The sequence below is a fragment of the Streptomyces hydrogenans genome (assembly GCF_014656075.1).
GTDB classification, from domain to species: domain Bacteria; phylum Actinomycetota; class Actinomycetes; order Streptomycetales; family Streptomycetaceae; genus Streptomyces; species Streptomyces hydrogenans.
On record NZ_BNBS01000011.1, the window covers coordinates 1 to 57181 of the forward strand.

48 protein-coding genes and 2 tRNA genes (1 of these 50 cut by a window edge) are annotated in these 57181 nt (G+C 71.9%); 14 read left to right on the plus strand and 36 right to left on the minus strand.

Annotated features, from left to right (window positions below; genetic code table 11):
* The 13 genes from IE321_RS07325 to folC all read right to left on the minus strand — a co-directional run.
* The coding region (locus tag IE321_RS07325; RefSeq protein ID WP_190222205.1) for a hypothetical protein at window positions 1-207 on the minus strand (207 nt) is incomplete at its 3' end.
* Between the two features lie 231 nt (window positions 208-438).
* On the minus strand, window positions 439-1230 hold the full coding sequence (locus IE321_RS07330) for a TIGR03936 family radical SAM-associated protein (RefSeq protein WP_043221535.1): 792 nt from the start codon (window positions 1228-1230) through the stop codon (window positions 439-441).
* Window positions 1231-1469: 239 nt separating this feature from the next.
* Entirely contained in the window at window positions 1470-2105 is a 636-nt protein-coding gene (locus tag IE321_RS07335; protein WP_190222206.1) for a hypothetical protein, read from the minus strand.
* A gap of 70 nt (window positions 2106-2175) precedes the next feature.
* Complete coding sequence (locus IE321_RS07340) at window positions 2176-4104, minus strand: TIGR03960 family B12-binding radical SAM protein (protein ID WP_043221537.1); 1929 nt, start codon at window positions 4102-4104, stop codon at window positions 2176-2178.
* 52 nt (window positions 4105-4156) lie between these two features.
* Entirely contained in the window at window positions 4157-5680 is a 1524-nt protein-coding gene (locus tag IE321_RS07345) for a CYTH and CHAD domain-containing protein (RefSeq protein WP_190222207.1), read from the minus strand.
* A gap of 44 nt (window positions 5681-5724) precedes the next feature.
* The gene (gene rodA / locus IE321_RS07350) at window positions 5725-6924 is read right to left on the minus strand and encodes a rod shape-determining protein RodA (RefSeq protein ID WP_043221540.1); all 1200 of its coding nucleotides are present in this window, start codon (window positions 6922-6924) and stop codon (window positions 5725-5727) included.
* Between the two features lie 4 nt (window positions 6925-6928).
* Entirely contained in the window at window positions 6929-9115 is a 2187-nt protein-coding gene (gene mrdA / locus IE321_RS07355; protein ID WP_190222208.1) for a penicillin-binding protein 2, read from the minus strand.
* Window positions 9116-9134: 19 nt separating this feature from the next.
* Complete coding sequence (gene mreD / locus IE321_RS07360) at window positions 9135-9803, minus strand: rod shape-determining protein MreD (RefSeq protein ID WP_043221545.1); 669 nt, start codon at window positions 9801-9803, stop codon at window positions 9135-9137.
* Window positions 9800-10834: a rod shape-determining protein MreC gene (gene mreC / locus IE321_RS07365; RefSeq protein ID WP_190222209.1), complete on the minus strand. Its 1035-nt coding sequence runs from the start codon at window positions 10832-10834 to the stop codon at window positions 9800-9802. Before mreC ends, mreD begins: the two co-directional genes overlap by 4 nt.
* Window positions 10835-10910: 76 nt before the next feature.
* Window positions 10911-11930 (minus strand): rod shape-determining protein, encoded by a 1020-nt coding sequence (locus IE321_RS07370; protein ID WP_019886273.1) that lies wholly within the window; start codon window positions 11928-11930, stop codon window positions 10911-10913.
* Window positions 11931-12169: 239 nt separating this feature from the next.
* Window positions 12170-12583 carry a nucleoside-diphosphate kinase gene (gene ndk, locus IE321_RS07375; protein ID WP_043221549.1) on the minus strand — a complete coding sequence of 138 codons (414 nt, stop codon included), beginning with the start codon at window positions 12581-12583 and terminating at the stop codon, window positions 12170-12172.
* A 64-nt stretch (window positions 12584-12647) separates the two neighbouring features.
* Entirely contained in the window at window positions 12648-13016 is a 369-nt protein-coding gene (locus IE321_RS07380; RefSeq protein WP_043221551.1) for a DUF4233 domain-containing protein, read from the minus strand.
* Between the two features lie 7 nt (window positions 13017-13023).
* Window positions 13024-14583, minus strand: coding sequence for a bifunctional tetrahydrofolate synthase/dihydrofolate synthase (gene folC, locus IE321_RS07385; protein ID WP_284715292.1), 1560 nt, complete (start codon window positions 14581-14583; stop codon window positions 13024-13026).
* 65 nt (window positions 14584-14648) lie between these two features.
* Here folC and IE321_RS07390 point away from each other — a divergent pair, with 65 nt between their 5' ends.
* On the plus strand, window positions 14649-15671 hold the full coding sequence (locus tag IE321_RS07390) for a rod shape-determining protein (RefSeq protein ID WP_190222210.1): 1023 nt from the start codon (window positions 14649-14651) through the stop codon (window positions 15669-15671).
* Window positions 15672-15788: 117 nt separating this feature from the next.
* Here IE321_RS07390 and IE321_RS07395 read toward each other — a convergent pair whose 3' ends face one another.
* Both IE321_RS07395 and IE321_RS07400 read right to left on the minus strand, forming a co-directional pair.
* Window positions 15789-16937, minus strand: a complete 1149-nt coding sequence (locus IE321_RS07395) for a sensor histidine kinase (protein ID WP_190222211.1) — start codon at window positions 16935-16937, stop codon at window positions 15789-15791.
* A gap of 148 nt (window positions 16938-17085) precedes the next feature.
* Complete coding sequence (locus IE321_RS07400; RefSeq protein ID WP_190222212.1) at window positions 17086-19713, minus strand: valine--tRNA ligase; 2628 nt, start codon at window positions 19711-19713, stop codon at window positions 17086-17088.
* A 138-nt stretch (window positions 19714-19851) separates the two neighbouring features.
* Here IE321_RS07400 and IE321_RS07405 point away from each other — a divergent pair, with 138 nt between their 5' ends.
* Complete coding sequence (locus IE321_RS07405) at window positions 19852-20781, plus strand: hypothetical protein (RefSeq protein WP_190222213.1); 930 nt, start codon at window positions 19852-19854, stop codon at window positions 20779-20781.
* 70 nt (window positions 20782-20851) lie between these two features.
* Here IE321_RS07405 and clpX read toward each other — a convergent pair whose 3' ends face one another.
* From clpX to IE321_RS07430, 5 genes are all read right to left on the minus strand, one after another.
* Entirely contained in the window at window positions 20852-22135 is a 1284-nt protein-coding gene (clpX, locus tag IE321_RS07410) for an ATP-dependent Clp protease ATP-binding subunit ClpX (protein ID WP_030494070.1), read from the minus strand.
* Between the two features lie 156 nt (window positions 22136-22291).
* Window positions 22292-22954, minus strand: a complete 663-nt coding sequence (locus IE321_RS07415; protein ID WP_043221639.1) for an ATP-dependent Clp protease proteolytic subunit — start codon at window positions 22952-22954, stop codon at window positions 22292-22294.
* A gap of 65 nt (window positions 22955-23019) precedes the next feature.
* Window positions 23020-23637 carry an ATP-dependent Clp protease proteolytic subunit gene (locus IE321_RS07420; protein ID WP_043221565.1) on the minus strand — a complete coding sequence of 206 codons (618 nt, stop codon included), beginning with the start codon at window positions 23635-23637 and terminating at the stop codon, window positions 23020-23022.
* Window positions 23638-23899: 262 nt separating this feature from the next.
* Window positions 23900-25285 (minus strand): trigger factor, encoded by a 1386-nt coding sequence (gene tig / locus IE321_RS07425; protein ID WP_190222214.1) that lies wholly within the window; start codon window positions 25283-25285, stop codon window positions 23900-23902.
* Window positions 25286-25460: 175 nt separating this feature from the next.
* Window positions 25461-25537 (minus strand) — tRNA-Pro (locus IE321_RS07430).
* A gap of 132 nt (window positions 25538-25669) precedes the next feature.
* Between IE321_RS07430 and IE321_RS07435 the strand changes: the two genes are divergently transcribed.
* Window positions 25670-25740, plus strand: a tRNA-Gly gene (locus tag IE321_RS07435).
* Window positions 25741-25822: 82 nt separating this feature from the next.
* Here the strand turns inward: IE321_RS07435 and IE321_RS07440 are convergent.
* Window positions 25823-26017 carry a hypothetical protein gene (locus IE321_RS07440; RefSeq protein ID WP_043221570.1) on the minus strand — a complete coding sequence of 65 codons (195 nt, stop codon included), beginning with the start codon at window positions 26015-26017 and terminating at the stop codon, window positions 25823-25825.
* Window positions 26018-26155: 138 nt separating this feature from the next.
* Window positions 26156-27298, minus strand: a complete 1143-nt coding sequence (locus tag IE321_RS07445) for a PP2C family protein-serine/threonine phosphatase (RefSeq protein WP_043221572.1) — start codon at window positions 27296-27298, stop codon at window positions 26156-26158.
* A gap of 106 nt (window positions 27299-27404) precedes the next feature.
* On the opposite strand from IE321_RS07445, the gene IE321_RS07450 reads away from it, so the two are divergent.
* Window positions 27405-28634: a GNAT family N-acetyltransferase gene (locus IE321_RS07450; RefSeq protein ID WP_043221574.1), complete on the plus strand. Its 1230-nt coding sequence runs from the start codon at window positions 27405-27407 to the stop codon at window positions 28632-28634.
* Window positions 28635-28654: 20 nt separating this feature from the next.
* On the opposite strand, the gene IE321_RS07455 is transcribed toward IE321_RS07450, so the two are convergent.
* Together IE321_RS07455 and IE321_RS07460 are read right to left on the minus strand one after the other, a co-directional pair.
* Window positions 28655-29461, minus strand: coding sequence for an Fpg/Nei family DNA glycosylase (locus tag IE321_RS07455; RefSeq protein WP_190222215.1), 807 nt, complete (start codon window positions 29459-29461; stop codon window positions 28655-28657).
* Window positions 29461-29955 carry a ribose-5-phosphate isomerase gene (locus IE321_RS07460; protein WP_043221578.1) on the minus strand — a complete coding sequence of 165 codons (495 nt, stop codon included), beginning with the start codon at window positions 29953-29955 and terminating at the stop codon, window positions 29461-29463. The genes IE321_RS07455 and IE321_RS07460 overlap by 1 nt, the downstream gene beginning before the upstream one ends.
* A gap of 218 nt (window positions 29956-30173) precedes the next feature.
* Between IE321_RS07460 and IE321_RS07465 the strand changes: the two genes are divergently transcribed.
* Window positions 30174-31610, plus strand: a complete 1437-nt coding sequence (locus tag IE321_RS07465; RefSeq protein ID WP_043221580.1) for an amino acid permease — start codon at window positions 30174-30176, stop codon at window positions 31608-31610.
* 70 nt (window positions 31611-31680) lie between these two features.
* On the opposite strand, the gene IE321_RS07470 is transcribed toward IE321_RS07465, so the two are convergent.
* The gene (locus tag IE321_RS07470) at window positions 31681-32274 is read right to left on the minus strand and encodes a biotin transporter BioY (RefSeq protein WP_190222216.1); all 594 of its coding nucleotides are present in this window, start codon (window positions 32272-32274) and stop codon (window positions 31681-31683) included.
* Window positions 32275-32547: 273 nt separating this feature from the next.
* Between IE321_RS07470 and IE321_RS07475 the strand changes: the two genes are divergently transcribed.
* The 3 genes from IE321_RS07475 (at window position 32548) to IE321_RS07485 (ending at window position 36317) form a co-directional block, all read left to right on the plus strand.
* Window positions 32548-33942: an amino acid permease gene (locus IE321_RS07475; protein ID WP_190222217.1), complete on the plus strand. Its 1395-nt coding sequence runs from the start codon at window positions 32548-32550 to the stop codon at window positions 33940-33942.
* A gap of 116 nt (window positions 33943-34058) precedes the next feature.
* Window positions 34059-35483 (plus strand): amino acid permease, encoded by a 1425-nt coding sequence (locus IE321_RS07480; protein ID WP_190222218.1) that lies wholly within the window; start codon window positions 34059-34061, stop codon window positions 35481-35483.
* 186 nt (window positions 35484-35669) lie between these two features.
* Window positions 35670-36317 carry a superoxide dismutase gene (locus IE321_RS07485; protein ID WP_043221589.1) on the plus strand — a complete coding sequence of 216 codons (648 nt, stop codon included), beginning with the start codon at window positions 35670-35672 and terminating at the stop codon, window positions 36315-36317.
* 133 nt (window positions 36318-36450) lie between these two features.
* Here the strand turns inward: IE321_RS07485 and IE321_RS07490 are convergent, their stop codons facing one another.
* Complete coding sequence (locus IE321_RS07490; RefSeq protein WP_043221591.1) at window positions 36451-37086, minus strand: mycothiol-dependent nitroreductase Rv2466c family protein; 636 nt, start codon at window positions 37084-37086, stop codon at window positions 36451-36453.
* Window positions 37087-37228: 142 nt separating this feature from the next.
* On the opposite strand from IE321_RS07490, the gene pepN (IE321_RS07495) reads away from it, so the two are divergent.
* Window positions 37229-39775 (plus strand): aminopeptidase N, encoded by a 2547-nt coding sequence (pepN, locus tag IE321_RS07495; RefSeq protein ID WP_190222219.1) that lies wholly within the window; start codon window positions 37229-37231, stop codon window positions 39773-39775.
* Window positions 39776-39977: 202 nt separating this feature from the next.
* Entirely contained in the window at window positions 39978-40985 is a 1008-nt protein-coding gene (locus IE321_RS07500; protein ID WP_190222220.1) for a hypothetical protein, read from the plus strand.
* Between the two features lies 1 nt (window position 40986).
* On the opposite strand, the gene IE321_RS07505 is transcribed toward IE321_RS07500, so the two are convergent.
* The 5 genes from IE321_RS07505 to IE321_RS07525 all read right to left on the minus strand — a co-directional run bounded on the left by IE321_RS07505 (window position 40987) and on the right by IE321_RS07525 (window position 44740).
* Window positions 40987-42138, minus strand: a complete 1152-nt coding sequence (locus IE321_RS07505) for a serine hydrolase domain-containing protein (protein ID WP_190222221.1) — start codon at window positions 42136-42138, stop codon at window positions 40987-40989.
* 99 nt (window positions 42139-42237) lie between these two features.
* Complete coding sequence (locus IE321_RS07510; RefSeq protein WP_043230069.1) at window positions 42238-42705, minus strand: NUDIX hydrolase; 468 nt, start codon at window positions 42703-42705, stop codon at window positions 42238-42240.
* A gap of 22 nt (window positions 42706-42727) precedes the next feature.
* A complete protein-coding gene (locus IE321_RS07515; protein ID WP_190222222.1) occupies window positions 42728-43288 on the minus strand; it encodes an HPP family protein in 561 nt (186 codons plus the stop codon).
* Between the two features lie 53 nt (window positions 43289-43341).
* Complete coding sequence (locus IE321_RS07520) at window positions 43342-44223, minus strand: pyridoxamine 5'-phosphate oxidase family protein (protein WP_190222223.1); 882 nt, start codon at window positions 44221-44223, stop codon at window positions 43342-43344.
* A gap of 61 nt (window positions 44224-44284) precedes the next feature.
* Window positions 44285-44740, minus strand: a complete 456-nt coding sequence (locus tag IE321_RS07525; protein WP_043230072.1) for a VOC family protein — start codon at window positions 44738-44740, stop codon at window positions 44285-44287.
* Between the two features lie 137 nt (window positions 44741-44877).
* Between IE321_RS07525 and IE321_RS07530 the strand changes: the two genes are divergently transcribed.
* On the plus strand, window positions 44878-45420 hold the full coding sequence (locus tag IE321_RS07530) for a CGNR zinc finger domain-containing protein (RefSeq protein WP_190222224.1): 543 nt from the start codon (window positions 44878-44880) through the stop codon (window positions 45418-45420).
* Between the two features lie 195 nt (window positions 45421-45615).
* The gene (locus tag IE321_RS07535; protein WP_190222225.1) at window positions 45616-48933 is read left to right on the plus strand and encodes a S8 family serine peptidase; all 3318 of its coding nucleotides are present in this window, start codon (window positions 45616-45618) and stop codon (window positions 48931-48933) included.
* 69 nt (window positions 48934-49002) lie between these two features.
* On the opposite strand, the gene IE321_RS07540 is transcribed toward IE321_RS07535, so the two are convergent.
* Together IE321_RS07540 and IE321_RS07545 are read right to left on the minus strand one after the other, a co-directional pair.
* Window positions 49003-49785, minus strand: a complete 783-nt coding sequence (locus IE321_RS07540) for a hypothetical protein (RefSeq protein WP_190222226.1) — start codon at window positions 49783-49785, stop codon at window positions 49003-49005.
* Window position 49786: 1 nt separating this feature from the next.
* Window positions 49787-50260 (minus strand): sigma-70 family RNA polymerase sigma factor, encoded by a 474-nt coding sequence (locus tag IE321_RS07545; protein WP_051842704.1) that lies wholly within the window; start codon window positions 50258-50260, stop codon window positions 49787-49789.
* Window positions 50261-50435: 175 nt separating this feature from the next.
* On the opposite strand from IE321_RS07545, the gene IE321_RS07550 reads away from it, so the two are divergent.
* Window positions 50436-51452: an aspartate-semialdehyde dehydrogenase gene (locus IE321_RS07550; RefSeq protein ID WP_043230077.1), complete on the plus strand. Its 1017-nt coding sequence runs from the start codon at window positions 50436-50438 to the stop codon at window positions 51450-51452.
* A 141-nt stretch (window positions 51453-51593) separates the two neighbouring features.
* Entirely contained in the window at window positions 51594-54176 is a 2583-nt protein-coding gene (gene pepN / locus IE321_RS07555; protein WP_043230079.1) for an aminopeptidase N, read from the plus strand.
* A 63-nt stretch (window positions 54177-54239) separates the two neighbouring features.
* Here the strand turns inward: pepN (IE321_RS07555) and alc are convergent, their stop codons facing one another.
* The 3 genes in view from alc to IE321_RS07570 are tightly spaced (at most 58 nt apart) and all read right to left on the minus strand, a layout consistent with a single transcriptional unit that may run on beyond the window.
* Window positions 54240-55364: an allantoicase gene (alc, locus tag IE321_RS07560; RefSeq protein WP_190222227.1), complete on the minus strand. Its 1125-nt coding sequence runs from the start codon at window positions 55362-55364 to the stop codon at window positions 54240-54242.
* Window positions 55365-55422: 58 nt separating this feature from the next.
* Entirely contained in the window at window positions 55423-56349 is a 927-nt protein-coding gene (locus IE321_RS07565) for a LysR family transcriptional regulator (RefSeq protein WP_190222228.1), read from the minus strand.
* A gap of 25 nt (window positions 56350-56374) precedes the next feature.
* On the minus strand, window positions 56375-57181 hold the 3' portion of the coding sequence (locus tag IE321_RS07570; protein WP_190222229.1) for a DMT family transporter. It continues 123 nt past the right edge of the window; the window shows 807 of its 930 coding nt (coding positions 124-930); the start codon falls outside the window, past its right edge — the gene reads right to left on this strand; its stop codon occupies window positions 56375-56377.

Below are 57181 nucleotides of genomic sequence, written 5' to 3' on the forward strand. Positions count from 1 at the left end.
AGCGGCCTCCGGCTCGGCGGCCGGGGTCTCGGCGGCCGGCTCCGGGGTGGTCTCGACGACCTCGGTGGCCTCGGCGGTCTCGCCGGCGGCCGTCACCGGCGGGCCGGCGGGCCGGGAAGCGGCGCGGCGCCGACGGCGCGGCGGCAGCTTGTCACCGGGGGCGTTGCTGTCGTTGTTGTCGGCGGTCTCGTTGGTGTTTTCGAGCATGCGGGCGGTTCTCCCGTCACGCTCCCGGGCGCCGCGTCGGATTCCGGTGGCGGCACGGACGCGCGTCGAGCGCGGTGCCGCCGTCCGGGGCGCGGGCGCCGCACGGGAGCTGAATGTCTGGCTCGCCGGTTCCGTACGCCCGATGCGTACGGCCTGGCGAAAGTCTCCTGGTCCATGCGCGGCCCGACCCAGGTGGCTCCCGAGTGCCAGGGCTGCGCTCGACTCCGTCCCCTACGCGGGGCCTGCCTCCGGCGCCGTCGCCGGGGCGGTCGCGGCGGCCGTGGTAGCTGCGGCCGTGACTGCCTCGCGGTCGGGCGCGAGCGGGTCGGTCACCGTGCCGGACTCCTCGTCGAAGAGCCCCTGCGCCAGCCTGGTCACCGCTGCGGGGACCGGCGGCGCCAGGTCGGCCACAGCTCGGAGACCGGACAGGACGTCGTCGGGTCGCACGGCAGGTGTCACGTGCCGAACAACCAGCCGCAGTATCGCACAGGCATCGTCGGCGGGCCTATCACCCTGGGGATCGCCCTGGGGACGGTCCGCGACGAGCTCGGCGACGGCGGAGCGGGTGTCGAAGGTGCGGATGCCGTTCTTGGTCTTGCGCTGTACCTCGACGGTCTCGGCCGCGAGGAAGGCGTCGACGGCCTTGCGCGCGTCGTCGACGGGGACGCCGTCGAGCCGGAGCTCCCACACGGAGGCGGTGAGCCGGTCGGCGAGGCCGGAGGTGCGGGCCTCCACGGCGTCGGTGATGTCGAGTCCGGCCGGGAGGGACTCGTCGAGCAGGACCCGCAGGGTCTCCGGGTCGCGGTGCTCGGTGAGGGCGATCTCCAGGAACTCGGCCTCGGAGCCCGTACCCGTGGGGGCGGCGTTGGCGTACGACACCTTGGGGTGCGGGGTGAAGCCGGCCGAGTACGCCATGGGCACCTCGGCGCGGCGCAGGGCGCGCTCGAAGGCGCGCTGGAAGTCGCGGTGGCTGGTGAACCGGAGGCGGCCGCGCTTGGTGTAGCGCAGACGGATGCGCTGCACCGCCGGTGCGGGCGGCGGGCCTTCGGGCTGTCGCTTGCCCAGTGGTTCTTCTCCTCGGTGCGGGGCGGGCGCGGTGGCGCTCCGCCCGGAAGTCTCGGGACGTCCCGTGGGCTCCCGCCCGGATCACCCCCGTCGGGCGGGGAGATCTCGGGGGCGGGCGCCGCGCCGGGGACGTTCGTTGTACTACCCAGAGTACGCGCCCGGGCCACCTCGGGTTCCCCGGCGGGGTCGGCGACGGCTCAGCGGGGGCCGCCGAAGAGCGCCGTGCGGACCTCGCGGGCGGCGGCGCGGACGGCCCGGGCGACGGTGGCGACCGGCTCCCACACGTACCGGCGCAGCAGGCGGCCGACCGGGGCCAGGATCACCCGGTGGATCCACACGAGGGGTCGGCCGATCGCGTGCCAGAGCACCCATCGCAGCGCGCGGCCGACGGCGCGGGAGATCTCCCCGGCGACGCGCCAGGCCCAGGCGAGGGCGGCGCCGACGACGCGCAGGACGGGGCCGAGGACGTACCGCCAGAGCCAGGTCAGCGGGGTCACGAGCAGCAGGTCGACCACCCACCACACGGCCTTGCCGACCGGGACGAGCACCCACTCCCACAGCCATCGCAGCGGGGTGACGACCAGCAGGTCGACCACCCACCACACGGCCTTGCCGACCGGGACGAGCACCCACTCCCACAGCCATCGCAGGGGGATGACGAGCAGGTGGTGGACGAGCCATCCGAGGGCGCGGCCGACGGGGGCGAGGATCCACCGCCAGAGCTGCCGGCCGCACCAGACGAGCGCGTCCCAGAGCAGTCGGACGGGCAGGACGACCACGAGGGCGACGGCGCGGGCCGCCCCGGTGAGACAGCCCGGGTTTTCCGTGTTCATGTCGGGAATGACGACGACGGCCCGGCGGAGGGTTTCCCCTCCGCCGGGCCGTCACCAAGGCGTTACGCGGCTACTTCACCACGGTCAGCGGCAGGAGCTTCTTGCCGGTGGGGCCGATCTGGATGTGGGTGTCCATCTGCGGGCAGACGCCGCAGTCGAAGCACGGGGTCCAGCGGCAGTCCTCGACCTCGGTCTCGTCGAGGGCGTCCTGCCAGTCCTCCCACAGCCAGTCCTTGTCGAGACCGGAGTCCAGGTGGTCCCAGGGCAGGACCTCCTCGTAGGAGCGCTCGCGGGTGGTGTACCAGGCGACGTCCACGCCCTGCTCGGGGAGGGTCTTCTCGGCGCAGGCCATCCAGCGGTCGTACGAGAAGTGCTCGCGCCAGCCGTCGAAGCGGCCGCCGTCCTCGTAGACCGCGCGGATGACGGAGCCGATGCGGCGGTCACCGCGGGAGAGCAGGCCCTCGACGATGCCGGGCTTGCCGTCGTGGTAGCGGAAGCCGATCGAGCGGCCGTACTTCTTGTCGCCGCGGATCTTGTCGCGCAGCTTGAGCAGGCGCGCGTCCGTCTCCTCGGCCGACAGCTGCGGGGCCCACTGGAAGGGGGTGTGCGGCTTGGGCACGAAGCCGCCGATGGAGACGGTGCAGCGGATGTCGTTCTGCCCGGAGACCTCGCGGCCCTTGGCGATGACGTTGATCGCCATGTCGGCGATCTGGAGGACGTCCTCGTCGGTCTCGGTCGGCAGGCCGCACATGAAGTACAGCTTCACCTGGCGCCAGCCGTTGCCGTAGGCGGTGGCGACGGTCCGGATCAGGTCCTCCTCCGAGACCATCTTGTTGATGACCTTGCGCATGCGCTCGGAGCCGCCCTCGGGGGCGAAGGTGAGGCCCGAGCGACGGCCGTTGCGGGTCAGCTCGTTGGCCAGGTCGACGTTGAAGGCGTCGACGCGGGTCGAGGGGAGGGACAGGCCCACCTTGTCCTCGGTGTAGCGGTCCGCCAGGCCCTTCGCGATCTCGCCGATCTCGGTGTGGTCCGCGGAGGACAGGGAGAGGAGGCCGACCTCCTCGAAGCCCGTCGCCTTGAGGCCCTTCTCCACCATCTCGCCGATGCCGGTGATGCTTCGCTCCCGCACGGGGCGCGTGATCATGCCGGCCTGGCAGAAGCGGCAGCCGCGGGTGCAGCCGCGGAAGATCTCGACGGACATGCGCTCGTGGACGGTCTCCGCGAGCGGCACGAGGGGCTGCTTGGGGTACGGCCACTCGTCGAGGTCCATGACGGTGTGCTTGGACACCCGCCACGGCACGCCCGAGCGGTTGGGGACGACGCGGCCGATGCGGCCGTCCGGCAGGTACTCGACGTCGTAGAACGCCGGGATGTAGACGCTGCCGGTCTTCGCGAGACGGAGGAGGACCTCCTCGCGGCCGCCCGGACGCCCCTCGGCCTTCCACCGGCGGATGATCTCGGTCATGTCCAGGACGGCCTGCTCGCCGTCGCCGATGATCGCCGCGTCGATGAAGTCCGCGATCGGCTCGGGGTTGAAGGCGGCGTGGCCTCCGGCGAGCACGATGGGGTGGTCGATCGTCCGGTCCTTCGACTCCAGCGGGATGCCCGCCAGGTCGAGGGCGGTGAGCATGTTGGTGTAGCCCAGCTCCGTGGAGAAGGACAGGCCGAACACGTCGAAGGCACCGACCGGGCGGTGGCTGTCGACCGTGAACTGCGGCACCTCGTGCTCGCGCATCAGCTCTTCGAGGTCCGGCCACACGCTGTAGGTGCGCTCGGCGAGGACGCCCTCGCGCTCGTTCAGCACCTCGTAGAGGATCATGACGCCCTGGTTGGGCAGGCCGACCTCGTACGCGTCCGGGTACATCAGCGCCCAGCGGACGTCGGCGGACTCCCACGGCTTGACCGTGGAGTTCAGCTCTCCACCGACGTACTGAATCGGCTTCTGCACGTGCGGGAGCAGAGCTTCGAGCTGCGGGAAGACAGACTCGGCAGCAGACATCTCGAACCTTCGTGAGCTGGCAGGGGGGCGACTCTCAAGCGTACCCCGGTGCTCAGCGGCTCAGCGCCGCCCGGATCCCCGGGGCCTCGGCCCGCTCCCACACCCCCGGCAGCTCCCGCTCGCTCGCCGCGGCGGCCGCCTCCTGGCGCTCGTGGAGAACGCCCCAGGTGAAGGAGGGTTCGCCGGCGGTCTCGGCCTCGGTGGCGAGGTCGCGGAGGGCGGCGCGGGCGACGACGGCGTCCTGGTGGTCGCCGAGGAGGCTCTGGACGGCCTTCACCCTCTTGGAGAACCGTTTCGCGGGCTTGCCGAGGGTCGGGGCGGCGGCGTCGGCGGCGTACCGGGCCCGCTTGGCGGCCTTGCGGGCCTCGTGGAGGGCGACGTCCCGCTCGTGGCCCGGGTCGAGGGCGAGGGCGGGGCCGATCCGGTCGGCGAGCCTGCCGTGGTCGCGGCGGATCGCCCGGGGCAGCGCCTTCGTGGCCTTCTTCCGCGCCCCGGGGCGCAGCGGCGGGTCGGCGAGCAGGCGGTCGAGGGCGTCGAGGAGCGCGAGGTGGCGGGGCGAGTCGAGGGCGTCGAGGGTGCGGCGGCGGGCCCCGGCGGAGCGGGCCCGGTCCCAGCGGCGCAGCCGGCCGCGGACCGGGCCGTCGAGCCGCTCGCGGGGCAGCGCGTCGAGCGCGTCGCTCAGCCGGGCGGCCAGGACCTCCTGGTCCCGGGCGTGACCGAGTTCACCGGCGAGCCATTTCAGTTCGGCGCCGACCGGGTCGGTGACGTCCCGGTCGAGGACCTTGCGGTAGGTCTTGAAGGCGCTGCGCAGCCGCCGGCAGGCGACCCGCATCTGGTGCACGGCGTCGGGCAGCTCGCGGCGGACGGCGGGGTCGAGCCGGACGAGCGCGTCGACCTGTTCGCGCGCGTAGGCGAGGACCGCGGCGCCCGCGGAGCCGTCGTCGGGGGCCGCCGTCTCCTTCTCCGCCGGTCCCCCACCGGTCTCGTGGAGGGCGCGGGCCAGTTTGGAGGGGGCGTCGGAGGGGTGGACGCCGGCCTTCCGCAGCCGCTTCTCGACGGCGTCGAGGACGGCGGGGTCGGCGTCGTCGGCGAGTTCGACCTCGATCTCGGTCCAGGCGGCGGTCGCGCCGGACGTCCCCAGGAGGCGGTCGGCGCGGACGGTGTCGACGGACACCTCGGCCAGGACCGTGCCGTCCTCGTCCCGCAGGTGCCTCACGTCGCGCGAGGAGCGGAGGCGGACGACGGGGACGACCTCGTCGTGGCGGACGCGGGAACGCAGGAGCCCCGCCAGGGAGCGCGGGAGCTTCTCCGAGAGCGGGGCCCTGAGCTCGTCGCGGACGCCGACGGCGACCGGGAACTTGAGGTGCCAGCCGGCGTCCGACCCGCCGGTGCGGCGCCGGAGGGTGAGGGAGTCGGCCGCGAGCCGCAGGCCGGGCGTGTCGTAGTAGACCGCGTCCAGTTCGGTGACGCCCTCGCCGGTCACCGAGGCGACGCCGGCCGCGCGGGTGAGGTCCGGCAGCCGGGTGTCCGCGGTGGCTTCGTACTTCCGCTCGATCTCGCGCTTCGTCTCCGCCATGTTCCGAATCTAACCGCCGGGGCGGCCCGGCATGCCTCGAAGCGTCAGGCCGTCATCGGCCGTTGCGCCCGGATCGACTGGAGCAGTCCGATCGCGACCCAGACGGCGAACATCGAGGAGCCGCCGTAGGAGACGAAGGGCAGCGGGAGACCGGCGACCGGCATGATGCCGAGCGTCATGCCGATGTTCTCGAAGGACTGGAAGGCGAACCAGGCGATGATGCCGGCGGCGACGATCGTGCCGTACAGCTCGGTCGTCTCGCGGGCGATCCGGCAGGCGCGCCAGAGGATGACGCCGAGCAGGAAGAGGATGAAGCCGGCGCCGAGGAAGCCGAGCTCCTCGCCCGCGACGGTGAAGACGAAGTCGGTCTGCTGCTCGGGGACGAACTGGCCGGTGGTCTGGGAGCCCTTGAAGAGGCCGGAGCCGAGGAGGCCGCCGGAGCCGATCGCGATGCGGGCCTGGTTGGTGTTGTAGCCGACGCCGGCCGGGTCGAGGTCGGGGTTGGCGAAGGCGGCGAAGCGGTTGATCTGGTACTCGTCGAGCATGCCGAGGGCGGTGACGAGGACCGCGCCGCCGATGCCGGCGCCGATGAGGCCGAGGACCCAGCGGTTGGAGGCGCCGGAGGCGAGCAGGACGCCGAGCACGATCACGATCATCACCATGACCGAGCCCAGGTCGGGCATGAGCATCACGATGCCCATGGGCAGGGCGGCGAGCACCAGGGCCTTGGCGACGGTGCCGTGGTCCGGGTGGAGCTGGTCGCCCGCGTCCACCTTGGAGGCCAGCAGCATCGCCATCACCAGGATGATGGTGATCTTCACGAACTCGCTGGGCTGGAGCGAGAAGCCGCCGCCGACCACGATCCACGCGTGGGCGCCGTTGATGGTGGCGCCGAGCGGGGTGAGGACGGCGAGGATCAGCACGATCGACAGGCCGTAGAGGACCGGCACCGCCCCGCGCAGGGTGCGGTGGCCGAGCCAGATCGTGCCGACCATCAGCGCCACGCCGATGCCGGTGTTGAGCAGGTGCCGGAAGAGGAAGTAGTACGGGTCGCCCTGGTTCAGCTCGGTGCGGCCGCGGGTGGCGGACCACACCAGGAGCGCCCCGATGAAGGAGAGGGCGAGCGCCGAGAGCAGGATCGGCCAGTCGAGCCGGCGGAGCACCGAGTCGCGGGCGGTGAGCTTGGCGAGGGTGCCGCGCTCGGGGGCGTACCGGGAGACGGAGAAGCCGTGCGGTGCGGACATCGGTTCAGTCCCTCCGTCCGTTGGCGGCCGGCGGTCCGGCGAGGGCGGCCGCGCCGTCCTCGGCGGGGTCGACCTTCTGCGCCTCGGGGTCGTACGGCTTGATCTTCGGTGCGTTGATCGAGCCGTCGGCGTCGATCTTCGGGAGGGCCTTCTGCGGCGTGGGCAGCAGGGCCCGCTTGAGGTCCTGGTTGCCGGCGTCGTCGAGGCCGTAGAGGGCGTCGTAGATGTTGCGCACGGCGGGGCCGGAGGCGCCGGAGCCGGTACCGCCCTGGGCGATCGTCATGACGATCGAGTAGTCCTTGGTGTACGTGGCGAACCAGGAGGTCGTCTGCTTGCCGTAGACCTCGGCGGTACCCGTCTTGGCGTGCATCGGGATCTTGTCCTGCGGCCAGCCGCCGAACCGCCAGGCGGCCGTACCGCGGGTGGCGACACCCGCGAGGGCCTCCTCTATCAAGTCCTGCGTCCGGGCGTCCATGGGCAGCTTGCCGTGGGACTTCGGCGCGATCTCGGTGACCTTCTTGCCGTCGGGGCTGACGATCGCCTTGCCGACGGTCGGGTTGTACAGCGTGCCGCCGTTGGCGATGGCGGCGTAGATGGTGGCCATCTGGATGGGGGTGACGAGGGTGTCGCCCTGGCCGATGGAGTAGTTGACCGAGTCACCGGCGCGCATCAGGTTGCCTTCGAGGCAGTTCTCGTAGGAGAGCTGCTCGACGTAGCTGCCGCCGCGCTTGCCGATCTTGCACCAGTAGTCCTTGTTGGCCTCCCAGAAGTTCTGCTTCCACTTCCGGTCGGGGACGCGTCCGGTGACCTCGTTGGGCAGGTCGATGCCGGTGGCGGCGCCGAGGCCGAACTGATGGGCCGTCTTGTAGAACCAGTCCTTGGCGTCGGCCTTCGGCTTCATCCCGCCGTCCTTCTGCCACTGCTGGTGGGCCAGCGCGTAGTAGACGGTGTCGCAGGAGACCTCCAGGGCGCCGCCGAGCGTGATGCTGCCGTGGCCCTGGGACTCGAAGTTCTTGAAGACCTGGTTGCCGATGGAGTACGAGGACGGGCACGGGTAGCGCCCGTTGAAGTCGTATCCGGCGTTGACCGCGGCCGTGGTCGGGATGACCTTGAAGATGGAGCCGGGGGCGGCCTGGCCCTGGATGGCGCGGTTGAGCAGCGGGAAGTTGGAGTTCTTGCCGGTGAGGGCCGCGTAGTCCTTGGCGGAGATGCCGCCGACCCAGGCGTTGGGGTCGTAGTCGGGCTGCGAGGCCATGGCGACGATCCGGCCGGTCTTCGTCTCCATGACGACGACGGCGCCGGCGTCGGCCTTGTAGTTCTCGCTGGTGTTCTTGTCGTACACCTTGCGGGCCTCGACCATCGCGTTGTGCAGCTCCCACTCGGCGACCGCCTGCACGCGGGCGTCGATGGAGGTGACGACGTTGGAGCCGGGGACGGCGGGGTCGGACTTGGCCTGGCCGATGACGCGGCCGAGGTTGTCGACCTCGTAGCGGGTGACGCCGGCCTTGCCGCGCAGCTCCTTGTCGTAGGTGCGCTCCAGTCCGGAGCGGCCCACCTGGTCGGAGCGGAGGAACGGCGAGTCGGTGTCCTTGGCCTTCTCGATCTCCTGGTCGGTGACCGGCGAGAGGTAGCCGAGGACCTGCGAGGTGCGGGACTCGCCGGGGGCCGGGTAGCGGCGGACGGCGGTCGGCTCGGCGGTGATGCCGGGGAAGTCCTCGGCGCGCTCGCGGATCTGGAGGGCCTGCTGGGTGGTGGCCTCGTCGGTGACCGGGATCGGCTGGTAGGGCGAGCCGTTCCAGCAGGGCTTGGGCGTCTTGGAGTCGCAGAGCCGGATCTTGTTGATGACGTCCTCGGGCTTCATGTCGAGGACGCCGGCGAGCCGGGTGAGGACGGCCTTGCCGTCGTCCTTCATCTTCATCAGCTCGGTGCGCGAGGCGGAGACCACGAGGCGGGTCTCGTTGTCGGCGAGCGGGACGCCCCGGGCGTCGAGGATGGAGCCGCGGACGGCGGGCTGGACGACCTGCTGGACGTGGTTGTTCTTGGCCTCGTCCGTGTACTCCTTGCCGTTGCGGATCTGGAGGTACCAGAGCCGGCCCCCCAGGGTGAGCAGCAGCGAGAAGACGAGGATCTGGATGACGACGAGCCGGGTCTGGACCCGGGGGGTCCTTCCGGTCTCGGGGATGTTGCTCATGCTGCCGGTGCCCCCTCGGTCACAGTCGCTTGACTCCCTTGATGCGTCCGGCGCGCGTCGCGCGGGCGCGGGCGGACTTGACGCGCAGTCCGCCGCGCTGGGTGCCGATCCTCAGGCCGGTGCCGGAGGAGAGCCAGCCGGAGGAGACGTCGGTGCCGCCGGAGCCGGTGGCGTCGGCGACCGGGTCGTTCTCGGCGCGGCGGGCCAACGCCATGATGAGCGGCACCGTGAAGGGCGCCAGCAGCAGGTCGTAGATCACGGCGGTGAAGAGCAGCGAGCCGAGGCCGACGTGGCGGGCCGCGGTGTCGCCGACGAGGGCGCCGACGCCCGCGTAGAGCAGGGTGGAGCCGACGGCCGCGCCGACGACGGCGGCCATCGGGCCGACGGCGGAGGTGAAGCGGCCGTTCTCGGGCCGGACGAGGCCGACCAGGTAGCCGACGACGCAGAGCACCAGGGCGTAGCGGCCGGCGGCGTGGTCGGCGGGCGGGGCCAGGTCGGCGAGGAGGCCGGCGGAGAAGCCGACGAGCGAGCCGGTGACCGGCCCGTGGACGAGGGCGAGGGCGACGACGGTGAGGAGGACGAGGTCCGGTACGGCGCCGGGGAGCTGGAGCCGGGCGAGGACGGAGACCTGGACGACGAGCGCGACGACGATCAGGGTCGCGGAGAGGAGGATGCGGTTGAACTTCACGGTGTCGCGTCCCCCTGGTCGTTCGGGTTCTCGTTCTGCGGCTGCTGCTGGTCCTGGGCGGGCTTCTCGGCCTGCCCCGTGAGCGGCTGGTCGGCCTTCTCCCCCTGCGGCTGCTCGCCCTCGGCGGGCGGCTTCGCGGTGACCGTGACGGTGACGGTCGGCGCGGGCTTCGGCTTCTGCGGGAGCACCGTGTCGCGCGGGTCGGAGCGGGGGGCCTGGACGACGACGCCGACGATGTCGAGCTTGGTGAAGCCGACGTACGGGCGGACGTAGACGTTGCGGGTCAGACCGCCGCCCGCGGGGTCGACGCGGACGACCTCGCCGACCGGGACGCCGGGCACGAAGGGCTTGTCGGCGCGCGAGCCGAAGGTGACGAGGCGGTCGCCCGCCTTCACCTTGGCCTTGCCGTTGAGGAGCTGGACCAGCAGCGGCCGGTCGCCCTGGCCGGTGGCGAAGCCGAGTTCGTCGGTCTTCTCCATGCGGGTGCCGACGGTGAAGTCGGGGTCGTTGGCGAGGAGGACCGTGGAGGTCGACGGGCCGACGGTGGTGACCCGGCCGACGAGTCCGGAGCCGTTGAGGACGGTCATGTCGCGCTGGATGCCGTCGCGGGCACCGACGTCGATGGTGACGGTCCAGGAGAAGCCCTGGGCCGCTCCTATGGCGATGACCTGGGCGCCCTTGATGCCGTACTGGCCGGCGCCGGCGGTCTTGAGCATGGAGTCGAGTTCGCGCAGCCGGTTGCGGTTGCGGTCGTCGCTGCCGAGCTCCGCCTTGAGCTCGGCGTTCTCCTTCTCCAGGGCGGCGATCCGGGTGTGCCGTTCGCCGGAGTCGCGGACGGCGCCTATGGCGTTGCCGATGGGGTCGACCGCCGCCGCGACGCCGTTCTCGACCGGGCCGAAGACGGCGGCGGCGGCCTGCCGGGCGCCGTCGACCGGCGACTCCTGGCCGCCGCGGATGTCCACCGTGATCAGCGCGAACGCGACGGCGACCAGCAGCACCAGGAGCAGCCGGCTCTCTCGTGTGTCCCTCACGTGCGGCGGCCGTGCCCTTCCTCGTGGTTCGTTGTGCAGATGTTCGTACCGTACGGGCTCGCGCCCGGCCGACGGGTCAGCGGCGCGGCTGGGCGTCCAGGACCTGCTGGAGCGCCTCGAACTCCTCGACGCACTTGCCGGATCCGAGGGCCACCGAGTCCAGCGGGTCCTCGGCGATGTGGATCGGCATGCCGGTCTCGCGGCGGAGCCGCTCGTCCAGGCCGCGCAGCAGGGCGCCCCCACCCGTGAGAACGATGCCGCGGTCCATCACGTCACCGGAGAGCTCGGGCGGGCACTTGTCCAGGGTGGTCTTCACCGCGTCGACGATCGCGTTGACCGGCTCCTCGATGGCCTTGCGGACCTCGGCGGCCGAGATGACGACGGTCTTGGGGAGGCCGGAGACGAGGTCGCGGCCGCGGATCTCGGTGTGCTCGTCCTGCTCCAGGTCGTAGGCCGAACCGATCGTGATCTTGATCTGTTCGGCGGTGCGCTCGCCGAGGAGGAGGGAGTACTCCTTCTTGATGTGCTGGATGATCGCGTTGTCCAGCTCGTCGCCGGCCACCCGGATGGACTGTGCCGTGACGATTCCTCCGAGGGAGATCACCGCGACCTCGGTGGTGCCGCCGCCGATGTCGACGACCATGTTGCCGGTGGCCTCGTGGACGGGGAGGCCGGAACCGATGGCCGCGGCCATGGGCTCCTCGATGATGTGCACCTGGCGGGCGCCGGCCTGGGTGGACGCCTCGATGACGGCGCGGCGCTCGACGCCGGTGATGCCGGAGGGCACGCAGACCACGACACGGGGGCGGGCGAGGTAGCGCCGCTTGTGGATCTTCAGGATGAAGTAGCGGAGCATCCGCTCGGTGATCTCGAAGTCGGCGATGACGCCGTCCTTGAGCGGACGCACGGCGACGATGTTGCCGGGGGTCCGGCCGATCATCTTCTTCGCCTCGGCACCCACCGCGAGGATCCCGCCGGTGTTGGTGTTGATCGCGACGACGGACGGCTCGTTGAGGACGATGCCTCGACCCCTGACGTACACCAGCGTGTTGGCGGTCCCGAGGTCGACAGCCATGTCACGGCCGATGAACGACATGAAGTTCCCCTTGTTTCCCATGGCTGAGGGTGGTGCGGCGAAGAGTTTTCATCGTAGTGCCGCTCACGCGGATGGCGCGCGCTGGTCCACCTCTGTACTAGGTGACGGTAGGACGCGGCGATCCGTTCCCGGGATTGGCGTTCATATGCCTGGGGGCGGCCGAATTCCTTCGGTCGCCCCACCAGGTGCTTCCGTTCGGCTGACGGTGGGTCAGCCGGAACGTCGTGCGGGACCGGACGTCACGCCAGGCCGGGGAAGAAGATCTTCAGCTCGCGCGCGGCGGACTCCTCGGAGTCCGAGGCGTGGATGAGGTTCTCGCGGACGATGGTGCCGAAGTCGCCGCGGATGGAACCCGGGGCGGCGGCGATCGGGTCGGTCGGGCCCGCCAGCCGGCGGACGCCCTCGATGACCCGCTCGCCCTCGACGACGAGCGCGACGACCGGACCGGAGGACATGAAGCCCATCAGCGGCTCGTAGAAGGGCTTGCCCTTGTGCTCGCCGTAGTGCTGCTCCAGCGTCTCCTGGTCCAGCTCGCGCAGCTCCAGGGCCGCGAGGGTCCAGCCGGCCTTGCGCTCGATGCGGCCGATGATCTCGCCGACCAGGCCGCGGCGGACCGCGTCGGGCTTGAGCAGGACGAGCGTGCGCTGGCTCACGGGGGGAACTCCTTCGGGAGGGGTGTGCGGGCCTATGAATCTACAGGGCCCGCCCCGCCCCCCGTCACGCAGCGTCAGGCCCTGCGGAGCCCTGGCCCGCGGCGTTCGAGACGGCCCAGCGGGCCTTGATCTCGTCCACCTTGCGCCCGTAGTGCACCGAGCACCACCACAGGACGGCGAAGACCGCCCCGAGGAAGTACATGACGGGGACGAAGAAGCCGCTGAGGATCAGCCCGATCTGGAGCGCCCAGCCGAGCTGGACGCCACCGGGGCGGGTGATCATCCCGCAGAGCAGCACGGAGAGGACCATCGCGACGCCGCACACCCACCAGACGGTGGAGGTGCTGAGGCCGTCGTCCTTCATGGCGACGAGGCCGGCGAAGCCGATGACGAAGAACTCGCCGATGAGCGTGGAGGAGCAGAGCGTGCGCATTTCCGGGTCAGCCCCTCTTGAGCAGCAGCCGGGCGTCGCCGACCGTGAAGATCGAACCGGTCACCAGCACGCCGGCGCCGCCGTACTCGGCCTCCTCCTCGGCGAGCGTGATCGCCGCCTCCAGGGCGTCGGGCAGCCGCGGCTCCACGACGACCCGGTCCTCGCCGAAGACCTCGACGGCGACGGCGGCGAGCGCGTCGGCGTCGGTGGCACGGGAGGTGGAGTTCTGGGTGATCACGATCTCGGCGAAGATCGGCTCGAACGCCTCCAGGAGCCCGCGGGCGTCCTTGTCGCCGCTGGTGGAGACGACGCCGATGAGCCGGGAGAAGCCGAAGGCCTCGGAGACGGCCTCGGCGGTCGCGCGGGCCCCGTGGGGGTTGTGCGCGGCGTCCAGGATGACCGTCGGGGAGGAGCGGACGACCTCCAGACGGCCGGGCGACGTGGTGTGGGCGAAGGCGCGCCGGACGGTCTCGACGTCGAGGGTGCGGGCGTGCTCGGCGCCGATGCCGAAGAACGCCTCGACGGCGGCGAGCGCCACGGCCGCGTTGTGCGCCTGGTGGGCGCCGTACATCGGGAGGAAGATCCCGTCGTACTCGCCGCCGAGGCCGCGCAGCGTCAGCAGCTGCCCGCCGACGGCCACCTCGCGGGAGACCACGCCGAACTCCATGCCCTCGCGGGCCACCGTCGCGTCGACGTCGACGGCCTTCTTCAGGAGCACCTGGGCGGCGTCCACCGGCTGCTGGGCCAGGATGACGGTAGCGCCCTGCTTGATGACGCCGGACTTCTCGCCGGCGATCTCACCGGTGGTCTCGCCGAGCCGGTCGGTGTGGTCCAGGTCGATCGGGGTGACGACGGCGACGGAGCCGTCGATCACGTTGGTCGCGTCCCAGGTGCCGCCCATGCCGACCTCGACGACGGCCGCGTCGACCGGGGCGTCCGCGAAGGCCGCGTAGGCCATTCCGGTGAGGACCTCGAAGAACGAGAGCCGGTACTCCTCCCGGGCGTCGACCATCTCGACGTACGGCTTCACGTCCTGGTACGTCTCGATGAACCGCTCGGCGGAGATCGGGGCGCCGTCCAGGCTGATCCGCTCGGTGATGGTCTGCACGTGCGGCGAGGTGTAGCGGCCGGTGCGCAGCTCGAAGGCGCCGAGCAGGGACTCGATCATCCGGGCCGTCGACGTCTTGCCGTTGGTGCCCGTGATGTGGATCGAGGGGTACGCGCGCTGCGGCTCGCCCAGCACGTCCATCAGGGCCGCGATCCGCTTGACCGACGGCTCCAGCTTGGTCTCGCCCCAGCGGGTCGAGAGCTCGGTCTCGACCTCGCGGAGCGCCTTGTCCAGCTCCGGGTCCTCGGGGCGGGTCGGCACGGGGTCGCCCTGCGGGGGTCCGGCCTGGGTGCGCAGGGTGCGGCTGCCGGCCTCGATCACCGCCAGGTCGGGGTCTCGGCTGGTCGCCTCGTCGACGAGGTCGTCGAAGTCGTCGGCGTGCTCGTCGGCGGCGTGGTCGCGCGGGTCGCTCGGGTCACTCACGGAGCCAAGTCTACGGAGACCCACCGACAGGACCATCGGCCCACCCCGTTCGGGACCTTCGGCCCGCCGTCCACGGGGGCCGCCCGGCAAACTTGGCGATCATGGACATAGGCATCGATCTCGGCACGGCCAACACCCTCCTCTACGCGCGCGGGCGCGGCATCGTGCTCAACGAGCCGTCCGTGGTGGCGGTCCAGGAGGGCTCCCGGCACGCGCTCGCGGTCGGCGCGGAGGCGAAGGAGACGATCGGCCGGACACCCGGGTCGATCACCGCGGTCCGGCCCCTGCGGGACGGGGTGATCAGCGACTACGAGGCCGCCGAGGAGATGATCCGGCACTTCGTCCGCAAGGCGGTGCCGGGGCGCAGGCTCCCCCGCACCCGGATGGTCGTGTGCGTCCCCAGCGGGGTCACCCCGGTCGAGCGACGGGCCATCGTGGACGCCTCGGTCTCGGCGGGCGCGCGGGCCGTCCACCTCATCGAGGAGCCGATGGCGGCGGCGATCGGGGCGGGGCTGCCGGTCTCCGACCCGCGCGGCTCGATGGTGGTCGACATCGGCGGCGGGACGACGGAGGTGGCGGTGATCTCGCTGGGAGGGATCGTCACCGCGCAGTCCCTGCGGGTCGGCGGCGACCGCTTCGACGCGGCGATCACCGACCACGTCCGCAAGGAGCACTCGCTGCTGATCGGGGAGCGGACGGCGGAGGACGTGAAGGTGGCGATCGGCTCGGCGTGGCCGGTGCCGGGCGGCGAGGAGTTCGAGCGGAGCGCCTTCACGGTGCGCGGCCGGGAGAAGGTCAGCGGCCTGCCGCGCACGGTGGAGCTGTCCGTGCCGGAGGTCCGCGCGGCCCTGGACGAGCCGGTGGAGGCGGTCGTCGCGGCGGTGCGGGCGACGCTGGAGGAGTGCCCGCCGGAGCTGTCCGGTGACGTGATGGAGCACGGCATCGTCCTCACCGGCGGCGGCGCGCTGCTGCCGGGCCTGGACCTCAGGATGGCCTCGGCCACGGGCATCCCGGTCTTCGTGGCGGACGACCCGCTGGACTGCGTGGCCCTCGGCTCGGGCCGCTGCGTGGAGGACTTCGACGGCCTCCAGCGGGTGCTGGGCAAGGCGGTGCGGGCCCGTTAGGCCATACGGGGATGTGCCCGGCCCGGGCCTTGGCGGCCCGCGCGGTACGGGCCCGTCAGACCGTACGAGGTGGGGCGGGACCGAGGGCCTCGGCCGCCCGCGCGGCACGCCTCCGGCTCAGCGGCGCGGCAGGCCGGACGGCAGCGTCGCCCGGACCACGTACGCCTCGTCCTTCTCCCTCGCCGTGAGGGTGCCGCCCATGCTGGCCACGCGCTCGTCCATCGAGACGAGGCCGGTGCCGGTGGAGACGGGGGCGCGGTCCGGCGGGGTCCGCGGCAGCGGGTTGCGGACCTCGATCCACAGGTCCGCACCGGCGACGCCGATGGCGACCCGCACCGGCAGGCCCGGCGCGTGCTTCGCCGCGTTCGTCAGGCACTCCTGGACCACGCGGTAGACCGCGGCCTGCCGCAGCGGCGAGAGCGCCTTCCCGTCCTCGGTCACGTCCAGCTCCACCGGACTGCCCATCCGCTCGCTCTCGGCGGCCAGGTCCGCGAGGCCCTCCAGACCGGGCGTGGCGCCCTCCCGGTCGGCGCGCCGCACGATCGTCTCGTTCAGCATCAGGTGGGCGCGCCGGGCGGTGTCCGCCAGCTCCTCGAAGTCCTTCTGGTGGGCGTCGCCCCGGGCCCGCACGGCGAGCACCTCGGCCCGCACCGCGAGCACGGTCAGCTCGCGCCCGACCAGGTCGTGGACGTCCCGTCCGACCTGGATGCGCTCCTCCTGGACGGCCTGCCGGGCGGCCGCCTCGCGCCGCTGGACCTCCAGGGCGCGCACCAGGTCCTGGCGGTAGGCGGCGATGCCGACGCCCGCCGCGAGCACCCCGATCGGGACGATCACGCTGAGGAAGTCGCTGAGGGTGTCGCCGTGGTGCGCGGCGGGCCAGCCGGGCGTCTGGAAGTAGGCGTACGCCACCCCGATGTAGAGCAGGGTCGCGACGACCGCGGCCCGTCGGCCCCGGAAGCGCCCGATCGAGTAGAGCGCGAACTGGATCATGGTGACTTCGTGGAGCCAGCCCATCAGCCCGAGCGCCACGACGTACGGCACCCAGGGCGCCCGCCGCCGCAGCACCAGGGTCGCGGCGCCGGCGGCGAGGACCAGGGTGGCGGTGACGCCGGTGAGGGAGTTGTCCTCCCGGGCGAGCCCCGGCACGTCCAGGACCATGAGCCCGAAGGCGCTCAGCGCGGCGACGACGTCCAGGGCGCGGGGCGAGCCGGCCCACCGGTCCACACGGCGGCGCAGCGACGCGGGGACGGCGGGGAGGCGGACCATGTCTCCATCATCCAGGGTCCTTGGTCCCGACGCCGTGGACCCGAAGTCCCGTCTGCTGTGAGATCAGGCACTACGTCCCGTTTCCTGCGGGATCGGGGACGCGGAAGGGCCCGGGACCTCTCGGTCCCGGGCCCTTCCTCCGCACGCGTTACGCCCGGGGCAGCGTGTCCAGCTGGGACTGGATGCGGGCGATGTCCTCGTCCGCCTTGGCGAGCCTGCCCTTGATCTTGTCCACGACGTTGTCGGGGGCCTTCGCCAGGAACGCCTCGTTGCCGAGCTTGGCCTCGGCCTGGGCCTTCTCCTTCTCGGCGGCGGCCAGGTCCTTAGCGAGCCGCTTGCGCTCGGCGGCGACGTCGATCGTGCCCGACAGGTCGAGCGAGACCGTGGCACCGGCGACCGGCAGGGAGGCGGTGGCCTCGAAGGAGTCGCCCTCCGGCTGGAGGCGCAGGATCTGGCGGATGGCCGCCTCGTGCGCGACCAGCGCCGTACCGCCCAGGTCGAGACGGGCGGGCACCTTCTGGGCGTCCTGGAGGCCCTGCTCCTTGCGGAAGCGGCGGACCTCGGTGACGACCCGCTGGACCAGCTCGATCTCCTTCTCGGCGGCCTCGTCGCGGAAGCCGCTGTCCTTGGGCCAGTCGGCGACGACGAGGGACTCGCCGCCGGTGAGCGTGGTCCACAGGGTGTCGGTGACGAAGGGGACGATCGGGTGCAGCAGGCGCAGCATGACGTCCAGGACCTCGCCGAGGACGCGGCCCGAGACCTTGGCGCCCTCGCCGCCGGCGAAGAACGTGGTCTTGGACAGCTCGACGTACCAGGCGAAGACCTCGTCCCACGCGAAGTGGTAGAGCGACTCGCTCAGCTTCGCGAACTGGAAGTCGTCGTAGTACGCGTCGACCCGCGCGACCGTCTCGTTGAGGCGGGACAGGATCCAGCGGTCCGTCGCCGACATCTCGGAGGCGTCCGGCAGCGGGCCCTCGATCGTGGCGCCGTTCATCAGCGCGAAGCGGGTCGCGTTCCAGATCTTGTTGGCGAAGTTCCGGGACGCCTTGACCCAGTCCTCGCCGATCGGGACGTCGGCGCCGGGCGTGGCGCCGTTGGCCAGGGTGAAGCGGACGGCGTCGGAGCCGTACGCGTCCATCCAGGTGATCGGGTCGACCGCGTTCGGGTTCGACTTCGACATCTTCTTGCCGAACTCGTCGCGGACGAGGCCGGTGAGGGCGACCGTCTTGAACGGCACCTCGCCGTCCATCGCGTACAGGCCGAACATCATCATCCGGGCGACCCAGAAGAAGATGATGTCGTGGCCGGTGAGCAGGACGTCGGTCGAGTAGAACTTCGCCAGGTCCGGGGTCTTCTCCGGCCAGCCGAGCGTGGAGAACGGCCACAGGCCGGAGGAGAACCAGGTGTCCAGGACGTCGGGGTCCTGGGTCCAGCCCTCGGCCTCGGTGCCGGGCGGCTCCTCGTCGGGTCCGACGCAGACGACCTGGCCCTCGGGGCCGTACCAGATCGGGATGCGGTGGCCCCACCACAGCTGGCGCGAGATGCACCAGTCGTGCATGTTGTCGACCCAGTCGAAGTAGCGCTTGGAGAGCTCCTTCGGGTGGATGTCGACGGAACCGTCGCGGACGGCGTCGCCGGCGGCCTGGGCCAGCGGGCCGACCTTGACCCACCACTGCATCGACAGGCGCGGCTCGACGGTCGTCTTGCAGCGCGAGCAGTGGCCGACGGAGTGCATGTACGGGCGCTTCTCGGCGACGATCCGGCCCTGCTCCTTCAGCGCGCCGACGATCGCCGAGCGTGCCTCGAAGCGGTCCAGGCCGAGGAAGGGGCCGTGGACGGTGATCACGCCGTGCTCGTCCATGACCGTCAGGGACGGCAGGTCGTGGCGGCGGCCGATCTCGAAGTCGTTCGGGTCGTGCGCCGGGGTCACCTTGACGGCGCCGGTGCCGAACTCAGGGTCGACGTGCTCGTCGGCGACGACCGGGATCGTGCGGTCGGTCAGCGGCAGCTTGATCTGCTTGCCGACCAGGTGCTTGTACCGCTCGTCCTCGGGGTGGACGGCGACGGCGGTGTCGCCGAGCATCGTCTCGGCACGGGTGGTGGCGACGACGAGGCTGTCCTCGCCCTCGCCATACCGGATGGAGACCAGCTCGCCGGCGTCGTCCTGGTACTCGACCTCGATGTCCGAGATGGCCGTCAGACAGCGCGGGCACCAGTTGATGATGCGCTCGGCGCGGTAGATCAGGCCGTCCTCGTAGAGGTCCTTGAAGATCTTCTGGACGGCCTTGGACAGGCCCTCGTCCATGGTGAAGCGCTCGCGCGACCAGTCGAGGCCGGCGCCGAGACGGCGGAGCTGGCCGAGGATCCGGCCACCGTACTCCTCCTTCCACTGCCAGACGCGCTCGACGAACGCGTCACGGCCCAGGTCGTGGCGGGACTTGCCCTCCTCGGCGAGCTGCTGCTCGACCTTGTTCTGGGTCGCGATGCCGGCGTGGTCCATGCCCGGCAGCCAGAGCGTCTCGAAGCCCTGCATGCGCTTGCGGCGGGTCAGGGCGTCCATCAGCGTCACCTGGAAGGCGTGGCCCAGGTGCAGGGCGCCGGTGACGTTCGGTGGCGGGATGACGATGGTGTACGGAGGCTTCTCGCTCTTCGCGTCCGCCTCGAAGTAGCCGCGCTCCACCCAGCGCTCGTACAGCGGCCCCTCTACCTCGGCCGGCGTGTACTGGGTCGGCAATTCGGTGGTGGCTGCTGTCTGCTGCTGAGTGTTCTCGGTCACGGGCCCAGTTTAGGGGTGCGACGGTCGTGTCCCGAAACGCGATTGTTCGGTAACGGTGTGCCCCCCGCCGCCCCACCACGGGACGGCTTCCGCCAGGATGTTCGCTACGCATAAACGTCCTGTGAGGGGAAGCAGTAGATGAGCTACAACCAGCCGGGTCCGTACGGGGGCCAGCAGCCTCAGCAGCCCGGGCCCTACGGTCAGCAGCCCGGCCCTTACGGGCAGCCGCAGGGTCAGCCCGGCTACGGCTACCCCCAGCAGGCCCCGCAGGGCGTGCCGCCGCAGCAGCCGTACGGCTACCCGCAGCAGCAGCCGAACCCCTACGGCCAGCAGCCGCAGTACGGCGCCCCCCAGGGCCCCGGCGGCTACGTGCCCCACCCGCCGGCCCCGGCGAAGTCCAAGACCCCGCTCATCATCGGCGCGGTCGCCGTCGTCGCGGCGATCGCCGTCGGCGCGTACTTCCTGATCGGCGGCGGTGGCGGCGCGTCGGTCGCGAACGACGGCCCGCACAAGCTGGTGACGCCGGAGACGGTGCTGACCGAGTACAAGAAGGCTCCGGACGAGTCCAAGTCCGACGAGGACGACTTCATCAAGGACGCGGAGAAGTTCGGCGTCAAGAACCCTCAGCGAGCCAACGGCAGCTACCAGGTGAAGGACGCCAGCAACCCGCTCGCGGGCAAGATGCTGATGTTTGGCGGCGCCTACGGCGAGATCTCGGACCCCGAGAAGACCGTCGACAACGTCTTCGCCGGCATGAAGGCCGAGATGGAGGCCGAGAAGGACAAGAACGAAGGCGAGCTCGTCGGCGACCCGAAGACGGTCACGCCTGAGGGCCTCGACGGCGCCGTGATGAAGTGCCAGGAGGTCAAGTCCAAGACCGGCGAGGAGTCCGGGGGCCTTGGCCCCAAGGAGGTCACCATGCCTGTCTGCGTCTGGGGCGACCACAGCACGCTCGGCTACGTGATGCATTTCAACCTGGCCGACATGATGGCCGGCAAGGGCGGCACCATCGACGAGGTCGCCGCCATCGCCGCCAAGCTCCGCAAGGAAGTCCGCGTCAAGATCTGACGCACGCGCCATACGTGAAGGGGCGCCCCGCCGGATTCCGGTGGGGCGCCCCTTCGCGTGTGCCGTGCGGTTACGCCGACTTCTCGTGGCGGCCGTCGTTCTTGACGATCCTGGGGACCAGGGTCGGGTTCACGTTGTTGCGGACGACGTCCGCGGTGATGACGACGCGGGCCACGTCCTTGCGGGAGGGGACCTCGTACATCACCGACTGGAGGACCTCCTCCATGATGGCGCGCAGGCCGCGCGCGCCGGTGCCGCGGAGGATGGCCTGGTCGGCGATGGCCTCCAGGGCCGGGCGGTCGAAGTCCAGCTCGACGCCGTCGAGTTCGAAGAGCCGCTGGTACTGCTTCACCAGCGCGTTGCGCGGCTCGACGAGGATCTTCAGGAGCGCCTCGCGGTCCAGGTTGTGGACCGAGGTGATGACGGGGAGACGGCCGATGAACTCGGGGATCATCCCGAACTTCACCAGGTCCTCCGGCATGACCTCCTGGAACTGGTCGCTCGCCTCGATCTCGCGCTTGGAGCGGATGGTCGCCCCGAAGCCGATGCCCTTGGCGCCCGCCCGCGACTCGATGATCTTCTCCAGGCCGGCGAAGGCGCCGCCCACGATGAAGAGCACGTTCGTCGTGTCGATCTGGATGAACTCCTGGTGCGGGTGCTTCCGTCCGCCCTGCGGCGGCACCGAGGCCGTGGTGCCCTCCAGGATCTTCAGGAGGGCCTGCTGCACGCCCTCGCCGGAGACGTCGCGCGTGATCGACGGGTTTTCGCTCTTACGGGCGACCTTGTCGATCTCGTCGATGTAGATGATGCCGGTCTCGGCCTTCTTGACGTCGTAGTCCGCGGCCTGGATCAGCTTGAGCAGGATGTTCTCGACGTCCTCGCCGACGTAGCCGGCCTCCGTCAGCGCCGTCGCGTCGGCGATGGCGAAGGGGACGTTGAGCATCCGGGCCAGCGTCTGGGCCAGGAGCGTCTTGCCGGAGCCCGTGGGGCCCAGCAGCAGAATGTTGGACTTGGCCAGTTCGATGGCGTCGTCACGGCCCTGCGCGCCGCCGTTCTCGCCGGCCTGGACGCGCTTGTAGTGGTTGTACACGGCGACGGAGAGGGCCTTCTTCGCCGGCTCCTGGCCGACGACGTACCCCTCCAGGAACTCGTAGATCTCGCGGGGCTTGGGGAGTTCCTCCCACCGCACCTCGCTCGTCTCCGCGAGTTCCTCTTCGATGATCTCGTTGCAGAGGTCGATGCACTCGTCGCAGATGTACACACCGGGTCCCGCGATGAGCTTCTTCACCTGCTTCTGGCTCTTTCCGCAGAACGAGCACTTGAGCAGATCGCCGCCATCACCGATGCGTGCCACGAGGTGCTTCCCCTTCGCCTGGGAGCGCCTGGTTCAGCGACTCCTGGTGCCTCATATTCGACGGTACCTTGCCGGGCCCCCCGTTCGGGCCCCCCTTGGCACGGTTCACATGGTCGCGATTCGGCCACGCGCTCCGTGCCAGGGGAAGGTCGGGCGTCAGTGCGCCGCGGCGGCCGTGCTCTTGCGGGTCGAGACGATCTGGTCGACCAGGCCGTACGCGAGGGCGTCCTCGGCCGTGAGGATCTTGTCGCGCTCGATGTCCTCGCGGATCTTCTCGATCGGCGTGGTGGAGTGCTTGGCCAGCATGGTCTCCAGCTGGTCACGCATCCGCAGGATCTCCTTGGCCGCGATCTCCAGGTCGGAGAGCTGCTCACGGCCGGTGCCGCCGGAGGGCTGGTGGATCAGCACACGGGCGTTCGGCAGGGCCATCCGCTTGCCGGGGGTGCCGGCGGCGAGCAGCACGGCCGCGGCGGAGGCCGCCTGGCCCATGCAGACCGTCTGGATGTCCGGCTTCACGAACTGCATCGTGTCGTAGATGGCCGTGAGCGCGGTGAAGGAGCCACCGGGGCTGTTGATGTAGATCGAGATGTCGCGGTCCGGGTCCATCGACTCCAGGCACAGCAGCTGCGCCATGACGTCGTTGGCGGAGGCGTCGTCGATCTGCACGCCGAGGAAGATCACGCGCTCCTCGAAGAGCTTCGCGTACGGGTCGTACTCGCGGATGCCCTGCGAGGTGCGCTCGACGAAGCGCGGGACGACGTAGCGGTTGTCCATCGGCGCGCCGGTGTAGAGGCCGCTCGGGGAGAGGTTGTTCTGCATCTGGGTGTTCACCGTCCTGGTGGCGTTCGGCGGGGGGCTGGGGCTCTTCGGGGGCTGCCGGCGCCTCAGGCGCCCGTGCCGCCGCCACCCGGAACGCCCGCGGCGTGCGTGATGATGTCGTCGATGAGGCCGTAGTCCTTGGCCTCTTCCGCGGTGAACCAGCGGTCACGGTCGCCGTCGCGGATGATCGCCTCGACGGTCTGGCCGGAGTGGTGCGCGGTGATCTCGGCCATGCGCTTCTTCGTGCGAAGGAGGTACTCGGCCTGGATCTTGATGTCGGAGGCGGTGCCGCCGATGCCGGCGGAGCCCTGGTGCATCAGGATGTCGGTGTTCGGCAGCGCGAAGCGCTTGCCGGGGGTGCCGCCGGTGAGCAGGAACTGGCCCATCGAGGCCGCCATGCCCATACCGATGGTCACGACGTCGTTGGGGATGTACTGCATGGTGTCGTAGACGGCCATGCCGGCCGTCACGGAGCCACCGGGGCTGTTGATGTAGAGGAAGATGTCCTTCTCCGGGTCGGCGGCCAGGAGGAGCATCTGGGCGGTGATCTTGTTGGCGATCTCGTCGTCGACCTGCTGGCCGAGGAAGATGATGCGCTCGCCGAGCAGCCGGTTGTAGACATGGTCGCCGAGGCCGCCACCGATGGACGGCTCACCCGCGGCGTAAGGCTTCAGATTCGTCACGTATCCACCTGCTCGTCTCCGACGGCCCCGGGCCGTCTCAGCGTCTCGTTCAGAGGGCAGTGCCCCCGTATCCATGGACCCTAACGCGCAGGTGGGACAACGCCATCCCGGTTCCCGAACTGTTCGCTGGGAGCGCAAGGTAGTTGGCGGCGCATAAAAGGTCCGCCTACGTCCACGGGCCCGGCCGCACAGCAGTGCGTCCGGGCCCGTGGCGCGATACGGAGCGCGCGGGGCGCGAGCCCCGGCGTCGGCCTGGTGGGGCCTACTTCTCCTCGGCGACCTCGGCCTCGCCGGTGACGGCCTCGACCGTCTCGGCGGCGGCCTCGACCTCGTCCTCGTCGTCGGAGAGGTCGACGACCTCACCGTTGGTGTCGACGACCTTGGCGGCCTCGACGACGACCGCGAGGGCCTTGCCGCGGGCGACCTCGCCGACCAGCATCGGCACCTGGCCGCCCTGGACGACGGCCTGGGCGAACTGGTCGGGGGACATGCCGGAGGAGGCGGCACGGCGGAACAGGTGCTCGGTGAGCTCCTCCTGCTCGACGTTCAGCTCCTCCTTGGAGACCAGCTCGTCGAGCAGGAACTGGGTCTTGATGCCCTTGACCGCCTGCTCCTTGGTCTCGGTCTCGAACTCCTCGACCGTCTTGCCCTGGAGCTCCAGGTACTTCTCCAGGCTCAGGCCCATCTGGCCGAGCTGGTGGTGCTCCAGGTTGTGCTTGCGGGTGTTGACCTCGTCCTCGAGCAGCTTCTCGGGGACGGGGATCTCCGCCAGCTCCAGGAACTTCTCCAGGACGCGCTCCTGGGCCTGGGTGGCCTGGTCGAACTGCTTCATGTTCTCGAGGCGCTTGCGGCTGTCGGCCTTGAGCTCGTCGAGGGTGTCGAACTCCGACGCCATCTGCGCGAACTCGTCGTCCAGCTCGGGGAGCTCGCGGGCGGCGACGGCGGTGACCTTGACGGTGACCTCGGCCTCCTTGCCCGCGGCCGAGCCGCCCTTCAGCTCGGAGGTGAAGGTGGCCTCGCCACCGGCCTCCAGGCCGGTGACGGCGGCGTCGATGCCGTCGAGCAGCTCGCCGGAGCCGATGGTGTACGAGACGCCGTCGGCGATGCCGTCGGGCAGCACCTCGCCCTCGACCTTGGCGGTCAGGTCGACGGTGACGACGTCACCCTCGACGGCGGCGCGCTCGACCGGGTTGGTCGACGCGAAGCGCTCGCGGAGCTGCTCCACGGACTTCTCGACGTCCTCGTCGGTGACCTCGATGGCGTCGACCTCGACCTCGATGCCGGAGTAGTCCGGGATCTCGATGGTCGGGCGGACGTCGACCTCGGCGGTGAAGGAGAGCAGCTCGCCGTCCTTCAGCTCCGTGATGTCGACCTCGGGCTGGCCCAGCGGGTTGACCTCGGCCTCGTTCACGGCCTCGGTGTAGAACTTCGGGAGCGCGTCGTTGACGGCCTCCTCCAGCACGGCGCCGCGACCGAACCGCTGGTCGATCACACGAGCCGGGATCTTGCCCTTGCGGAAGCCCTTGACCGTGACCTGCTGGTTGATCTTCTTGTACGCCGCGTCGAGGCTGTCCTTGAGCTCCTCGAAGGGCACCTCGACAGTGAGCCGAACCCGGGTCGGGTTCAGGGTCTCCACGGCGCTCTTCACGGTTCGGTCTCCTTGTGGCTGATTCCTGGATTCCGGCGGAGCCGCGCGGGGCGGTTCCGGCCGATGGGCCCGGTCAGAAAGACACACGGGCACGCAGCTTGCATAGTAACCGCACGTGGGATCAGGCCCACAACGTGATCAAGAACCCGCGAGGTCGGAGCGCGGGGGATCATGCTGGTCGGGGTGGCGGGATTTGAACCCACGGCCTTCCGCTCCCAAAGCGGACGCGCTACCAAGCTGCGCCACACCCCGTCGGTGCGACACGTAGGGTACATGTACGGAGACGCTGCGACGCCCCCTCTTTCCGGGGGCGTGCACGGACGGCTCCGGACCGGCTACGATGCTGTCCGTGCCGCGCTGGTTCCGACCTGCGGCGCATCCTGTGCGGGCGTAGCTCAATGGTAGAGCCCTAGTCTTCCAAACTAGCTACGCGGGTTCGATTCCCGTCGCCCGCTCTGTGTACGGCTCCGGGCCCGGGTTCCTCGTCGAGGAACCCGGGCCCGGAGCCGTTTCCGGACCGTCTCCGGCCCGTTCCCGTCAGAATTTGATGGCGCTGATCGTCTGGGATATCGAGTTCAGGAAGCGCTGGATGTCGTCGGCCATGCCCGTGAAGGCGAGGAAGAAGCCGAAGAGGACGGCGACCACCGCGGGGCCGGCCTTGAGGCTGCCGCCCCGGATCAGCACCACGAGGACGATCCCCAACAACAACACCGCGGAAAAAGAAATCGCCACGACTGCTCACACCCTCGGTCGGTCCCACCTGGCCCCGGGGTGCGCATCCGGACACCCCCGCGGTTCTATCGTGCCACCAACCCCGGTGCCCTCGACGGGGGGTGACGAATCGTGGGACGCGTCACGGACCCGCGGGGTTCAGGCCGGGCGGGAGATGAGGAGGAGGGCGCGGTCGTCGTTGACGTCCTTGGCGACCGCCTCGATGAGGTGCCAGGCGACGCCCTCGAAGCCGGCCGGGACGCAGCGGTCGGCCTCTCCGGTGAGGCGGTCGATGCCCTCGGCGAGGTCCCGGTCGGCGGCCTCGACGAGGCCGTCGGTGAAGAGCATCAGGACGTCGCCGGGGTGCAGGGATCCCTTGACCGGGTGGAACTCGGCGCCGTCGTAGACGCCGAGGAGGGGGCCGTCGCCGTCCTTCTCCTCCCAGCGGCCGGTGCCGGAGTGGAGCTGGAGCGCGGGCAGGTGGCCGGCCGAGAAGAGTTCGTAGTCCCCGGAGTCCAGGTCGAGGACGAGGTGGATGGAGGTGGCGAAGCCCTCGTCCCAGTTCTGCCGGAGCAGGTAGCCGTTGGCGGCCGGCAGGAAGCCGTGCGGCGGCAGCGAGCCGAGGAGGCCGCCGAAGGCGCCGGAGAGCAGCAGGGAGCGGGAGGCGGCGTCCATGCCCTTGCCGGAGACGTCGGTGAGGACGACCTCCAGGGTGCGGCCGCCGTGGGTGCGGGCGGCGACGACGAAGTCGCCGGAGAAGGACTGGCCGCCGGCCGGGCGGAGCGCCATCTCGCGGTGCCAGCCGCGCGGCAGCCGGGGCAGGGCGCTCTGCACCCGGAGCCGTTCGCGCAGGTCGAAGAGCATGGTGCCGCCGCGCCGCCAGGGCACCCCGACGCGGGCCCGGAACTGGGCGATGAGCAGGCCGAAGAGGCCGCAGGCGGCGACCACCAGGACGGTGCCGGGGGTGACGCGGGCGGGGCCCTCGCCGTACGGGCCGAGGACGGTGGACTCGACGATCAGGCCGCCGGCGGCCGCCGCGTACAGGCCGAGGAGGCTGGCGGGCCGCAGCAGCAGTCCGCCGGCCACGATCGGCAGCACGAGGGCGGCGGGCGAGCACCAGACGGGGTCGAGGACGGTGCCGCAGACGATGGCGGGGATGGTGAGGAGGAGCCCGGCGAGGGCGAGGCGGTCGGAGGTGCCGCCGCGGAAGTAGTCGACGCCGGTCCGGCGCAGCGCGACGCGGGCCCGGTGGGCGCGCCTGCGCAGCCGGGCCGCGTACGTGTTCACTCCGTGGTGGGCCATTGGCCTGGACCCTATCCACCCGGGCCGTCCCCGTGCAGGGGTACCCCGGTGACAAGGTGCGTGAAATCGGGTCGCCCCGGTCAGGATGCGCTGATATCGATGGCATATGACGACTGAACTGCGGGTGCTTGACCCTTCGGAGTGGGATCGCTGGTTCGAGGCGCTGGAACTCGCCTTCGGCGGGGTGCCGGAGCAGCCGGAGGAGCGTGCGCTGTGGCGTGACCTGACCGAGTGCGAACGGTCCCTGGCGGTCTGGGACGGCGGGCGGGCGGTGGCGACGGCGGGGGCGTTCTCCTTCCGGCTGACCGTGCCGGGCGGGGCCTCGGTGCCGGCCGCCGGCGTCACGATGGTGAGCGTGGCCGGAACGCATCGCCGGCAGGGGATCCTGACGTCGATGATGCGGCGGCAGCTCGACGACGTGCGGGCGCTGGGCGAGCCGCTGGCGGTGCTGACCGCCTCGGAGGCGGTCATCTACGGGCGGTTCGGTTACGGGGCCGCGAGCCGGGCGCAGCGGGCGGTGATCGACACGACCCGGGTGCGGCTCGACGTGCCGGCCGGGACGGACGCGGTGACGCTGCGGATGGTGCCCCTGGCGGAGTCCTCGGCGGTGACGGAGGCGGTGTACGCGCGGATGGTGCCGCGCCGGCCCGGGATGCTGGCCCGGCGGCCGGGCTGGGAGCGGCTGCCGCTGCTCGATCCGCCGGGTGCGCGGGAGGGCGCCTCTGCCCGGCTGTGCGTGCTGGCGGAGCGCGGCGGGGAGGTCGTGGGGTACGCCTTCTACGCGATCAAGCCGGAGTGGAGCTGGGCCGGCGCGGACGGTTCGGTGACCGTGCACGAGCTGTACGGGCTGGACCCCGCGGCGGAGGCGGCGCTGTGGCGGTTCCTGTGCTCGGTGGACCTGACGGGGAAGGTGAAGGTGAACAGCGCGCCGGTGGACGCGGCCTGGCAGCACCTGGTCTCGGACGTGCGGCGGTGCGAACCGACCGAGCGGGAGGCGCTGTTCGCGCGGCTGGTGGAGGTGGGCGCGGCGCTGGAGGCGCGGACGTACCGGGCGCCGGTGGACGTGGTGTTCGAGGTCGAGGACGCGTTCTGTCCGTGGAACGCGGGTCGGTGGCGGCTGTCCGGCGACGCGAAGGGCGCGGTGTGTTCACGGACCTCCGACGCGGCCGATCTCGCGCTCTCGGTGCGGGAGTTGGGGGCCGCCTACCTGGGCGGTACGTCCCTGGCGGCGCTGGCCTCGGCGGGGCGGGTCACCGAACTGCGGGAGGGCGCGCTGGCGGAGGCGTCGCTCGCCTTCGGGTCCGACGCCGCGCCCTGGTTGCCGCACGGGTTCTAGTGATCTGAGCCGGAGGGGTCCTACGGCTGGCAGGTCGGGCACCAGAAGAGGTTGCGGGCCGCCAGGTCCGCCGTGCGGATCTCCGTGCCGCAGAGGTGGCACGGGAGGTTCGCGCGGCGGTAGACGTAGACCTCGCCGCCGTGGTCGTCGACCCGGGGCGGGCGGCCCATGGCCTCGGGGGTGTGCTCGGGGCGGACCGTGTCGATGCGGTTGAGGCGGACGCCTTCGCGCATGAGGGCCTGGAGGTCGGTCCAGATCGCGGTCCACTCCCCCGGCGTGAGGTCCCGGCCCGCGCGGTACGGGTCGATGCCGTGGCGGAAGAGGACCTCGGCGCGGTAGACGTTGCCGACGCCGGAGATGACCTTCTGGTCCATGAGCAGGGCGGCGACGGTCGAGCGGGACCTGGAGATCCGGCGCCAGGCGGCGTCGGGGTCGTCGTCGGCGCGGAGGGGGTCGGGGCCGAGCCGGTCGTGTATCGCCCGCTTCTCGTCGTCGGTGACGAGCGCGCAGGTGGTGGGGCCGCGGAGGTCGACGTACGACTCCGGGTTCGCCAGGCGCAGGCGGACGGTGTCGGTGGGCGGCGGCGCGGGGGCGTCGCCGAAGTTCACCTTGCCGAAGAGGCCGAGGTGGATGTGGATCCACTCGTCGCGCGGGAAGCCCAGGAAGAGGTGCTTGCCGTGGGCCTCGGTGGTCTCCAGGACGGAGCCGTCGAGCAGGGCCGCCGAGTCGGCGAACTTGCCCTGGGGGCTGGAGACGCGCACGGGCCGGCCGCCGAACCGTTCGCGGTGGTCGGCGGCCAGCCGGTGGATGGTGTGCCCTTCGGGCATCAGGCGGTGGGCTCCTGCGGGTGGTGGGCCGGGATCGGGGGGAGCTCGCCGGTGGTCTCGTACGCGCTCAGCATCTCGATGCGGCGGGTGTGGCGCTCGTCGCCGGAGTACGGGGTGGAGAGGAAGATCTCGACGAACTTGGTCGCCTCCTCCTCGGTGTGCATGCGGGCGCCGACGGCGACGACGTTGGCGTTGTTGTGCTCGCGGCCGAGGGCGGCGGTCTGCTCGCTCCAGGCGAGGGCGGCACGGACGCCCTTGACCTTGTTGGCGGCGATCTGCTCGCCGTTGCCGGAGCCGCCGATGACGATGCCGAGGGCGTCCGCGTCGGCGGCCGTCTTCTCGGCGGCGCGCAGGCAGAACGGCGGGTAGTCGTCGAGGGCGTCGTAGATGTGGGGACCGCAGTCGACGGGCTCGTGGCCGTGGGCCTTCAGCCACTCCACGAGGTGGGTCTTGAGTTCGTAGCCGGCGTGGTCGGAACCGATGTAGACGCGCATGGACCGAGTGTGGCACGGCCGGGACGGGGCAGGCGTCAGCGGGGTCGGGACCTTGGTCCCGTCGGGTCACGGACCTCCGACCCGTCTGGTCTGGACCTTATGGCCCGACTATGTCCTGAATCACGATCCGGAATCAAACCTTCCGTACCGGCCGGTCGCCGGGTTTCATGGCTCCGGCTCGCGACCCGAGTCGCCCCCCACATTCGAAGGAAGCGTTCATGAACACGCAGCCGACCCTCGCCCAGGAAGGCAGCGGCACCGGTGACCCCGGTCAGACGCCGCCGTCCGACGGCCTCAAGGCCGGGCTCAAGAACCGCCATCTGTCGATGATCGCGATCGGCGGCGTCATCGGCGCCGGCCTGTTCGTCGGCTCCGGCTCCGGCATCGCCGCCGCCGGCCCCGCGATCCTCCTCTCCTACGCGCTCGTCGGCGCGATGGTCGTGTTCGTGATGCGGATGCTCGGCGAGATGGCCGCCGCGCGCCCCTCCTCGGGCTCCTTCTCCGCCTACGCCGACCAGGCGCTCGGCCGCTGGGCCGGCTTCACCATCGGCTGGCTGTACTGGTTCTTCTGGGTCGTCGTGCTGGCCGTCGAGGCGACCGCGGGCGCGGTCATCCTGGAGGGCTGGGTCCCGGCGGTGCCGCAGTGGGCCTGGGCGCTCATCGTGATGGTGGTGCTCACCGCCACCAACCTGGCCTCGGTGGCCTCGTACGGCGAGTTCGAGTTCTGGTTCGCCGGGATCAAGGTCGTCGCCATCGGCGCCTTCGTGGTGATCGGCCTGCTCGCGGTCTTCGGCGTGCTGCCGGGCTCGGACAACCCGGGCGCGGGCTTCGCGCACCTCACCGACGCCGGCGGATTCATGCCGATGGGCGCGGGCGCGATCCTCACCGGTGTGCTGATGGTGGTCTTCTCCTTCATGGGCAGCGAGATCGTGACCCTCGCGGCCGGCGAGTCGGAGGACCCGCAGCGGGCCGTGACCAAGGCGACGAACAGCGTGATCTGGCGGATCGGCGTCTTCTACCTGGGCTCGATCTTCGTGGTGCTGACGCTGCTGCCGTGGAACGACCCGTCGATCGTGGAGAAGGGCTCGTACGTCGCCGCCCTCGACTCCATCGGCATCCCCGCGGCCGGCCAGATCATGAACGTGATCGTCCTGACCGCCGTGCTGTCCTGCCTGAACTCGGGCCTCTACACGGCCTCCCGGATGGCCTTCTCGCTCGGCCGGCGCGGAGACGCGCCGAAGGGCTTCGCGAAGGTCGACAAGCGCGGTGTGCCCAAGGCCGCGATCCTCTCCTCGGTCGTCTTCGGCTTCGTCGCGGTCTTCTTCAACTACCAGTGGCCGGACACCGTCTTCGCCTTCCTGCTGAACTCCTCCGGCGCGGTGGCGCTCTTCGTCTGGCTGGTCATCTGCGTGACCCAGCTGCGGATGCGCGGGATCATCCTGCGCGAGTCGCCGGAGAAGCTGGTCGTGCGGATGTGGCTCTTCCCGTACCTGACGTGGGCGACGATCGGCATGATCGTCTTCGTCCTCGGCTACATGATCTACGACGGCGGCGGCGCCCGGGAGCAGGTCGTGCTCTCGCTGCTGGTGGCCGCGCTGGTGCTGGCGATCGCGCTGGTCCGCGAGCGGGCCAGGAAGGCCGCCGAGCGCGTCTGACCGGGACACGAGGAAGGGCCCGCCGCTCCGGCACGGAGCGGCGGGCCCTTTCGCGTACGGCCTCGCGGGGTCAGCCCTTGCGGCCGACGAGCTTCCAGGCGGCCGGGAGGGCGCCCATGGCGAGGGCGGCCTTGAGGGCGTCGCCGATGAGGAAGGGGGTCAGGCCGGCGGCGACGGCCTGGCCGAGGCTCATGCCGGTGGCGAGGGCGAGGTAGGGGACGCCGACCGCGTAGATGATCGCGGAGCCGAGGAGCATGGTGCCGGCGGTGCGCAGGACCGAGCGGTCCGCGCCGCGGCGGGCCAGCGCGCCGACGACGGTGGCGGCGAGCAGCATGCCGAGGATGTAGCCGAAGGACGGCATCGCGTAGCCGGAGCTCGCCTCGGCGAACCACGGGACGCCCGCCATGCCGACGACGGCGTAGAGCGCGAGCGAGAGGAAGCCGCGGCGGGCGCCGAGGGCGGTGCCGACGAGCAGGGCGGCGAAGGTCTGGCCGGAGACCGGGACCGGGGAACCCGGGACCGGCACGGTGAGCTGCGCGGCGAGGCCGGTGAGGGCGGCGCCGCCGACGACGAGCGCGACGTCGCGGACGCGGCTCGCGGGGAGGAGGTCGGCCAGGACGGTGCCCGTACGGAGGGTGCGGACGGGGGCGGCGGCGGTGCTCATCGGTACTCCGCGGGGGTGAGGGTGTCGGGACAGGTCGACGCTATGCCAGGAGTGAACGGGCGATCACCGTCAGCCGCCGACAAAGCCTCGGGCCGGGGCTTCATCGGTTTCCGACAAAGGGGGGCGACGGCGCCGGGCGCCACGTGACGCTTGTCACTGGGAGATGGCGATATCTCGCCCCTTTTGCGTCGAGCGCCGGTCAGCGGGGAGACTGTGGGGTCTCGATAAACCCTTCCCCCGTGTGTCACTCCTCTCAGAGCGCGAGCCCCCACCATGCGCGACGCAGCACCGTCGTCCCCCCTCACCGAACCCGAGCCGCTCTCCCACGGCCTGAAGCAGCGTCATCTGACGATGCTCGGGCTCGGCGGGGTGATCGGCGCGGGCCTCTTCGTCGGCTCGGGCGCGGGCATCGCGGTCGCCGGGCCCGGCATCGTGCTCTCGTACCTGATCGCGGGCGCGCTCGCGATGCTGGTGATGCGGATGCTGGGCGAGATGTCGGCGGCGATGCCGGCGTCCGGGGCGTTCTCGGTGCACGCGGAGCGGGCGCTGGGCCGCTGGGCCGGCTTCTCGGTGGGGTGGCTGTACTGGTTCCTGCTGGTCGTCGTCCTCGCCGTGGAGGCGACGGGCGCGGCGCGGATCGCGCACGGCTGGGTGCCGGGGGTGCCGCAGTGGGGCTGGGTGCTCCTCTTCATGGTGGTGTTCACCCTCGCCAACCTGGCGGCGGTGAAGAACTTCGGCGAGTTCGAGTTCTGGTTCGCCGCGCTGAAGGTCGGCGCGATCGTGCTCTTCCTGCTCCTCGGCACGCTGGCGATCGTCGGCCGGCTGCCCGACACGGATCCGGTGGGGCTCGCCAACCTGACGGGGCAGGGCGGCTTCCTGCCGAACGGCTGGTCCGGGGTGGTCTCCGGGGTGCTCGCGGTGGTCTTCGCCTTCGGCGGTCTGGAGGTCGTCACCATCGCCGCCGCCGAGTCGGAGGACCCGGCGCGGAACGTGGCGCGGGCGGTGCGCAGCGCCGTGTGGCGGATCCTGCTCTTCTACGTGGGCTCGATGCTGGTGATCGTGACCCTGCTGCCGTGGACGTCGATGACGCCGGGCGAGTCGCCGTACGTGGCGGTGCTCGACGAGATCGGGGTGCCGGGCGCGGGGCAGATCATGAACGTGGTGGTGTTCGTGGCGCTGCTGTCGGCGCTCAACGCCAATCTGTACGGCTCCTCCCGGATGGTGTTCTCGCTGGCCGAGCGCGGCGAGGCGCCGAAGGGGCTGCTGAAGGTGTCCGGCGGGGGCGTGCCGCGGCGGGCGGTGCTCGCCTCGGTGGCCTTCGGCTTCGTCTCCGTGCTGCTCAATCTGAAGTGGCCGGACTCGGTCTTCCTCTACATGCTCAACGCGGTCGGCGCGGTGCTGCTCTTCGTGTGGGCGCTGATCGCGGTGTCGCAGCTGCGGCTGCGGCCGCGGATCGAGCGGGAGGCGCCGCAGACGCTGACGCTGCGGATGTGGGGCTTCCCGTGGCTGACGTGGACGGCGCTGGCGGCGATGGGCGCGGTGCTGGTCCTGATGCTGACCGACGACGCGGCGCGGCCGCAGGTGATGTGGTCCGCGGGGGCGACGGCGGCGGTGCTGCTCGTGGCGTGGCTGCGGGAAACCCGCATGTCCACGACGAAACGGAACTGAATCTTCACCTTGTGTGAAGCTCGTGACCGTATAGCGGACACCCGTTCCCTCTGAGCGGTGCGGGCACCCAGACTGTGGGCTCCCCTCCCCGTCTCAGCCTATGAACAGGGTTGCCCATGTCCCGGACCACCGCGCCCGCGCAGGCCGACCGCGAGGACGGCAGCGCCGCTCCCTCCGACGGCCTCTCCCACGGCCTCAAGCAGCGCCATCTGTCGATGATCGCGCTCGGCGGCGTCATCGGCGCCGGCCTCTTCGTCGGCTCCGGCGCGGGCATCGCCGCCGCGGGCCCCTCGATCGTCATCGCGTACGCGATCTCCGGCGTGCTCGTCATGCTGGTGATGCGGATGCTCGGCGAGATGTCGGCGGCGAACCCCGCCTCCGGCTCCTTCTCCGTCCACGCCGAGCGCGCCTTCGGCCCGTGGGCCGGCTTCACCGCGGGCTGGGCCTTCTGGTTCCTGCTCTGCGTGGCCGTCGGCCTGGAGGGCATCGGCGCGGCGAACATCATGACCGGCTGGTTCTCGGGCACGCCCGAATGGGCCTGGGTGGCGCTCTTCATGGTGGTCTTCTGCGGCACCAACCTGGCGGCGGTGAAGAACTTCGGCGAGTTCGAGTTCTGGTTCGCCGCGCTGAAGGTCGGCGCGATCGTCCTCTTCCTCGGCATCGGCGTGCTCGCCATCACCGGCGTCCTGCCCGGCACCGACGCGCCCGGCACGGCCAACCTCACCGGAGACGGCGGCTTCTTCCCGCACGGCTCCGAGGGCCTGATCGTCGGCCTGCTCGCCTCCGTCTTCGCCTACGGCGGCCTGGAGACGGTGACCATCGCGGCGGCCGAGTCCGAGCACCCGGTGCAGGGCGTCGCCAAGGCGGTCCGCACCGCGATGTGGCGGATCGCGCTCTTCTACATCGGCTCGATGGCGGTCATCGTCACCCTCGTCCCGTGGGACGACGGGGCGGTCGTCGAGAAGGGCCCGTACGTCGCCACCCTCGACCACCTGGGCATCCCGGCCGCCGGCCAGATCATGAACGTGGTCGTCCTGGTCGCCCTGCTCTCCGCGATGAACGCCAACATCTACGGCGCCTCCCGCATGGCCCGCTCGCTGATCGGCCGCGGTCAGGGCCCGCAGGCGCTCGGCCGCACCTTCGGCGGCGTGCCGCGCCCGGCCGTCCTGCTCTCCTCGGTCGTCGGCTTCGGCGCCGTCCTGCTGAGCTACTGGTCGCCGGACAAGGCGTTCATCTGGCTGCTCAACACCATCGGCGCGATCATCCTCGTCGTCTGGTTCTTCATCGCCGCCTCCCAGCTGGTGCTGCGCCGCCGCACCGAGCGCGAGGAGCCGGAGAAGCTGGTCGTGCGCATGTGGGCCTTCCCGGTGCTGACCTGGGTGGCGCTGGCCGGCATGGCCGCGATCTTCTTCCTGATGGCCCGTGAGGAGGGCACCCGCGTCCAGCTGTACGCGACGGGCGCCCTCACCCTGGTCCTCGCCGTGACCGGTTTCGCCCTCCAGAGGTCCCGCGCGAAGACGGCCCCCGCCGAACGGAGCTGACCCCTCCGCGTCCCGTACGAAGGCCCCGCCGGGTTCCGACCCGGCGGGGCCTTCGCGCGTCCGGGGGCGGTGGGGAGGACGACGGGACTAGGTCGAAGGACTGATCAAGTTCTACCGCAGGTGCTGTTAGCCTGCACTTGCATATAGGTTGCAATAAGCAGCAGTCAGTCGAAGGGCTCGGCACACATGGCGATCTACACACTTCCGGAGCTGCCGTACGACTACGCGGCGCTGGAGCCGGTGATCAACCCGCAGATCATCGAGCTGCACCACGACAAGCACCACGCCGCGTACGTCAAGGGTGCGAACGACACCCTGGAGCAGCTGGAGGAGGCGCGCGACAAGGACCAGTGGGGGGCCATCAACGGCCTGGAGAAGAACCTGGCCTTCCACCTCTCCGGCCACATCCTCCACTCCATCTACTGGAACAACATGGCCAGCCCGAAGGCCGGCGAGGGCGGCGGCGAGCCGCTCGCGGCCGACGGCGTGGGCGAGCTCGCCGACGCGATCACCGAGTCCTTCGGCTCCTTCGCCAAGTTCAAGGCCCAGCTGACCAAGGCCTCGGCGACCACCCAGGGCTCCGGCTGGGGCGTCCTCGCCTACGAGCCGATCAGCGGCCGCCTCATCGTCGAGCAGGTCTACGACCACCAGGGCAACGTCGGCCAGGGCTCCGTCCCGGTCCTCGTCTTCGACGCCTGGGAGCACGCCTTCTACCTGCAGTACAAGAACCAGAAGGTCGACTTCATCGAGGCCATGTGGCAGGTCGTCAACTGGCAGGACGTGAACAAGCGCTACCAGGCCGCCAAGGCCAGCGTGCCGCTGATCTCGTTCTGAGCCGCCCGACGGCCCCAGCTCGTCCTGCTCGTGATCGTCTTCTCAGCCTTCACCTGCGGACGGATGAAAGAAGAACCCCCGTGATGACGTGAATCACGGGGGTTCTTCCATGGCCGCTCGGACGGCCGGGCGCTCACTCGAAGCTCGGCGCCGCCGTCCGGGTGCGCTTGATCTCGTAGAAGCCCGGGGTGGACGCCACCAGCAGCGTGCCGTCCCACAGCCGGGCCGCGGCCTCGCCGCGCGGGGTGGGGGTGACGACCGGGCCGAAGAAGGCGACCTCGTCGCCGTCCGGGCCGGGCACCGCGATGACCGGGGTGCCGACGTCCTGGCCGACCTTCCCTATGCCCTCCGCGTGGGAGGCCCGCAGCTCGGTGTCGTAGGTGTCCTTGTCGGCGTACTCCACCAGGTCCTCGGGGAGGCCGACGTCCCGCAGGGCGGCGGCGATCGCCTCGCGGGTCGGGCCCTCGCCGTCGTTGTGGAAGCGGGTGCCGAGCGCGGTGTAGAGCTTGCCGACGACCTCGTCGCCGTGCAGCTGCTGGGCCGCCACGACGACCCGGACCGGGCCCCACGCCTTGGTCTCCAGCATGTCCCGGTACTCCTCCGGGAGCTCGTCCAGCCGGTTCTCGTTCAGCACCGCGAGGCTCATCACCTTCCAGCGCACGTCCACCGGACGGACCCGCTCCACCTCCAGCATCCACCGGGAGGTCATCCAGGCCCAGGGGCACAGCGGGTCGAAGAAGAACTCAGCGGTGGTCCTGCTCTCGGACATGTCACTCCTCGGAGGCGGTCGGTCGGGCGGGTGCGCCGACTTGGCGCAACACCGACGGGGCGTGTCGGCATTCCCGTGCGCCGGGTGAAAGGTGCGCATGGGAGGATCGGTGCTGTTTCGAACACGCCACGAAGGAGTGACCGTGCCCGGTGAGAACCTGTCCCGCGACGAGGCCCACGAGCGGGCCTCGCTGCTGTCCGTCGACGGCTACGAGGTCGCCCTCGACCTCCGCTCGGCGGTCGGCGAGTCCACGGAGGCGGTACGCACCTTCCGCTCGGTGACGACGATCCGCTTCCGTCGCACGGGCGAGGCCGACGCGACCTTCGTGGACCTGATCGCCCCGTCGGTCACCTCCGTCACCCTCAACGGGCGCGCCCTGGACCCGGCGGCCGTCTTCGACGGGGCCCGGATCGCCCTGGACGGACTGGCCGACGAGAACGTGCTGGTCGTCGACGCCCAGTGCGCGTACAGCCGCACCGGCGAGGGCATGCACCGCTTCGTCGACCCCGAGGACGGCGAGGTGTACCTGTACACCCAGTACGAGCCGGCCGACGCCCGCCGCGTGTACGCCGACTTCGAGCAGCCCGACCTCAAGGCGCCGTACCGCTTCGAGGTGACCGCCCCCGACGGCTGGACGGTCTGGAGCAACGGCGTCGGCGAGCAGGGGGCCGACGGGGTGTGGCGGTTCGCCGAGACGGCGCCGATCTCCACGTACATCACCTGCGTGGTGGCCGGTCCGTACCACTACGTCACCGACACCTACCGGCGCGGCGACGTCGAGATCCCGCTCGGCGCGATGTGCCGCAAGGGGCTCGCGAAGCACTTCGACGCGGACGACGTCTTCCTGGTCACCAAGCAGGGCTTCGACTTCTTCCACGACAACTTCGACTTCCCGTACCCCTTCGGCAAGTACGACCAGGCCTTCGTGCCCGAGTACAACCTCGGCGCCATGGAGAACCCCGGCATGGTCACCTTCACGGAGGAGTACATCTACCGGGGCAAGGTCACGCGGGCGGCGTACGAGCGGCGCGCCAACACGATCCTGCACGAGATGGCCCACATGTGGTTCGGCGACCTGGTCACCATGGTGTGGTGGGACGACCTGTGGCTGAAGGAGTCCTTCGCCGACTTCATGGGCTCCTTCTCGCTCGCCGAGGCCACCCGCTTCACCGACAGCTGGGTCACCTTCGCCAACAACCGCAAGGCGTGGGCCTACCGCGCCGACCAGCTCCCGTCCACCCACCCGGTCACGGCCGACATCCGTGACCTGGAGGACGCCAAGCTGAACTTCGACGGCATCACCTACGCCAAGGGCGCGTCCGTCCTCAAGCAGCTCGTCGCCTACGTGGGCCGGGACGCCTTCCTGGAGGGCGCCCGCCGCTACTTCAAGCGCCACGCCTACGGCAACACCCGCCTCGCCGACCTGCTCGCCGTCCTGGAGGAGACCTCCGGCCGGGACATGAAGGCGTGGTCGAAGTCCTGGCTCCAGACCTCCGGCGTCAACGTCCTCGCCCCCGAGGTCACCTACGACGCCGAGGGCCGGATCACCGAGCTCGCCGTCCTCCAGGAGGGCGACGAGCCGCGCCCGCACCGGATCGCCGTGGGCCTCTACCGGCTCACCGACGGCGAGCTCGTGCGGTACGCGCGCACCGAGACGGACGTGGCCGGGGCCCGCACGGTCGTGGACGCGCTGGCCGGCAGCGAACGGCCGGACCTGATCCTCGTCAACGACGACGACCTCACCTACTGCAAGGTCCGCTTCGACGAGGGCTCCCTCGACACCCTCCGCGGCCACCTCGGCGCGATCACGGACCCGCTGGCCCGCGCGCTGTGCTGGTCGGCGCTGTGGAACCTGACCCGGGACGGGCTGATGCCGGCCCGCGACTTCGTCGCCGCCGTGCTCGCCTTCGCGGGCCGCGAGACCGACATCGGCGTCCTCCAGATGGTGCACGCCTGGGCGCGGACCGCCGTCACCCACTACGCCGCCCCCTCCTGGCGCGAGGAGGGCGGGCGGCGGCTCGCCGAGGGCGGGCTGCGCGAGCTGCGGACCGCCGAGCCGGGCAGCGAGCACCAGCTGACCTGGGCGCGCTTCTTCGCCGCGACCGCCTCCACGGACGCCGACCTCCAGCTCCTGGAGGGGCTGCTGGCCGGCACCGCACGGATCGACGGCCTCGACGTCGACCAGGAGCTGCGCTGGGCGCTGCTCTCCCCGCTCGCCGAGGCCGGCCGGGCCGACGAGGCGCGGATCGGCGAGGAGCTGGCGCGGGACGACACCGCCAGCGGCAAGCGGCACCAGGTGCGGCTGCTCGCCGCCCGGCCGTCGGCGGCGGTGAAGGCGCAGGCGTGGGCGCAGGTCGTCGAGTCGGACACGCTGTCGAACGCGCTGGTCGGCGCGACCATCGCCGGTTTCGCCCAGCCCTCGCAGCGCGAGCTGATCGCGCCCTACGCGGAGAGGTACTTCGCGGTGATCGAGCGGATCTGGGCCGAGCGGTCGATCCAGATCGGCATGGACGTGGTGCGGGGGCTCTTCCCCGCCCACCAGGACCGTCCGGAGACCCTGGCGGCGACCGACGCCTGGCTGGCGGCGCACGCGGACGCGGCGCCGGCGCTGCGGCGCCTGGTCCTGGAGTCCCGTGACGACCTGGCCCGCGCGCTGCGGGCGCAGGAGTGCGACGCGCTGGAGGACTGACCCGGGACCGGGAGGGGCCGCCGCCGGGCGGCCCCTCCCGGGGAACCCTCCCGGGGCCCCGCCCCGCGGTCGCGCGGGGCCGCGCCCCGGCCGGCTCCTCTCGGCAGTCGAACGCGCGTACTTTAGTGCGGGCTTGTCCGGGTTCGGCCACCGCCTTGTAACAGGCCGTTAGGACCGGGACCGGGTGCGGAACACCCCCGGCATGAACCACAACACCCCCGGCACCCCCCGCACCCGCCCCGCCTCCTGCCCCGCGGGCCTCACGCAACGACTCGCGTCCACCGGCCAGTTGAGGGCCATGGGCGTGCCCGCCGCGGAGGTCGCCGGGCGGTCCGCGGCGGGCGGCGACTGGCAGCAGCTGCTGCCGGGCGTCTTCCTGCTCCGCCCCGGCGCCCCGACCGGCGACGACCGGCTGCGGGCCGCGCTGCTCTACGCCCGCCGGGACGGCGAGGCGCCGCTGGACGGCCCGGGCGCGATGCTCACCGGGCTGGCCGCGCTCTCCCTGCACGGCTTCTCCTCCGCTCCCCCGGCGCCCGCCCTGGACCGGATCGACGTCCTCGTCGGGCGGACCCGGCGGCTGCGGTCGACCGGATTCGTGCGGGTGGTGCGGGCGCCGGAGTCGCCGGAGCCGGTGGAGCTGGACGGGCTGCCGGTCGCGCCGGTCGCCCGCGCGCTCACCGACGCCGTCTCGGGACTGCACGACGCCGAGACCGTCCGCGGGCTGCTGACCGAGGCGGTGCGCGGCGGCCACTGCGAGCCCCCGGTTCTGGTGCGGGAGTTGAGCCGGGCCCGGCTGCTGACCCGGCCGCACGTGGTGGACGCGGTGGACTCGCTCCTGGTGGAGGGGCGGGGGCTGTCGGAGGAGCGGCTGTACGAGATGGTGCGGGACTTCGGGCTGCCGGACCCGGTGTGGAACGTGGACCTGAGGCTGCCCGGCGGCCCGCACCTGGGCGGGGTGGACGCCTACTGGCCGGACCAGGCGGTGGCGGTGGAGCTGGACACGCGGGCGCCGCGGCAGGACGAGGACGCGATGTGGTCCGAGTACACCCGCAAGCGGGAGCACCTGGAGCGGCTGGGCATCACGGTGGTCCACCTGACCCCGCGCAAGCTGCGCGAGGCGATGGACCAGCAGGCCACCGTGGTCCGTACGGCCCTGATGGCCGCGTCGGAGCGGCAGCCCGCCGCGTACGTCGTCGTCCTGCCCCGGTGAGCTACGGCTTCGGGAGGGTGCCGCAGAACTCGGCGTCGATGACCGCCTGGGTGTCGCCGGTCCAGTCGGCGTTGATGTTGGCGGCGAGGGTGTGCCGGCCGTCGCGGGTGGTGTACGCCTCCGAGGTCGAGCCGTGGATGCCGCCGCCGTGGCCCCAGATCTCGGTGCCGCAGCCCAGCTTCTGCCAGGAGATGCCGAGGCCGTAGCGGAAGTCGGGGTACTGGGGGGAGACGGGGACGGTGGTGGTGAGTTCGCGCATCTCGGCCTTCGGGAGGAGCCGGCCCTTGATCAGGGCGCGGTAGAAGGTCTGGAGGTCGGCCGAGTCGGAGATCATCTCGCCGGCCGCGTGGGCGAGGGAGGGGTTGAGCTCGGTGACGTCGTGGACGGGGGCGGAGGCGTCGGCGGTGAGGGTGGAGTAGGCGCGGCTGCTCGGCTTCGGGACGTTCACCCGGGTGCCGGGGACGCTGGTGGCGCGGAGCTTGAGGGGCTTGATGATCCGGTTCTCGACGGCCTTGCCGTAGGGGCGGCCGGTGACCTCCTCGATGACCAGTCCGGCCAGGACGAAGTTGGTGTTGGAGTAGCCCCAGGAGGTGCCGGGGGCGAAGGCGGGGGCGTGGCTCGTGGCGACGGCGACCAGGTCGCGCGGCTTCCAGGTGTCGTAGCGGTGCTCCAGGAAGCCGGGGCCGAAGACCTTCTGCTGGAAGCCGGGGTCCTCGGTGTAGCTGTAGACGCCGCTGGTGTGGTTGAGGAGCTGGCGGACGGTGATCTTCCGTCCGTCGTGGCCGTTGCCGCGGACCAGGCCCGGGAGCCACTTCTCGACCGGGTCGTCGAGGTCGATCCGGCCCTCGGCCTGGAGCTGGAGGAGGACGGTGGCGGTGAAGGTCTTGGTGATGGAGCCGACGCGGAAGCGGTCGTCGCCGCCGCGCTCGCCGGCGGTGCCGGTCCAGGCGCGGCCGTCGACGCGGGCCTCGGCGACGGAGCCGGGGACGCCGAGGTCGACGGCGGTCCGGAGGGCCGCCTGCGTGGCGGCGTGGTCCTTCTTCGCCGGGGCCGCGGGGCCCGCCGCGTGGGTGGCGGCGGCGAGCGCGGTGACGGTGAGGCCGGCGGCGAGGGCCGCGGCGACGACGGTGCGGGCGGTACGGGCGGAGCTCATGCGGGGTTCCCCTGTTTCCCTGGTCCGGTACTGCGGTCGGCGGGGAGGACCGGGGGCGGGGCGGCGGGGTTGAGCGGGCGCGTGCCGGTTGAGCCGTTTTCAGCCGTTCGTCGGATCGGCGAGGCGGGAGCGGCCCACGGGGGGACGTTCCCGCCACAGGTCGAGCCCGATGTCGACCAGCTCGACCCGGGGCAGGGCGGGGACGGAGTCCAGCGGGTGCCAGGCCGCGAGGTCGGTGGAGCCGCCGGTCTCGGGGCGGAGCGCGCCACCGGTGATCCGGGCCTCGTAGACGATGCGGAGCCCCTGGAAGGAGCCCGGCGTGCCGAGCCGGGCGATCCAGCCGCGCAGGATCGAGTCGACGCCGAGGAGGGCGGTCGGCTCGACGGCGTACCCGGTCTCCTCCTCGACCTCGCGGACGACGGTCCGGACGGGTTCCTCCCCGTGGTCCATGCCGCCGCCGGGCAGCGTCCACCGCTTGGTGCCGTCCTTGGCCACCCAGCGGGCGAGCAGTATCGCGTCGTCCCGGACGACTACGGCGTAGGCCGCCACCCGCAGCTCCTGCTTCATGCCCAGCAGGCTAGGCGGAGGGCTAGATCCAGTACACGGGGTAGGTGCGGCGGGTCGCGCGGGCGGCGAGCAGGCCGACCGCGACGAGCAGGAGGCAGGAGGCGAGCAGGAGGCCGGTGAAGGTCCAGAACGGCGGGCTGCCGAGGGCGACGATCACCGCCGTGGCGGCGGCCGGGGAGTGCGGGGCGCGGGCGAGCGTCATCGCGCCCAGCGCGAGCCCGCCGGCGACGGCGGCGCTCCACAGGCCGGGTCCCGCGACGGCGAGGACGGCGAAGCCGGTCAGGGCGGACAGGAGCTGGCCGCCGACCACCGAGCGGGGCTGGGAGAGCGGCAGGTCCGGGGAGGCGGCGACCAGCGCCATGCTCGCGGCGAGCGGCGGGATGAGCAGCGGGTGGTGCAGGACGGTGCCGAGGGCGACCAGCAGGAGCAGGGCGGCGGTGCTGGTGCCGGTGGCGACGAGGACGGCCAGGGGACGCGGACGCGGCGGCGGACCGGGCCGGCGTACGGGGGCGGGCTCGGTGGTCGTGGACGGGGCGGACGGGCCGGGCACGGTGGCGTCGGGAGCCTGGGTGGCAGTGGTCACGGGTTCCTCGGGATCGTGGATCGGGAGTCCGCGTGCGGGCGGCAGGTGCGCGATCAGGGGGTGGTCGGGTTGGCCGGGGAGTACGCCGGCGCGGACCAGCGCAGGGGGCTGGCGGCGGGGGTCTCGACGACGCTGTCGACCCGGAAGCGGACGAACCGCTCCTCCAAATGGTATACCGTTTTCGCCCGGCCGCTGAGCTGAAGGGTCGTCCCCGACTCCCAGTCCAGGAAGAGGAGGCCCGCCCTGCCGTCCGTCTCCAGGTTTCCGAGCGTGAGGAACATCGCATTGCCGGGGTAGTCCCGCCAGAGGAGTTCCCGGGGGCCTTCGGCGTGGACGAAGCCGGGGTTGCCGCCGCGGTGGCTGGCGTCGGCGCCGTCGGGTCCGGTGGTCGCGACGAAGAAGGTGTCCGCGGCGCGGACGGCGGCCAGCTGGGCCTCGGTCAGGGCGTCGCCCGTGCGGGGGGCGGCGGTGCCCGGGCCCGCGGGGTCGGAGCCGTACAGCTCGCGCTTCTGGAGGTACTTCGGGCAGTTGGCGAAGACCTGCTCGGCCTCGATCAGGAGGCCCCGGGCGCTGGGGCGGGCGGTGCCGTTGAGGCGCATGCGGCGACGGGTGCGGGGGTCGAGGGCGATCGTGCCGACGGTGGTCCCGGCGGCCGACGCCTCGGCCAGGGGGTCGTGGGGGGCGAGCCCGCCCGCGACCGAGACCGTGTGGGGTCCGGTGGCGCGGGCGAAGCCGGGTTCGCCGGTCAGCAGGCTCGCCCAGACGCGGCCGTCGGGGGCCGCCGCCCCCAGGACCAGCATGGGCTGGGCCTCCAGGAAGGCGGCGGCGACCGGGCGGATGCCGGGGTTGATGCTGGGGGCGATGTGGGCGGCGGCCTGCTGGACGCCGAGGCGTGCTTGTACGGCCAGGGAGCCGTGGTGGTACGCGGTCGTCATGGCGGGCCTCCGGTGGGTGCGGGCGGGCGCGCGGGGCGCCCCGGACGAGGTGGGGCCCGGTCTAGAAGAAGCCGCAGGTCGGGGCCGTGGCGTTCGGGGCCGGGGACTCCTCGGCGCCCTGGGGGACGGAGATCTCCAGGCGGGTGCCGTCGGGGTCGTGGAAGAAGATGCCGCCGGAGGCCGCGCCCTCGCGGTGGGCGACGACGCCGTCGTAGGCGAAGGTGACGCCCCGCGCCTTGAGGACCGCCTCGGCCTCGCGGACCTTCTCGATGGACTCGGCCTCGAAGGCCAGGTGGTGCAGGCCGGCGCGGTGCGCGTCGTAGCCGCCCTCGGCCTGCTGCCAGAGGGTGACGGCGAGCTTGCCGTCCTGGCCGAGGAAGGCGTAGCGGCGGCCGTCGGCGTCGCCGGAGCCGATCACGTCGAAGCCGAGCACGTCGCCGTAGAAGCCGAGCGAGCGGTCCAGGTCGGTGACGTTGATGCCGATGTGCGCCGTGTTCAGCGTGCCGATCGCGGACATGACGGTCCCCTCGTCTTCGGTCGCCCCTTCCGGGCTAACCTGTTAACTCGACTTTAGGGGTTAGACGCGAGCGGACGCAACCGTTCACGTACGCTTGAGGGGTTAGACAGTCCAGGGGATCGAGGAGGATGTCCTTCATGACCGTCATCGATCCGCGGCCGCTGACCGGCGAACCCCTCTCCCTGGACCTCCTCAACACCCGCTGGATGAGCGAGGGCGAGCGCCAGGACCTGCTCGTCGACACCGAGGGACTCGCGATCTGGCTCGCCGCGAACGGGCTCGACGGGGAATTCGCCGCCGACGAGGCCACCCTCCGCCACACCCGCACCGCCCGCGAGGCGCTGAAGGCCCTGGTCGACCGGCCCGGCGACGCGGAGGCGACCGCCCGGGTCGACGCCGTCCTGGAACACGGCCGGATCCGCGCCGTGCTCACGACCGCGGGGCCCGGGGAGCGGGCCGAGTTCACCGATCCGGCGTGGGGGCCGGCCTGGACCGCCGCCCGCGACCACCTGGACCTGCTGCGCACCGCCCCGGACCGGATCAGGACCTGCGCGCACGAGGCGTGCATCCTGCACTTCCTCGACACCTCACGGAACGGCACCCGGCGCTGGCACTCGATGGCGACCTGCGGCAACCGCGCGAAGGCGTCCCGGCATTACGCCCGGACCAAGGAGACCTGAGCCGCAAGCCCCGTTCGGATCGCCCCCGTTGGGGGCGGTTCGTCCGCTGTGGCGCATGGGGCGCGGTGGCGGATGTACGCCACGGACACAACCCGCCCTCCGCGAACTCTCCACAAAGCCCTGTCATTTGCGAAAGGCTGAGCGGTCATCCGGTACCGGATTCCGGACCCTCTTCTTTCACAAACAGGGATGTAAATGACCACCCCCGAAACGCAGAGCTCCATACCCGGGCGCTCGACCGCCGGGACCAGACGAGCGGCCCGGATCGCCGCCGCCGCCGGCCTGGTGACCGCGCTCGTCGCGGCCGGTGCCGCACCGGTCCTCGCCGCCGACGACCCGGCGGCCACTCCCCCGGTGAAGGCCGCGGAGCCCGCCGACAAGCTCGGCGCCACCGACGCGCAGCGCCTCTCCGAGGCCGAGGCCGCCGGCGAGTCGCACGTCACCATCCTGGTCGCCACCGCGCCCGGCGCGACCGAGCAGGTCGCCGACCAGCTCGACGCCGTCCCCGGCGCCTCGGTTGGCAACCGCAACGACGAGCTCGGCTACGTCCGCGCCACCCTGCCGACCGGCAGGGCCGACGCCGCGATCAAGGCCGCCACGAAGCTCTCCTCCGTCCAGTCGGTGGACCTCCGGGCCGAGATCGAGCTGGACGACCCCCGCCCCGACGCGGGCCTCGGCGGCGCCGTCGAGGGCACCACGGTCGCCCGGACCTACCCGGCGCCGTCGAAGTACACCCCGGCGAAGAACCCGTACAACCCGTCCCACGAGACGGGCGCCGTCGAGTTCGTCGAGGACCACCCGCGCGCCGACGGCCGCGGCGTGACCATCGGCATCCTCGACTCGGGCGTCGACCTGGCCCACCCGGCCCTCCAGAAGACCACCACCGGCGAGCGCAAGATCGTCGACTGGGTGACCGCCACCGACCCGCTGGTCGACGGCGACGCCACCTGGCGCGCGCAGATCACCCCGGTCGCGGGCCCGGTCTTCACCGCCGCCGCGCAGTCCTGGAAGGCGCCCGCGGGCTCCTACCAGTGGAGCCGCTTCAGCGAGTCGGTGACCGCGGGCGGCGACCCGGCCGGTGACATCAACCGCGACGGCGACACCACCGACGTCTTCGGCATGCTGTACGACCCGGTCGCCGGCACCGTCCGCGTCGACACCGACCAGGACAACGACTTCACGGACAACGAGCCGATGAAGCCGTTCAAGGACGGCTACGGGGTCAACTACTTCGGCACCGACAACCCGGCCACCGACGTCGTCGAGCGCACCCCCTTCGTCGTGCAGATCCGCAAGGACGTCCCGATGGACCCGCTGGGCGGCTCCTGGGTCGGTCAGAAGCGCGACTTCGTCAACATCGGCGTCGTCGAGTCCTCGCACGGCACCCACGTCGCCGGCATCACCGCCGCCAAGGGCCTCTTCGGCGGCAGGATGAACGGCGCCGCCCCCGGCGCGAAGATCGTCTCCTCGCGCGCCTGCACCTGGGACGGCGGCTGCACCAACGTCGCCCTCACCGAGGGCATGGTCGACCTCGTCGTCAACCGCGGCGTCGACATCGTCAACATGTCGATCGGCGGCCTGCCCGCGCTGAACGACGGCGACAACGTCCGCGCCCGCCTCTACACCCGTCTCATCGACGAGTACGGCGTGCAGCTGGTGATCTCGGCCGGCAACTCCGGCCCGGGCACCAACACGATCGGCGACCCCGGCCTGGCCGACAAGGTCCTCTCGGTCGGCGCCGCGGTCTCCCAGTCGACCTGGGCCGCCAACTACGGCTCGGCCGTCGACAAGAAGTACGCCATGTTCCCGTTCTCCTCGCGCGGTCCGCGTGAGGACGGCGGCGCCACCCCGCTGGTCACCGGCCCGGGTTCGGCCGTGAACACCATCCCGACCTGGCAGGCCGGCGCCGGCGTCCCCGAGTCCGGCTACGCGCTCCCCGCCGGCTACGGCATGCTCAACGGCACCTCGATGTCGTCCCCGCAGGTCGCGGGCGCCAGCGCGCTGCTGCTCTCCGCCGCCAAGCAGCGGAAGATCGAGCTCTCCCCGCTGACCCTGCGCACCGCGCTCACCTCGACCGCGAAGCGGATCCCGGGTGTCGCGGCCCACGAGCAGGGCGCCGGTCTCGTCGACATCAACGAGGCCTGGGAGTCGATCGAGGACGGGGCCACCGCCCACTCCTACAAGGTCGAGGCCCCGGTCGACACCGTGATCTTCCCGGCCCCGCACACCGGCACCGGTGTGTACGACCGCGAGGGCGGCCTCAAGGTCGGCCAGAAGAAGGTCTACGACGTCACCGTCACCCGCACCAGCGGCCCGGACCGCGCCCTCTGGCACGAGCTGGACCTCAAGTACAACGACGGCACCTTCCGGATCCTCGGCGACGACGAGGTCCGCCTCCCGCTGAACACCCCGGTCACCGTCAAGCTGGAGGCCCGCCCGAAGACCGCCGGCGTGCACAGCGTGATCCTGGAGGCCGACGACGAGCGCACCGAGGGCGTCGACAAGCAGATCCTCGCCACCTCGGTCGTCGCGAGCGACCTGGTCGCCCCCGGCTACGGCTTCTCCGCCTCGGGCTCGGTCCAGCGCAACAGCCACAAGTCGTACTTCGTGACCGTGCCGAAGGGCGCGACCTCCCTGGAGGTGGCGATCGGCGGCCTGAAGGAGAAGAGCCAGACCCGGTTCATCTCCATCCACCCGTACGGCGTCCCGGTCGACCCGACCGCGACCACCATGTGCTACCCGCACTACAACCCGGCGAACACCTGCCGCCCGGACCAGCGCTCCTACGCCAACCCGCAGGCCGGCGTCTGGGAGATCGAGGTCGAGGCGCGCCGCACCTCGCCGGACCTGGACAACCCGTACAAGCTCGACGTCACCGTGCTCGGCGCCTCCTTCGACCCGGCCGTCCAGACGGTCGCCGAGGCGAAGGTCGGCGTGCCGTCCGCCGTCGAGTGGACCGTCACCAACAAGTTCGCCGGCATCGACGGCAAGCTCAAGGGCGGTTCGCTGGGCTCGGCCAAGGTCGAGACCCCGACCATCCAGCACCACGAGTCGCAGACGAAGACCGTCACCATCGGTGAGGGCGTCGAGCGCCTCGACATCGGGATCGGCAACACCTCCGACAAGGCCGCCGACCTCGACCTGACCGTGCTCCTGAACGGCGTCAAGGTCGCCTCGTCGGCCGACGGCGACTCGGAGGAGGCCGTCTCCCTCGTCAAGCCGAAGGCCGGCACGTACACCGTCGTCATCGACGGCTACGCGGTCCACGCCGAGGGCGGCACGACCTACGACTACAAGGACGTCTACTTCTCCTCGGCGCTCGGCACCGTGAAGGTCGACGAGTCGAAGACCTACCCGCTGGCCAACGGCGCGAGCACCAAGGTCCCGGCCGAGGTCGTCGTCGGCGGTGCGGCCCCCGAGGGACGCCAGTTCTTCGGCGAGGTCCAGCTGCTCAACGCGCGCGGCACCGTCGCGGGCACCGGCAGCGTCCTGATCGGCAGCGTCACCCCGTAACACCCCGGGCGGTACGAGGGGCGGGCACCCGTGAGGGTGTCCGCCCCTTCGCGTGCGGCCCCTTCCCGCTCAGCCGCGGCCGGGGCAGGGCCCGCCGGCCTCCGGCAGCGCCCTCGCCAGCCACTTCCGGCCGTACTCCAGCTCGTCGCGGACCGGGCCGACGTCCTCGCCCAGCTCGCCGGGCGGCTCCATGTCCTGGCGGAAGGTGAGCACCCCCTCGTCGGCGGAGCGCGGGACGACCGCCAGCATCCGCGTGCCGGGCCGGTAGTACGACGCCTCCGCCGCCCAGCCCCGGAAGGCCAGCTCGCCGGAGTCCGGCCCCGCCGGCTTGTACCGGCGCTCCACCCGCAGCACCACCCGGAACCCTCCGTCCGCGAGCGGCTCGGCCCGCACCACCGCGCCCTCGGCGACGTCCGCGGCGCAGGCCACGATCCCGCCCGGCGTCAGCTTGGCCTCGGCGGCGGCGATCCCGCCGTCGCCTCCCGGCCGGGCCGCGAGCCAGGCGCCGCCGGTGCCGAGCACGCCCAGCGCCAGGCACGCGACGAGCGCCCATCCCACGATCCGGGCGCGCCGCCGGGGACGCACGGCGGCGGGCCCGCGCACGGGCTCGACGGGTGCGGGCTCGGCCGGTACGGGATCGGCCGGTGCAGGACCGGCCTGTACGGGATCGGCGGGCACGGCACCGGCCGGGGCGGGCCCCGTCGTGAGCGCCGCGGCGAGGACGCCCAGCTGCTCGCGGAGCAGGGCCACGTCCGCGCGGGCGCGGGCGACCTCGGGGGCGTCCCCGGCGTCCGGCGGTCCGTCCTCCGGGAACAGGGCCGCCGCCAGCGGGTCCCTCTGCTGCGCGTCCACCTCACACCACCTCGTCCGTACGGAGCCGCTGCCGCATCGCGCGGACGGCGGCGTGCAGCCTGCTCTTGACGGTCCCCTCGGGGACTCCCAGCTCCTCGGCGATCCGGGCCACCGGCAGGTCCGCGTAGAAGCGCAGCACCAGGACCTGGCGCTGCTTCTCCGGCAGCGCCTCCAGGCCGTCCGCCACGGCGAGCGCGAGGACCCGGGCCTCCTCCCCGCCGCCGCCGGGCGGGTCCGGCAGCGCGGTCAGCCGCTCGCCGAGCCGCTCCTCCCGGCGCCGGGCCCGGTGCCAGTCCGCGGCCACCCGGGTGGCGACCACCGCGCACCAGGCGGCCGGGGAGCGCGGCGGGTCCCCCTTCGCGCGGGCCTCCAGCAGGCGGAGCCCCACCTGCTGCACCCCGTCCTGGAGCTCCGCGTACGGCACCCCGCCCAGCGCCAGGACCGCCCGCACCCGGTCCACCAGCGCCGCGTCCATCTGCTCCACCCCGCCCCCTTCCCTCGTCAGGTCCCCCCTTCGACGCACCGGCGTCCCGGAACGTTCGCCCGGGTTCCGCATCCCGCCCCTCGGACAATGGATTGGACAAGAAGCGGCAGGCGGCACGCATCATGGGGAGCGGCAGCACCCTGCACACACGTACGGAGGAGTCCCCGTGAAGGTCGGAATCGTCGGAGCCACCGGTCAGGTCGGCACAGTCATGCGCACCATCCTGGCCGAGCGCGAGTTCCCGCTCGACGAGCTGCGGCTCTTCGCCTCCGCCCGGTCCGCCGGCACGGTCGTGGACGGCGTCACCGTCGAGGACGCCTCGACCGCCGACTACACCGGCCTGGACATCGTGCTCTTCTCCGCCGGCGGCGCCACCTCCAAGGCCCTCGCCGAGAAGGTCGCCTCCCAGGGCGCCGTCGTGATCGACAACTCCTCCGCCTGGCGCCGCGACCCCGAGGTCCCCCTCGTCGTGTCCGAGGTCAACCCGCACGCGATCAAGGACCGCCCCAAGGGCATCATCGCCAACCCGAACTGCACCACGATGGCCGCCATGCCGGTCCTCAAGCCGCTCCACCAGGAGGCCGGCCTCACCGCGCTGATCGCCACCACCTACCAGGCCGTCTCCGGCTCGGGCGTGGCCGGCGTCGCCGAGCTGCGCACCCAGGCGTGCGCCGTGGCCGAGCGGGCCGACCAGCTGGCCTTCGACGGCGACGCCGTCGAGTTCCCCGAGCCCGCCGTCTACAAGCGCCCGATCGCCTTCAACGTGGTCCCGCTGGCCGGCTCGATCGTCGACGACGGCTCCTTCGAGACCGACGAGGAGCAGAAGCTCCGCCACGAGTCCCGCAAGATCCTGGAGATCCCGGAGCTCAAGGTCTCCGGCACCTGTGTCCGCGTCCCGGTCTTCTCCGGCCACTCGCTCCAGGTGAACGTCCGCTTCGAGCGCCCGATCGGCGTCGAGCGCGCCTACGAGCTGCTGAAGGACGCCGAGGGCGTCGAGCTCTCCGAGATCCCGACCCCGCTCCAGGCGGCCGGCAAGGACGCCTCGTACGTCGGCCGCATCCGCGTCGACGAGACCGTGGAGAACGGCCTGGCGCTCTTCCTCTCCAACGACAACCTCCGCAAGGGCGCCGCGCTGAACGCGGTGCAGATCGCGGAGCTGGTGGCGGCCGAGCTGAAGGGCTGACACCGGACCGTACGCGCCGAGGGGCGGCCACCCGGGTGGGTGGCCGCCCTTCGCGTGTTCGCCCTGGGAAATGCGCGATGCGCCCACGACTCACCCCGTGGAAGGATGGCCCAAACGTCACGAAACCGAGGAGTTGACCGGGTGCCTGGTACGAACCTGACCCGTGAAGAGGCCCAGCAGCGGGCGGCGCTGCTGACCGTGGACGCGTACGAGGTCGAACTGGACCTCACCGGTGCGCAGGAGGGCGGCACCTACCGGTCCGTCACCACCGTCCGCTTCGATTCCGCCGAGGCCAACGCCGAGAGCTTCATCGACCTCGTCGCCCCCGCCGTCCACGAGGCCGTGCTCAACGGGCACGCGCTGGACGTGGCCGCCGTCTTCCGCGACTCGCGGATCGCCCTGCCGCACCTGAAGCAGGGCCGCAACGAGCTGCGCGTGGTCGCGGACTGCGCGTACACCAACACCGGTGAGGGCCTGCACCGCTTCGTCGACCCGGTCGACGGCCAGGCCTACCTGTACACGCAGTTCGAGGTGCCGGACGCGCGCCGGGTCTTCGCCTCCTTCGAGCAGCCGGACCTCAAGGCGACCTTCCAGTTCACGGTGAAGGCGCCGGAGGGCTGGAGCGTCATCTCCAACTCGCCGACCCCGGAGCCGAAGGACGGGGTGTGGGCCTTCGAGCCGACCCCGCGGATCTCCTCGTACATCACGGCCCTGATCGTCGGCCCGTACCACGCGGTGCACTCGACGTACGAGGGCCCGGACGGGCAGGTCGTGCCGCTGGGCATCTACTGCCGTCCGTCGCTGGCGGAGTTCCTGGACGCGGACCACATCTTCGACGTGACCCGGCAGGGCTTCGGCTGGTTCCAGGAGAAGTTCGCCTACGCCTACCCGTTCGCCAAGTACGACCAGCTGTTCGTGCCGGAGTTCAACGCGGGCGCGATGGAGAACGCGGGCGCGGTCACCATCCGCGACCAGTACGTCTTCCGCTCGAAGGTGACGGACGCGGCCTACGAGCGCCGCGCCGAGACCATCCTCCACGAGCTGGCCCACATGTGGTTCGGCGACCTGGTGACCATGGAGTGGTGGAACGACCTCTGGCTGAACGAGTCGTTCGCCACCTACACCTCGGTCGCCTGCCAGGCGTCCGTGGCGGGCACCCGCTGGCCGAACGCCTGGACCACCTTCGCCAACGCGGAGAAGACCTGGGCCTACCGCCAGGACCAGCTGCCGTCGACGCACCCGATCATGGCCGAGATCAACGACCTGGAGGACGTGCTCGTCAACTTCGACGGCATCACGTACGCCAAGGGCGCCTCGGTCCTCAAGCAGCTCGTCGCCTACGTCGGCCAGGACGAGTTCTTCAAGGGCGTGCAGGCGTACTTCCAGCGCCACGCCTTCGGCAACACCCGCCTGAGCGACCTGCTCGGCGCGCTGGAGGAGACCTCCGGACGCGACCTGAAGACCTGGTCGAAGGCGTGGCTGGAGACGGCCGGCATCAACATCCTCCGCCCGGAGATCGAGACCGACGAGAACGGCTCGATCACCGCCTTCGCGGTGAAGCAGGAGGCCCCGGCGCTCCCCGCCGGCGCCAAGGGCGAGGCCGTGCTCCGCCCGCACCGCATCGCGATCGGCTTCTACGACCTCGACGCGGCCGGCAAGCTGGTCCGCACCGAGCGCCTGGAGCTGGACATCGCGGCGGCCGAGCTGACCGAGGTGCCGGCGCTGGTGGGCAAGTCCCGCCCGGCGGTCGTGCTGCTGAACGACGACGACCTGTCGTACGCCAAGGTCCGCCTCGACGAGGTGTCGCTGCAGAACGTGACCGCGCACCTCGGCGACTTCGCCGAGTCGCTGCCGCGCGCGCTGTGCTGGGCCTCGGCCTGGGACATGACCCGCGACGCCGAGCTGGCCACCCGCGACTACCTGGAGCTGGTGCTGTCCGGCATCGCCAAGGAGTCGGACATCGGCGTGGTGCAGTCCCTCCAGGGCCAGGTGAAGGCCGCCCTGGAGCTGTACGCGACGCCGGAGTGGCGCGACGCGGGCCTGACCCGCTGGACCGAGGCGACGCTGACCCACCTCAAGGCTGCCGAACCGGCGAGCGACCACCAGCTGGCGTGGGCGCGGGCCTTCGCCGCCACCGCCCGGACGCCGCAGCAGCTCGACCTGCTCGCCGCGCTCCTGGAGGGCCGCGAGACGATCGAGGGCCTCGCCGTCGACACCGAGCTGCGCTGGGCGTTCGTGCAGCGCCTCGCCGCGACGGGCGTCTTCGACGAGCCGGAGATCGCCTCCGAGCTGGAGCGGGACCGTACGGCCGCCGGTGAGCGGCACGCCGCCACGGCCCGCGCGGCCCGCCCGACCGAGGCCGCGAAGGCCGAGGCGTGGGCGGCGGTCGTCGAGGACGACAAGCTGGCCAACGCGGTGCAGGAGGCGGTGATCGGCGGCTTCGTCCAGACCGACCAGCGCGAGCTGCTCGCCCCGTACACGGAGAAGTACTTCGCGTCGATCAAGCGCGTGTCGGAGACCCGCAGCCACGAGATGATCCAGCAGATCGTGGTCGGCCTCTACCCGACGCTCCAGGTCTCGCAGGAGACGCTGGACGCCACGGACGCGTGGATCGGGGCCAACGACCCGGTCCCGGCGCTGCGTCGTATGGTCACGGAGTCGCGGGCGGGCGTCGAGCGCGCCCTGAGGGCCCGTGCGGCGGACGCGGCGGCCGCGCTGCGGTAAGCGGCCGACCGAGTGGACGACGAAGGGGCGCCCTCCCCCACGGAGGCGCCCCTTCGTCGTGTCCTAGCGGCTCGCGCGGTCGAAGCGGGCGCGCAGGTCGGCGGCGCCCTCCTCGGTCAGGGAGCCGTGCAGGCGCATGCGGGCGACGCCGCCGTCGGGGAAGGCGTCGAGGCGCACGTGGGTGACGACCGCCTGGGCGGGGAGCTTGAAGCGGTGCAGGGTGTCGGGCTGGAGGCGGGTGCGCGGGACGATCTCGAACCACTCGCCGGACTCGCCGTTGCGGCCCTGGAGGGCGATCCAGCCGGCCGAGTTGCCCTTGAGGTAGGCGGTGTCGATCTCGACGGCGCGGACGGCGCCCTGGGCGGGGAGGCGGAAGCGGACCCAGTCGTTGGTGCCGCGCACGCGGCGGCGGCGGTTCTCCCAGCCGTCGTCCATCTTGCGGGAGGTGCCGGGCAGGATGATCTGCGTCGGCGAGGAGTAGAACTTGTCGGAGGCGTCCTCGTACGACCCGCCGTTGAGCACGGAGAGCAGGTCGATCGTGCCGAGGAGGGCGAGCCACTCGGGGTCGGGCAGCACCTCGCCGTGGACGCGGAGGCGGGCGACGCCGCCGTCCGGGTGCTGGCAGAGGCGGACGTGGGTCCAGCGACGGTCGCTGCCGATCGTGAAGCCGTTGGCGGCGTGGCCGCGGACGGGGGTGGGCGGGACCAGCTCCTCCCACTTGGCGTCGAGCAGCTCCTCGGGGCCGGGGCTTCCCTCGACGGCGGTGGCCTGGACGCTGACCTTCTGCGGGTAGTTGCCGCGGAAGTGGGCGGTGTCGACGATCAGGCCCCGGATGACGCCGGGGGCGCCGAGGCGGACGATCGCCCAGTCGTGGTCCTCGGGCGCGGGGAAGACGTTCTCGGCGTCGGCGCCGCGGCGGCGGCGGGTCTCCCAGCCGTCCATGATCTTGCCCTTGTGGCCGAAGTGCTCCGGGTCGAAGACGGCCCGCTCGCGGACGAGCAGGTTCTCGCGCTCGGCGAAGAACTCGTCGTTGGCCGCGACGACGCCGGCGCCGAGGCGGCGGTCGGCGAGGTCGACCAGCTCGGTGAAGGGGAAGTCACCGGTGCGGTAGTCGGCGTACGGGTCGCCTCCGGCGTACGGGGCGGCGTCGTTGGCGTGCGGGTCCTGGGTGTCCTCGATGGCGGTCATGGTCCGACTGTCCCGCGCCGGAAGACTCCGGTCCATCGAATGTTTTCGACAGGTCTTTTCAGCTCTGCTGAACGTTCTCGCGCTCCACGGCGACCTGCCGCAGCGCCGCGAGGACCCGGGCCAGCGCCGGGGCCTCCTCGGCGCCGCGCCGGACGGCGGCGACGACATGGCGCCGGGGCTGGTCGGCGGAGAGGACCCGCATGACGACGCCGGTGCCGCTCCGGCGGTCGGCGGCGGCCATCCGGGGGACGAGGGCGATGCCGAGCCCCGCCTCGACCATGGCGAGGATCGCGGTCCAGCCGGAGGCGCTGTGGGCCTGCTCGGGCACGAAGCCGGCGGCCTCGCAGGCGGCGGTGGTGATCTCGGACCAGGGCCCGGAGCCGCCGAAGATCCAGGGCTCCGCGGCGAGGTCGGCGAGGCGCAGGCCGGGCGCCGCGGCGAGCGGGTGGCCGGCGGGCAGGGCGACGTCGAGGGGGTCGACGAGCAGCGGGACCCGGCTGAACTGCGGGTCGCGCGCGGTGGGCGCGTGGGCGGCGAGCGAGAGGGCGAGGTCGGCCTCGCCGGCGGTGAGCAGTTCGTACGCCTCCCCCGCCTCGGCCTCCCGGACGCGGACGTCGAGCCCGGGGTGGGCGGTGCGCAGCCGCCGTACGGCGGGGACGAGCAGCGCGGGCACGGAGGTCGAGAAGGCCGCGACGCGGACCTGGCCGGCCTCGCCGCGCAGATAGCCGTCGAGTTCGGCGTCGGCGCGCTCCAGCTGGGCGAAGACGGCCTCGGCGTGGCGCAGGACGAGGTGGGCGGCGTCGGTGAGCCGGACGCGCCGCCCGTGCGCCTCCAGGAGCGGCACGCCGAGCTGCCTGGCGAGGTTGGTGAGCTGCTGGGAGACGGCCGAGGGGGTCATGAGCAGGGTCTCCGCGGTGGCGGTGACGGTGCCCCGGTCGCGCAGGGTGCGCAGGATGTGCAGCTTCTTGATGTCCCACTCGGTCATGGGGCGCAACCTATCCGGCCCGGGGTCAGCGGGCGGAGCTCAGGGCCACTCCGCCGAGGATGAGGGCCATGCAGGCGCCGCCGGCCAGGCCGAGTTCCTCGCCGAGGAGGGCGTAGGAGAGCAGGGCGACGCAGACCGGCTGGAGGTAGTAGACGACTCCGGCGCGGGCGGCGCCGATCAGGGAGATCGCCTTGTTCCAGCAGAAGAAGGCGACGGCGGAGGAGAGCACCCCGACGTAGAGCAGCGGGCCGACGGTGCCGGGGGTGGCGGGGAAGCCGCCCTGGACGGCGAGGGAGACGGCGTGGACGGGGGCGAGCATGAGCGCGCCGAGCACGAAGGTGGTGAAGAGGAAGGCGAGTCCGTCGATCCCTTCGGGCCTGCGCTTGAGGAGGGCGCTGTAGGAGGCGAAGGAGAGGGCGGCGGCGAACATCCACAGGTCGCCGGCGGCGAGGTCGATCGTGAGGGAGCCCCTGCCGACGAGGAGGAGGACGCCGAGGACGGCGACGGCCATGCCGAGGAGGCGGCGGGCGCCGAGCCGTTCGCCGCCGAGCCGGGCGTAGACCGCCATGATCACCGGGGAGGCGGCCATGATCATGCCCATGTTGGTGGCGGAGGTGGTCAGACCGGCCTGGTGGACCAGGGTGTTGTAGAGGGCGACGCCGAACAGCGAGGCCAGGGCGGTGAATCCGAGGTGCCGGCGGAGGAGCGCGCGCTGCCGCCAGAACGGGCGGGCGGCGAAGGGGGCGACGGCGAGGAGGGCGATGATCCAGCGCCAGAAGACCGCCTGGACGGGCGGGACGGAGTCGGCCAGGTCGCGGGTGGCGACGAAGCT

What these genes read in the sequence shown, in the direction of transcription:
- IE321_RS07335 (WP_190222206.1), bottom strand. Translation starts at nt 2,105, where the DNA reads ATGAACACGGAAAACCCGGGCTGTCTCACCGGGGCGGCCCGCGCCGTC.
- IE321_RS07340 (WP_043221537.1), bottom strand. Translation starts at nt 4,104, where the DNA reads ATGTCTGCTGCCGAGTCTGTCTTCCCGCAGCTCGAAGCTCTGCTCCCG.
- IE321_RS07345 (WP_190222207.1), bottom strand. Translation starts at nt 5,680, where the DNA reads ATGGCGGAGACGAAGCGCGAGATCGAGCGGAAGTACGAAGCCACCGCG.
- rodA (WP_043221540.1), bottom strand. Translation starts at nt 6,924, where the DNA reads ATGTCCGCACCGCACGGCTTCTCCGTCTCCCGGTACGCCCCCGAGCGC.
- mrdA (WP_190222208.1), bottom strand. Translation starts at nt 9,115, where the DNA reads ATGAGCAACATCCCCGAGACCGGAAGGACCCCCCGGGTCCAGACCCGG.
- IE321_RS07370 (WP_019886273.1), bottom strand. Translation starts at nt 11,930, where the DNA reads ATGTCGTTCATCGGCCGTGACATGGCTGTCGACCTCGGGACCGCCAAC.
- IE321_RS07380 (WP_043221551.1), bottom strand. Translation starts at nt 13,016, where the DNA reads ATGCGCACGCTCTGCTCCTCCACGCTCATCGGCGAGTTCTTCGTCATC.
- folC (WP_284715292.1), bottom strand. Translation starts at nt 14,583, where the DNA reads ATGGTCCTGTCGGTGGGTCTCCGTAGACTTGGCTCCGTGAGTGACCCG.
- IE321_RS07390 (WP_190222210.1), top strand. Translation starts at nt 14,649, where the DNA reads ATGGACATAGGCATCGATCTCGGCACGGCCAACACCCTCCTCTACGCG.
- IE321_RS07395 (WP_190222211.1), bottom strand. Translation starts at nt 16,937, where the DNA reads ATGGTCCGCCTCCCCGCCGTCCCCGCGTCGCTGCGCCGCCGTGTGGAC.
- IE321_RS07405 (WP_190222213.1), top strand. Translation starts at nt 19,852, where the DNA reads ATGAGCTACAACCAGCCGGGTCCGTACGGGGGCCAGCAGCCTCAGCAG.
- IE321_RS07415 (WP_043221639.1), bottom strand. Translation starts at nt 22,954, where the DNA reads ATGCAGAACAACCTCTCCCCGAGCGGCCTCTACACCGGCGCGCCGATG.
- IE321_RS07445 (WP_043221572.1), bottom strand. Translation starts at nt 27,298, where the DNA reads ATGGCCCACCACGGAGTGAACACGTACGCGGCCCGGCTGCGCAGGCGC.
- IE321_RS07450 (WP_043221574.1), top strand. Translation starts at nt 27,405, where the DNA reads ATGACGACTGAACTGCGGGTGCTTGACCCTTCGGAGTGGGATCGCTGG.
- IE321_RS07455 (WP_190222215.1), bottom strand. Translation starts at nt 29,461, where the DNA reads ATGCCCGAAGGGCACACCATCCACCGGCTGGCCGCCGACCACCGCGAA.
- IE321_RS07460 (WP_043221578.1), bottom strand. Translation starts at nt 29,955, where the DNA reads ATGCGCGTCTACATCGGTTCCGACCACGCCGGCTACGAACTCAAGACC.
- IE321_RS07465 (WP_043221580.1), top strand. Translation starts at nt 30,174, where the DNA reads ATGAACACGCAGCCGACCCTCGCCCAGGAAGGCAGCGGCACCGGTGAC.
- IE321_RS07470 (WP_190222216.1), bottom strand. Translation starts at nt 32,274, where the DNA reads ATGAGCACCGCCGCCGCCCCCGTCCGCACCCTCCGTACGGGCACCGTC.
- IE321_RS07475 (WP_190222217.1), top strand. Translation starts at nt 32,548, where the DNA reads ATGCGCGACGCAGCACCGTCGTCCCCCCTCACCGAACCCGAGCCGCTC.
- IE321_RS07480 (WP_190222218.1), top strand. Translation starts at nt 34,059, where the DNA reads ATGTCCCGGACCACCGCGCCCGCGCAGGCCGACCGCGAGGACGGCAGC.
- IE321_RS07485 (WP_043221589.1), top strand. Translation starts at nt 35,670, where the DNA reads ATGGCGATCTACACACTTCCGGAGCTGCCGTACGACTACGCGGCGCTG.
- IE321_RS07490 (WP_043221591.1), bottom strand. Translation starts at nt 37,086, where the DNA reads ATGTCCGAGAGCAGGACCACCGCTGAGTTCTTCTTCGACCCGCTGTGC.
- IE321_RS07500 (WP_190222220.1), top strand. Translation starts at nt 39,978, where the DNA reads ATGAACCACAACACCCCCGGCACCCCCCGCACCCGCCCCGCCTCCTGC.
- IE321_RS07505 (WP_190222221.1), bottom strand. Translation starts at nt 42,138, where the DNA reads ATGAGCTCCGCCCGTACCGCCCGCACCGTCGTCGCCGCGGCCCTCGCC.
- IE321_RS07510 (WP_043230069.1), bottom strand. Translation starts at nt 42,705, where the DNA reads ATGAAGCAGGAGCTGCGGGTGGCGGCCTACGCCGTAGTCGTCCGGGAC.
- IE321_RS07520 (WP_190222223.1), bottom strand. Translation starts at nt 44,223, where the DNA reads ATGACGACCGCGTACCACCACGGCTCCCTGGCCGTACAAGCACGCCTC.
- IE321_RS07525 (WP_043230072.1), bottom strand. Translation starts at nt 44,740, where the DNA reads ATGTCCGCGATCGGCACGCTGAACACGGCGCACATCGGCATCAACGTC.
- IE321_RS07530 (WP_190222224.1), top strand. Translation starts at nt 44,878, where the DNA reads ATGACCGTCATCGATCCGCGGCCGCTGACCGGCGAACCCCTCTCCCTG.
- IE321_RS07535 (WP_190222225.1), top strand. Translation starts at nt 45,616, where the DNA reads ATGACCACCCCCGAAACGCAGAGCTCCATACCCGGGCGCTCGACCGCC.
- IE321_RS07545 (WP_051842704.1), bottom strand. Translation starts at nt 50,260, where the DNA reads ATGGACGCGGCGCTGGTGGACCGGGTGCGGGCGGTCCTGGCGCTGGGC.
- alc (WP_190222227.1), bottom strand. Translation starts at nt 55,364, where the DNA reads ATGACCGCCATCGAGGACACCCAGGACCCGCACGCCAACGACGCCGCC.
- IE321_RS07565 (WP_190222228.1), bottom strand. Translation starts at nt 56,349, where the DNA reads ATGACCGAGTGGGACATCAAGAAGCTGCACATCCTGCGCACCCTGCGC.